Raw genomic sequence first — 53,373 nt, forward strand, 5'->3', positions numbered from 1 at the left:
GCGTCTGCGGTGGATCACGATGCCGGCCACCACCAGACCCAGCAGGATGGGCAGCACTACCGTGGCGATGCGACCCGCATCGGCCGCCCAAAGTTGGGTGATCGCGTCGCGGTGGGTGTGCACACTGACGATGAGCGGGAAGCGGCTGGAGGTACGGTAGGCACTCATCACTGAGGCACCGGTGCCGGCGTGCCTGCTCTGTGCGATGACACCTTGCTCGGACTGTGCGACACGCTGTTCCAGCGCGAGTCCGGTGTCGTGTACGTTCAGCGCTCGGTCGGCGTCGTTGGAAAGCAGCAGCAGTCCGTCGTAGCGGAACCAGTCCAGGTGGTCGTGCTCCGGTCGCAGCATCTGCAGGCTGGAGTTGATGAAGTAATCGCTGTTCAGGGTGGCCAGCAGCCACACCGTCTGGGTGTCGGACGGAATGGTGCGCAGCACCGGAATGAAGGAAAAGTCGCTGCGTGCCGGGGCCGCTTGGCCGTTGGGATCGAACGCGTTGGCGATGTCTCGCCCGGTCCACGCCAAGCCAACGCGCAGCACATCGCTCGGCCCCTGCAGGCCTGGATAGAACGTCGACAGCGAAATCTGTTGACCAACGTTGCGCGGGCTGGAACTGGCCAGTATCCGGCCCTTTGCATCGACCACCGAGAGCGAACGCACATAGGGCAGGGGCTTGACGGCATAGGTCAGGCGGCGGTTGAGCTCGCTGCTGTCGTCGCGTGCGGCGACGGCGGCATCCAGGTTGATGGCCGTGAGCGCGATGACTTGCAAGGCCTGGGTCAGTTGCTCCTCGAAGTTGCGTGCGTGCACCTGCAGCGTGGATTCAGCCTGGCGCAAGGCCTGGTCGTGCAGTCGCCACAGCATGTAGCCCAAGGCGCTCAGCGAACCGCCCACCAGCACCGCCATGGCCAGCAGGAAAACCCCATGGCGACGGGCCGACGCCTGGAGGGCGCGCGCTGTCCAGCGGATCATTTGGCGACGATGGCTTCCAGACCGTGCTTGCGGGCATTGGCCAGCAGGCGGCCATCGCGCTTCATGTCTCCCAGCGCCTTGTCGATGCGGGCGAAGAAGCGGTCGTCGCCGTAGGCCATGGCCCACCCATAGGGTGTCAGGTGGTAGGTTTCTGTGGGCGATACCAGGCGTGCCCACTCGCTGTTGTCCAGCATCCGCCGGCTGAACGGGTAATCGGTCATGAACACGTCGGCCCGACCGGACTGCACTTCCTGTTCGCGAGCGGCCGGTGTGTCCACTACCAGCAGCTCGGCGTTTCGGAGTTTTGCCTTCATCACCGGCTCATGCAGTGTCCCTTTGGCTACGGCCACCACCACGCCGGGGCGGTCGATGTCAGCCCACGACTGGATGCGGCGGTTGGTCTTGGTGGTAATGCCGTAGATGTCGCTGACGAGGTGGGGTTGGGTAAAGCGCAGCTTCTCCTGGCGAGCCGGGGTGATTCCCACCGCGAACATGGCGATGTCGCATCTGTCTGCCGTCACATCCTCCACCAGCTTGGCAAAGGAGCTGTCAACAAACTGCACCTGCACCCCCAGTTCCTTGGCCACGGCCTGGGCGTTGTCAATATCGATGCCGATCAACTGCAGGGACTTGGGGTTACGGTAAGAAATGCCGTAATAGTCGGGCCAGATGCACACCCGCAGGGTCTTGGTTGTTTCGATTCGGCTAAGGCGATCTTTTTGAAGGTCTGCAGGCAGGGCGGGTAGCGCGAAACATGCGAGCACCAGTCCAGCCCATGCGGGACGGAAGAACACGGCAATACTCCAAGTTGGGTACCGGAATGTAGGGATTGGAGTGGCAGGCTGGCTTGACTTGGGTCAAGCGCAAACCAGATTTACCTGGAGAGAAGGCAAAAAAAAGCACCGGGGTTACCGGTGCTTGCGTAGGGTACTGCATCGTGGCGCGCAGCTTTTTTGAAGTGTGAGCACCGCGGTATGGATTTCTTTTGCGGTGTTGTCTCTCGGGCTTCGTATTCTGAAATTCGCAGTTGCCTGACAACGAATAACGGATACTGTAGCTCTAAGCAAACACCGTGCCTATTAGGATTTACCCTGCGAATGGGGCCACTACCAGGTGTCGGCAGCAATCCACTGGGCCGCTTTCTCCGCAATCATGAGCGTGGGCGAGTTGGTGTTGCCGCTGGTGATGCGGGGCATCACGCCGGCGTCCACCACGCGCAAGCCTGCCACGCCCCGTACCCGCAGTCGGCTATCCACCACTGCCATCGGGTCGGCATCGGGTCCTTCGGTGCGCCCCATCTGGGTGGTGCCCACGGGATGGAAGATGGTGGTGGCGATGTCGCCAGCCAGCCTGGCCAGCTCCTCGTCGCTCTGGAACTGAACGCCGGGCTTGTATTCCTCGGGCTGGAACGGTTTCAGTGCAGGTTGCGCCACGATGGTGCGCGTCAGGCGCAGTGAGTCGGCCGCGATCTTGCGGTCTTCCTCCGTCGACAGGTAATTGGGGGCGATGGCCGGGGCCTGGCGGAAGTCCGGGCTCTGGATCCGCACGGTACCGCGGCTGGTGGGGTTGAGGTTGCAGACGCTGGCGGTAAAGGCGTTGAAGGGGTGCAAGGGCTGGCCGAAGGCGTCCAGACTCAGCGGCTGCACGTGGTATTCGAGGTTGGGCCAGGGTTGAGACGGGTCGCTGCGCGTGAAGGCGCCGAGCTGGCTCGGGGCCATGCTCATGGGCCCACTGCGCCGGAAGGCGTATTCGAGTCCAATCTTCGCCTTGCCCCACCAACTGTTGGCTTGGGTATTGAGCGTGGTGGTGCCGCTGACCTTGAAGACCGCGCGGATCTGCAGGTGGTCCTGCAGGTTGGCCCCCACGCCGGGCAGGTGCGCACGCACCGGGATGCCGTGCTGTTGCAGCAGGTCTTGCGGGCCGAGCCCCGACAGTTGCAGGATCTGTGGGCTGCCCACGGCGCCCGCGCACAGCAGCACCTCGCTGCGGGCCGTGGCGGTGACCAGCTCGCTGCCATCCCACACCTGCACCCCGGTGCAGCGCAGCGGACGTTCCGAGCCGTCAGTGGCCTCTTCGAGCACCAGCTTGGCTACCTGGGCGCTGCTCCAGAGTTCGAAGTTGGGGCGGGCGTAGCACATGGGGCGCAGGAAGGCCTTGGCCGTGTTCCAGCGCCAGCCGCTCTTCTGGTTCACTTCGAAGTAGCCCACGCCCTCGTTGCTGCCGCGGTTGAAATCGGTCGTGGCGGCAATGCCGGCCTGTGTGGCAGCCTGTGCAAACGCGTCGAGCACGTCCCAGCGCAAGCGTTGCTTCTCCACCCGCCATTCGCCGCCTGCCTGGTGGTGTTCGAGCAGCTGGCGGTAGACCGGCGTGCTGCCGGGCAGGCTTGCGGCGCTGCCCTTGGCACCATGCAAACCGTTGCTGCCCAGGTGGTGGTCTTCGTGGAACCGGAAGTAAGGCAGGCAGTTGTCCCAGTTCCAGGCCGCATCTCCCACCTGCTGGGCCCAGCCGTCGTAGTCGCGCGACTGGCCGCGCATGTAGATCATGCCGTTGATGCTGGAGCAGCCCCCCAGCACCTTGCCGCGCGGGTAGCGCAGGCTGCGCCCGTTGAGGCCGGCGCCCGGCTCGGTCTGGTACAGCCAGTCGGTGCGCGGGTTGCCGATGCAGTAGAGGTAACCCACGGGGATGTGGATCCAGTGGTAGTCGTCCTTGCGACCGGCTTCGATCAGCAGCACGCGCTTGGAGGCATTGGCACTGAGGCGATTGGCCAGCAGGCAACCGGCCGTGCCGGCGCCGACAATGATGTAGTCGAAGGTGGTGTCAGTCATGGGAAAACCTGTGTGCTGCGCACTGCGGTGCGAGCGTGCTTGGGGCGGTCCGGCACACGCTCATAGGAAATAGAAGGCTGCCGCGGCCACAGCCGTGGGTAACAGGGCACCGGCCAGCAAGCCCCCGGCGCCCACGGCACCGGCCGAGAAGCGGTCGCGCAGCAAGGCCACGCCGGCGGGGTTGGGGGCATTGGCAATGACGGTAAGGCCGCCGCCTGCCACCGCACCGGCCACCAGCATGTACTGCGAGGTCGGACTGATGCCGGTGATGAGTGAGCCCAGGTAAGTGAGTGCCGCGTTGTCGGTCACGGCGGTCAGCGCCATGGCGCCCAGGAACAGGGCCGTGGGTTCCAGGCTTGCCACGATGGGTTGCAGCCACCACTGCTGCATGCCCCCCAGCACCACCAGCCCGGCGAGGAAAAAGCCGACCAGCAGGCCTTCCTTGAGGATCAGCGGGCTCTGGTAGCGCTGGTAGGCATGGGCGTAGCCGAGGAAGAACAGGAACAGCCCGAGGAAGAGCACCGGGTAGTGGGCCAGCAGCACCACCCCGGCGAGAAAGGCCAGGTGCACGGCGCTGACACTCCAGGGGATGGGCGTCGCCGCTTCACCGGTATCGCTGGCCGGGGCGTCGGGCAGGTGGCGGTGGATCAGGCGCACCAGCACGGTGGCATTGACCAGCACGGCCAGTGCGGCCTTCCAGCCAAAGGTCTGCAGCATGAAGGCGCTGTCCCACTGCCAAGTCTGCGCCACCATGAGCACCGGGGGTGCGGCATAGGCGGTAAGCGTGCCGCCGATGGAGATATTCACGAACAGCACACCCAGCGCGGCGTAGCGCAGGCGCTCCGGCACTGCAGCCACGAATACCACCGGCGCCAGCATCAGCGCGGCCAGGGTCATGGCCGCCGGCTCGGTGATCAGCGAACCCAGCAACGGAACCACGGCCAAGCCCAGCCAGGCCATGCCAACGCTCGGGCGCAGCGGCAGTGCGCGGGCGACGGTGTGCAGGCTGGCGCGCACGGCTTCGAGCACCGGGCGCGAGGCGGCGACCACCATGACGACGCACACGAACAAGGGCTCGGTGAACTGGCGTGACTCGGCGTAGGCAACGGCCTGGTCGCCACCGGCCACCAGTGCCATGGCCACGATGAGCACCATGGCCCAGAAGCCGAACACCACCTCGACCTCCCCAAGCAGGTGGAGCAGGCCGGCGTGCGCCGGATGGCGGTGGGCCAATGACTCGAACAGCTTGGCGCCGAAGGTATGCAGCAGGGCCACGGCGAAAAGCACCGCGGCGATGGTGTGCATCAGGTCACTGTGAACGAGGTTGGCTTGCATGGCGGGGACAGCGTCGGAATTGGCGGGCGCTCAGTGTCCCACCCAGACCGGTTTGCGCTTTTCCTGAAAGGCCTTTTGCCCTTCCTTGGCATCGTCGGTGAGCGTGAACAGCGCGATCTGGCTTTCGGTGAAGGCCATGGCCTCCTCGAACGACATGGCCTCAGCCTTCTTCAGGGTGTAGAGGCCGCGGCGGATGGCCGCCGGTGACTTGTCCAGCAGGCGCTCCAGCAGCCATTGCAGCTTGGCATCCACATCGTCGGCCACGTGGTTGACCAGCCCGTATTCCAGCGCCTGGGCGCTGGTGATGGGCTCGCCGGTGATGCACATCTCGACCAGCACCCGTCGCGGAATGAGGTGCTGCAGCACGGCGAGTACCTGCGCCGGGAATACGCCGACCTTGACTTCGGGCAGTCCGAAAATGGCATGGCTGGAGGCTACGGCCATGTCGCACATGGCCATCAGGCCCATGCCGCCGGCCATGCAGGCGCCGTTGACGCGGGCAATCAGCGGCACCGTGCTGGCCTTGGCCACACGCAGCACCTGGGCCAGGTGGCCGTGTGGGTCGGAATAGTCGGTGGTGAAGGCCTTGGATGACTGCAGGTCGGCCCCCGCGCAGAAGGCCTTGCTGCCGGCGCCGGTGAGCACGATGGCGCGGATGTCGCGCTGGTTCTGTGCCCCCGTGATGGCCTGCGCCAACAGGGCGAGCACGTTGTGGCTCATGGCATTACGCCGTTCTTCGCGATTGATGGTGAGCCACAGCACGGGGCCGCGTTGCTCGATCAGTACGTCTGCTGGTTCGGTGGTGTTCATGGTTCGGTCTCCTGGGGGCTATTTTGCGGCCAAAACCCCACAGTGCTGGCGCGCTCAGTGCGAAGCAGCGCTACCATGCAGCACCCCGCACACCATGACTGAGCACGACCAGACACCCCGCATCGAACTGCGCACTGTGCCCGCAGGAACCCAGGCGCTGCTGCATGGGCGCTGGAGTGCCGCGCTCATGGCGCGTCACTGGGGGCAGCTGCAGGCATCGATGCCGGCGCTGGGCCAGGTGCGGGACTGGGATCTGCGCACCATCATCCGCATGGACCACACGGCGGCGCAATGGCTGTGGAACCTGTGGGGCCATGCCTGGCCCGCATCGCTGCAGGCGCTGCCGGCCCAGCGCGCCATGCTGGAGCGCGTGGCCCGCTTCACCGTGCCGCCACCCGCCGTGCACCACACTACGGCTTGGGAGTGGCTGGCCAGCGTCGGGCGCTGGGGCCATGGCCTGGTCGACCACGCGCTGGGGGCCTTGCGACTGCTGGGCCAGTTGGCGCTGGACCTGGTGACCCTGGTGCGCCACCCGCGCCAGGGGCCCTGGCGTGACCTGTCCGGCCACATCTACCGCATCGGTGCCACGGCCCTGCCCATCACGGCGGCGGTGGGTTTTCTCATTGGCGTCGTGCTGGCTTACCTGATGTCCAAGCAGCTGCGCACCTTCGGCGCCGACATCTTCATCGTCAACATCCTGGGGCTGTCGGTGATCCGGGAGCTCGGGCCGGTGCTGGCAGCCATTTTGCTGGCCGGTCGAAGCGGCTCGGCCATCACGGCGCAGATCGGCGTCATGCGCGTTACGGAAGAGATCGATGCCATGCGCGTCATGGGCATTGCGCGTGGCTTTCGCCTGGTGTTGCCCCGTGCGCTCGCCATGGTGGCGGTGATGCCCCTGGTGGCTGTCTGGACCATGGTGGCGGCCTTGGTGGGCGGCATGGTGGTCGCGGACGTCGCGCTGGGACTGACGCCGGGCTACTTCCTCAGTGCCCTGCCCAAGGCCGTGAAGGTGGCCAACCTGTGGCTTGCGGTGGGCAAGTCCGCCGTGTTCGGTCTGGTGATCGCGCTGGTGGGTTGCCACTATGGCCTGCGGGTGCTGCCCAACACCCAGAGCCTGGGCGAAGGCACCACGGCCTCGGTCGTCACGTCCATCACCCTGGTGATCATCGTCAACGCGGTGTTCGCCATCCTGTTCCGGGACGTGGGGCTGTGAGCGAACGCGCCGTCATCGTCGACATCCGCGGCCTGTGGTCGGTGTTCAAGACCGTGCAGGGAACCGCCGTCATCCACAAGGACTTGGATCTGACGATACACCGGGGCGATTTCCTCAGCATCGTCGGTGGTTCGGGCGGGGGCAAGACGGTGCTGCTGCGCCAGATGCTGGGGCTGGAGACCGCCCACCGTGGCACGGTCACGGTGCTGGGCCAGCCAGCCGGCAGCCTGGCGGCCAGTGGAGCAGCGGGCCAGGTGGGCATGCTGTTCCAGCACGGCGCACTGTTCTCGGCCTTCTCGGTGCTGGAAAACATCGCCTTTCCGCTGCGCGAGCTGCACGGCCTGCCAGCGGATCTGGTGCGCGACGTGGCCATGGTCAAGCTGCAGATGGTGGGTCTGGACGCCAGCCACGCCCACAAGATGCCGGCCGACCTCTCAGGTGGCATGATCAAGCGCGTGGCCTTGGCCCGTGCCCTGGTGCTGGACCCGCCGCTGCTGCTGCTCGACGAACCGACGGCCGGGCTCGACCCCGACAGTTCCGATGCGTTCTGCAAGCTGCTGCGTTCGTTGCATGCGGAACTGGGCTTGACCATCGTGATGGTGACGCACGATCTCGATACCCTGTACGAGCTCAGCACACGCATCGCCGTGGTGGCCGAGAAACGGGTACTCATCAACGCGCCGATACGCGAGGTGCTGGCCTATGACCACCCCTTCGTGCGCGAGTTCTTTCTGGGGGGGCGCGGGCACCGGGCCATGGAGCTGTTGCGCCAGCAGGGCGAGCAGGTGTAAATAGAGGACTTATGGAAAACAAATCGCATGCCATCGTGTCCGGCGTCTTCGTGCTGCTGGCGGCTGCCCTGATGGCGCTGCTGGCCTACTGGCTCACCCGCGACGACACCGTGCGGCGCAGCTACGAGATCTCCAGCGCCGACGCCATCACCGGGTTGCAGCCGCAGGCCGCCGTGCGCTACAAGGGGGTGCCAGTAGGCCGTGTCACCAGTATTGCGCTGGACCCGCAGGTGCGCGGCAACGTGCTCATCACCATCTCCGTGGATGAGCAGGCACCGGTGACCCAGGCCACCTATGCCACGCTGGCCTTCCAGGGGCTCACGGGGCTGTCCTACATTCAGCTCGATGAGGCGCCAGGAGCGGCACCGGTCGCGCTGGTTGCTGGCCAAGGGTTGCCGCGCATTCCCCTGCGCACCAACCTCATGGCGCGCCTGACCGAACAGGGCGGCGCCATCCTGAGCCAGGTGGAGCAGACCACGCAGCGGGTCAACGGCCTGTTGTCGCCCGCCAACCAGCAAGCCCTGGTGAAGGCCGTCACCCAGCTCGGTGACGCCGCCGCCAGCATTTCGGCCCTGTCGGCGCGGGCCCAGGCCGCACTCGGACCGGCCCAGGGGCCGGGCAGCCTGAACCTGCCGCAGCTGGCCGAGGACGCCGGCAGCTCGTTTCGCAGCATGCGCCAGGCCGGTGAGCGCATGAGCGCCAGTGCCGAGGCCTTCCGACTGGCCTCCGACGATTACCGCAAGCTGGCGCAGCGCCTGGGTGAGCCCGGCGGCACGCTGGAGCGACTGAACCAGAGTGCCGAGTCGCTCGCCGTGACCGCCCGAACGCTCAATGGCAGTGTGCTGCCGCGTGCCAACCGCACGGCAGAGGAGTCGCAACGCAGTGTGCGCCAGTTCGGGCAAGCGGCAGAGCAGCTCAGCGAACAGCCACAATCGCTGCTGTGGGGCAAACCCCAGCTCTTGCCGGGGCCGGGCGAAAAAGGCTTTGTTTCCCCCGCTCCCCGCTGATCCTGAATGTGCTGCGAGACGCTATGAAAAAAAGAGCTGCTGATGCAATATCCATATGGGCTGGAGCCTTGTTTCTCGTTATTTCTGGCGCCTTGGGCGGGTGCGCGGTCTCCAAAGGCGCGAGCCAGGGTGACCGTTACGACTTGGGCCCGGTGGTGCCAGCGCAACAGGCGCCATCCCCACCGGGCGTGCCCGTGTGGCTGGCCGGGGTCCATGCCCCCAGCAGCCTGGATGGCACCCACATGCTGTACCGGCTGGTCTACAGCGATGCCCTGCAAAGCCGCGCCTACGCCCAGGCGCGCTGGAGCATGCCGGTTCCCGAATTGCTGGAGCAGCGCCTGCGCCAGCGTCTGGCGTCCCAGCACCCGGTACTGAACCCGGCCGATGGCGTGCAGGGCCGCGGCCCGGGGCTGGTGTTGCGGATTGAATTGGAAGATTTCAGCCAGACCTTCAGCGCGGCCGACCAGGCCAGCGTGCGGGTACGACTGCGGGCGACGCTCAGCGCCTGGCGTGGGGGTACCGAACAACTGCTGGACCAGCAGACCTTCGAGTCGCAGCGCCCCTGCGCCAGTGCCGACGCACCCGGTGGCGTTCGGGCTCTGGCACAGGCCAGCGACACAGTGCTGGAGGCGCTGGAGCGCTGGCTGGCCGCCAACGCCGCGCGCTAGCCGCCCGTCCCGCTAGCCTGCTTTGGCCAGCTGTTCGCGGGCCTTGTCCAGCCAGACCTGCAGGTTGTCCAGCAGGGCGCTCTGGCTGAACGAGCAGCTTTCCTCCGAAAACAGGGCGCTGGATTCAAGCCGGGTGAGCAGTTGCTGCAGCACCTCGGTGTAACGTGGTGGCAGCGTGGCCAGCAGCGCAGTCTGTGCCCGTGCATGGCCAGAGAAGGCCTGGGCCCCGATCTGGCCGTTGCGCAGCTGGGCCAGGGCCGCCTCCATTGACGCGAGGTCTGCAGTCATGTGGCACCTCCCAGCACGGGGAACAGCTTGCCCAGACCGTCGGACATCACCTCCACCGCCAGCGCCGCCAGGATCAGGCCCATCAGGCGCGTCATCACGTTGATGCCGGTCTTGCCGAGCACCCGGGCGATCGGTTGGGCCAGCGAGAAGCACACGGCCGTGGCGACGGCGATCACCACGCCATAGCCCACCAGGGTGGTGAGTTGCCAGAAGGTTTTGGCCTTGTCGGCATAGATCACCACGGTGGACATGGTGGCCGGCCCTGTCAGCAGCGGAATGGTCAGTGGCACCACGGCGATGCTGGCGCCCATGGCCGCCTTGGCGGCACCGTCTTCGAGTTCATGGCTGCTGGACTTGGCTTCGGCCGGCTGCGCATTGAGCATGTTCATGGCGCTGATGAGCAGCAACATGCCGCCGCCGACCTGGAAGCTGGCCAGCGAAATGCCGAAGAATTCGAGGATGTGCAGGCCCGCCAGCGCGCACACGGCGATCACGACAAAGCAGCTCACCGACGACACCCATACGGTATTGCGCCGCTGTGCCGCGCTGAACCCTTCGGTGTAGTGGATGAAGAAGGGGATGATGGCCAGCGGGTTGACGATGGCCAGCAGGGTAACCAGGGGTTTGAGGTCCATGGGTGGGGTGCAGAGGTGGTGGCGCGCCATGGTACCGCAGGCAGCGCATGGGCGTGCAGCTTGCCGGGGCATGCGCGCTGGAGTACAACCCACCCTCAGACAGCATGGAGGCAACATGGTGAAACTGGGGCGAGGTCTCGGGTGGGGTGTGCTGCTGGGGCTGGTCTGGTCGCAGGTTTGGGGGCAGCTGGCACAGCGCTACGACGGCCCGATCTTTGATGCCCACCTGCACTACAACGTCGAAGCGCGGGATGCCCACCCGGTCGCCGATGTGCTGGCCCGCATGCAGCGCAGCGGGGTGCGGGCGGTGTTGGCCAACTCCCGCCCCAACGATGGGACGCTGGCACTGGCTGCGGCGCAGTCGCAGCGCGAGGCTGCCGGGGTACAGGTGGTTCCCTTCGTGCGCCTCTACCGCAACCGCGACGACTACGGCAGTTGGTTTGCCGACCCATCGATCTACACCATGGTCGAGGGCGAATTGGCGCGGGGAACGGCGGCCGGGCCCTTTCGCGGCATCGGCGAGTTCCATCTGTACGACAGTGCCCATGCCGAGGGCGAGACCGCCCGGCGCCTGATGGCCTTGGCCCACGCACGCCAGCTGGTGGTGCTGGCCCACGTAGACGATGTGGCCATCGAGCGACTTCTTGATCCCTTGCCCGACGGGGGGCGCAGCCTGCGTCTGGTCTGGGCCCATACCGGCATCAGCGGTGTGCCGGTGGAACGCGTGCGGGCCTTGTTGCGGCGTTACCCGGGTTTGGTGGGTGAATTGTCCTACCGGCCCGGACTGACCTGTCCCCTGCCCGACGGCCGGGCGCGCCTGTGCGAGGCCTGGCGGGCGCTGCTGTTGGCCTTTCCCCAGCGTTTTGTCATCGGCTCGGACACCTGGATCAATCCGCGCTGGCAGTACTACGAAGCACAGATGGAGGAGTACCGCCAATGGCTGTCGGACTTGCCGGCCGACGTCGCGTCGGCCATCGCCTGGGGCAATGCCGCACGGCTGTTCGGCATTCAGTGAAAAACCGATAGCGTCCACGCGCAAAAAGGCGTAGGGTGGCAGGCATGTTCACCCTGCCCACGCTCTCTTCCTATTGGTCGGCCCCGATGATCGAGGCCAATGTGTTCATCCTGTTGCATCTGCTGGGCGCACTCGCCCTGGGGCTGCTGGTGGGCTACGAGCGGGCCTACCACGGCCGCGCTGCCGGCATGCGTACCTATGGCCTGGTGTGCATGGCCTCGTGCGCCCTGACCGTCATCGGCGGCTACTCGCACTTCTGGTACGGCGGCAGCACCACCATGACGGTGTTCAACAACGGCGACCTCACACGCGTCATCCAGGGCATCCTCACCGGCATCGGCTTCCTGTGCGCCGGGGTCATCATGAAGGAAGGCTTCACCATCAGTGGCCTGACCACCGCGGCGTCCTTGTGGGCAGCCTCGGGCATCGGCGTCATGGTCGGCGTCGGCTTGTACATCGCGGCCATGTCACTCGCGCTGCTCAGCGCCATCTGCATGGTGTGGGTGTCCAAGCTCGAAGGCTGGCTGCCCTCGCGCCAGGCTGTGGCCCTGATGCTTGAGTTCGCACCGGGGGTGCAGGTGCAGCAGAAAGCCCTGATGGACATGGCCGCTGCACGCGGCTATGACCTGGCCACCGGCAGCATCGTGATCTCCATGAATGCCGGAGCCACGACCTGGAGCTTCGTGGCCGTGGCGCGCAGTCGCCGGACCATGGCGCCGCTGTCGGAATTGGCACGCGAGATCGGGCAATACCCCGGCGTGCAGCGCTTCAACGTGGCCTACGCGCGAAATTGACGCCAACTTGGGCGGGGATCAGCGGTCGGTGCGGGCGATGTAGCGCTTGCGCCAGAACAGGCCGATGAGAACGGCGGCGATCAGTGACATCGAACCCATCGCCCACCAGAAGCCGCTGGCGCTGTGCAGCAGCGGAATGGCGTCGAAATTCATGCCGAAGATGCCGGCAATCAGGTTCAGTGGCAGGAACACGGCGGTCAGCGCTGTGAGCGTGCGCATGATGTCGTTGGTGCGGTTGCCTTGCGCGCTGAAGTGCATCTGCACCGCTGTCTCCATGCTTTGCTCCAACCGACGCACATGGTGCACCACGCGCTCGATGTGCTCCAGCACGTCGCGTCCGCGCACCTGCAGCAGGTCGCGCTCGCGGGACAGTGCCGGTGTGGCGGCCTCGGGCCATGTCTTCACCGCCTCGATCCAGTCCTGGATGGCGGCCCGCTGGTCTTCGCAGACTTCATCGAGCTGGTGCAGCGATACGCGCGCCTCCAGCAGGGCGCTCCAGTTGTTGAAACGCGTCCTGGGGTCGAGCAGCTCGGCCTGCCAGTGGTCGAGCTGGTGGTTGAGCTCGCGCCGCAACTCCAGAAAACCGTCCACCATGGTGTTAACAATGCGCAGCATCAGGTCGGGCGGACTGCTCGGAACCCGTGATCCTGCAGCGCGCAGATCATTGGAGCTGCTCTGCAGCAGCTTGTCGGCGTAGGCGTCGCGCACGGTGCAGTCGCTGGGGTGCACGCTGAGCACGATGCTTTCCATCACCACGAATCCCACCGGGCTGGTGTCGATGCGGCGCAGGATCGGCGGTCCGCTGCGCGGCGCCGGGGCCAGCGTGGCGCTGGTGCCGGCCTGCGCGGCCGCCAAGCGGCGAAACACCAGCACATCGTACTGGGCCGTGTAGTCGTAATGCGATGGCAGCTGCCGGTTGAGCAGGTCGGACACGTGCAGGTCCACCAGCTGCGCGCCGCCCCATTGCTGCAAGGTCGCCTGGATGTCGGCCAGGTGGGCCTGCAGCGCTTCGCGCGTGCACGATACCCAGGCAAAACTGCCCGCCGAGGGGGCGCCCAGGGCGGAGAGCGTGTCGACCGCCAGGATGTCATTGCCGCTCAGGCGAAAGATGCGCATTGGTGTTCAGTGCAGAAAGGGGCTTCTGTCCTCGTGGATAGTGCGTAAGGCGCTACTTGTTTTGTAGCAATCGAGCGACATCGCGGGCGAAGTAGGTCAGGATGCCATCGGCACTGGCACGCTTGAAGGCGAGCAGGCTTTCCATCATCACCGCGTCGTGGTCAAGCCAGCCGTTCTGGGCCGCGGCCTTGAGCATGGCGTATTCGCCCGACACCTGGTAGGCGAAAGTCGGCACCTTGAATTCGTCCTTCACGCGGCGCACCACGTCGAGGTAGGGCATGCCGGGCTTGACCATCACCATGTCCGCCCCTTCGGCAATGTCCATGGCGACTTCGCGCAGGGCCTCGTCGGTGTTGGCCGGGTCCATCTGGTAGACCTTCTTGTTGCTCTTGCCCAGGTTGCTGGCCGAGCCCACGGCGTCGCGGAACGGGCCGTAAAAGGCGCTGGCGTACTTGGCGCTGTAGGCCATGATCCGTGTGTGCACCAGTTTCTCGGCTTCGAGCGCGGCACGAATGGCGCCGATGCGCCCGTCCATCATGTCGCTGGGTGCCACCATGTCGACCCCGGCGCGCGCCTGGGTCAGTGCCTGCTTTACCAAAATGGCCACGGTCTCGTCATTGAGGATGTAGCCGCTGTCATCCGGCAAGCCATCCTGGCCGTGGCTGGTGAACGGGTCCAGCGCCACGTCGGTCATGACGCCCAGATCGGGGAATTCCTTCTTCAGTGCCCGCACCACCCGTGGCACCAGGCCGTCGGGGTTCAGCGCTTCCTTGCCATCGTAGGTCTTGAGCGACTGGTCGATGACCGGGAACAGGGCCATGACCGGAATGCCTAAGCGGACGCAGTCTTCGGCCACCGGCAGCAACAGGTCCAGGCTCAGGCGCTCCACGCCCGGCATGGAGGCGATCGGCACGCGCTGGTTCTGGCCATCGACCACGAAGACCGGGTAGATCAGATCGTGGGCGGTGAGCGTGTTCTCACGCACCAGGTTGCGTGTGAAGGCGTCGCGGCGCAGGCGACGGGGGCGGCCATGGGGGTAGGGGGCAAAGACAGTCATGGGCAAATTCTGCCCCAGATTGCACGGGGCGGCCATGCGCCAGATCAAGGCAGCAGGCTGCCTGTTCAAGGTGCATGGCAGGTCGCGCGGGGCGAAAGGGCACAGAATCTGTGCGGAAATTTACAAAAAAGTGTTGAAGAGGTGATTCTTCTTTGCTACATTTCATCCCGGGTAGCTTGCTACCCTCCGCTTTTCCTCCCTGAGCGGAGCCTTGATGTGTGACAGCAAATAGGCTTAGACCCCGGCCCTGTGCTGGGGTTTTTTTTGTCTTCGGCCGTTGCGCTTCACTTTGCTGTGCAAAGTTTGCCTGCGACGCACGCTGCAAGCAGCTTGTGACCGGAACGCTGGCTACACTCCAGCCATGCTCTGGGTCAAATCCTTCCATATCGTCTTTGTGGCCAGCTGGTTTGCGGGCCTGTTCTACCTTCCCCGGATCTTCGTGAACTTGGCCATGGTGGAGCCCGATTCGCACCAGGAACGCCAGCGGCTGCTGCTCATGGCGCGCAAGCTGCTGCGTTTTTCGCACATGCTCGCGGTGGTTGCCTTGTCGCTGGGCCTGTGGCTGTGGGCCGGCTATGGCATAGGCTGGGGACCAGGCAACGGGTGGATGCACGCCAAACTGACCCTGGTACTGGCCGTTCTGGGCTACCACCACGCCTGTGCCCGCATGCTGCGCCGTTTCGAGGCTGGTGAGCCGCGCCATGGCCATGTCTGGTACCGCTGGTTCAATGAGGTGCCCGTGCTGCTGCTGGTGGCGATCGTGGTGCTGGTGGTGGTCAAACCGTTCTGATCCCCATGCCGCAGCACAAGAGCACCGCCTGGCCTCTGGCCTGGGTTTTCATCGGGCTCATTGTGTATGCCAGCCTGTTTCCGTTCGGCCCCTGGCGCGATGCCGGCGCGCAGCCGTGGGGCTACTGGCTGGCGCCGGTTCCACGCTACTGGACCGGCTTTGATGTCACGGTCAACGTTCTTGGCTACATGCCGCTGGGGGCCTTGCTGGCAGTCGGCCTGGTCCGCTCCAGCCAGGCGCACCGCGCTGCCTTGTGGCCGACGCTGATCGGCTTCGTGCTCTCTGCCAGCATGGAAGCGCTGCAGACCTACCTGCCTGCACGCGTGCCTTCGCGCGAGGACTGCCTGCTCAACACGGCGGGAGCGGCGCTGGGGACCGCTGTGGTGCTGCTGGGTTTCCGGTTGGGGTTGCTGTCACGCTGGAGCCGGCTGCGCGAGCGCTGGCTGGTGGCGGAGTCGCGGGGCGGCCTGGTGCTGTTGCTGCTGTGGCCGCTGGCCTTGCTGTTTCCCGCGCCGGTGCCCTTTGGGCTGGGGCAGGTCCTGGAGCGGGTGCAGGCCACCGTGGTGGAGTGGCTGGAGGGCTCTTTTGCCCAGGATTGGTGGGAAATCTACGAGCCGGTCAGTGACCCGCTTGGCGCGGGCGCACAGGCCGTTTGTGTGTTCCTCGGTTTGCTGATCGTGTTCCTGCTGGCGTTCACCGTGCTGCGGGAGCTGCGCCATCGGTTGTTGGGCATTGTGGGTTTGGGCCTGGCGGGGGCGCTGGCCACGGCCCTTTCCGCTGCGATGAGTTGGGGGCCCCAGCATGCCTGGAGCTGGCTGGACCTCCCGAGCCAAGTGGGCATGGGGGCGGCGGTTGCCGTGGCCTTGCCCTTGGCTTTTGCGCCCTGGCGGGTGAGTGCCTCGCTGGCGCTGCTGGGACTGGGCGTGCTGCTGGTGGAGCTCAATGATGCGCCCCACAGCCCCTATTTCGCCCAGATGCTGCAAGAGTGGGAGCAGGGGCGCTTCATGCGCTTCAATGGACTTTCCCAGTGGCTGGGTTGGTGCTGGCCTTACGCCTGTGGGGCCTATCTGGTCGTCCGCCTGGGGCAGCGCCAGGTCAAAAACTAGAATCGCGGGATGCCTTCCTACTACCAGCACCACGTTTTCTTCTGTCTGAACGAGCGCAGCAATGGCGAGGCCTGTTGCGCCCAGCACCAGGCCCAGGCGGCTTTCGAGCACTGCAAGGCGCGCGTCAAGCAAGCCGGCCTCAATGGCCCTGGCCAGGTGCGGGTGAACAAGGCGGGGTGCCTAGATCGGTGCGCGGCCGGGCCGGTGGCTGTGGTCTACCCCGAAGGCACCTGGTATAGCTACGTTGACCTCAGCGATATCGATGAAATCGTCGAATCACACCTGAAAAACGGCAAGGTTGTCGAGCGACTGTGTGTGCCACCCGGTGTGGGTCGCTGATCACCGGGTAATTTGGCTGTAGCCCTTGCAATTGTTGTGAATGCAGCTATGAATTTTGTAGCTTATCCATGAATTCCACTAACCAGACTGTTCAGTTGCAAGGTCCCGCGGGTGCCATTGAAGCCCTGGTCGATCGGCCGCAGCCGACCGATGGCCAGCCTGTCCGCGGTGTGGCGGTGGTGGCGCACCCCCATCCGCTGTTTGGCGGCACCATGACCAACAAGGTCGTGCAGACCGTGGCGCGGGCGTGTGTGCTGTCAGGTTGGCAGGCGGTGCGCTTCAACTTCCGTGGCGTCGGGGCGTCGCAGGGAAGCCATGACGGTGGGCGCGGCGAGTTGGATGACATGCTGGCGGTCGTGGAGCAGATGGCGCCGCATGGGCCGCTGGTGCTCGCGGGGTTTTCGTTTGGGGCGTTTGTCACCAGCCATGCGCTGGTGCGACTGGCCGCCCAACGCGAGGTGGCCAAGGTCGTGCTGGTCGGAACGGCAGCGTCGCGTTTCACGGTGGCCCCGATCGCGCCCGAGTTGCATGCGCGCACCTTGGTGGTGCATGGCGAAGTCGATGACACCGTTCCCTTGAGTGCGGTGTTCGATTGGGCGCGCCCCCAGCAGTTGCCGGTCACCGTCCTGCCTGGGGTCGAGCACTTCTTTCATGGACAATTGCCGCTGCTGCGCAATCTGGTGGTGCGGCATCTGGACGCCTGAGTCTGTCGGACCTCCACTGGGAGTGTCCGTTTCCCCTTTCTGAATCGTGTGAGTTGTCGATGAAATCGTTTTTTGCTGCTTTGCTCTTGCTGGTTGGTGTGGCTGTCCATGCCCAGGCTCCGGTGCCCCCGGAAATTGCCGCCCGCTCCTACCTGTTACTCGATGTGACCGCCAACCAGATCCTGGCGGCCAAGGATATCGACAGCCCGGTCGAGCCCGCCTCGCTGACCAAGCTGATGACGGCGTATCTGGTGTTTGACGCCCTCAAGTCGCGCAAGATCGACCTCAAGCAGACCCTGCCGGTCAGTGAGCGGGCCTGGAAAATGCCCGGCTCACGCATGTTCATCGATCCCAAGATGCAGGTGCCGGTCGAAGACCTGATCAAGGGCATGATCGTGCAAAGCGGCAACGATGCCACCATGGCGCTCGCCGAAGGCGTGGGTGGCAGCGCCGAGCGCTTCGTGCAGATGATGAACGAGCAAGCCAAGGTGCTGGGCATGAAATCCACCGGCTACAAGAACCCGGAAGGCCTGACCGAAGCCGGGCACACCACCACGGCGCGCGACCTGAGCATTCTGGCAACCCGCCTGATGACCGACTTTCCCGACTACGTGGGGTACTACGCCATCAAGAAGTACCGGTATCCGGGCACGCCCTCAACCAACGACACCAACCGCAACCTGTTGTTGTTCCGCGATCCTTCCGTCGATGGGCTCAAGACCGGGCACACCGATGCGGCGGGCTACTGTCTGATTGCCACCGCCAAGCGCGAATACGCCAACCTGGCCACGGGTGGTGAAACAGCATCCAAAGGACAGCGCCGCCTGTTGTCGATCGTTCTTGGGGCAGAGAGTGAAAACGCCCGTGCCAATGAATCCCAGAAGCTCCTCAACTGGGGTTTCACGGCCTTCGATGCCGTCAAGTTGTTCGAGCCCGGTGCAGCGGTGACCACCTCGGCCGTGTGGAAGGGCAAGGCGTCCAAAGTCAATCTGGGCAAGTCTCAGTCGCTGGTGGTTGCCATCCCGTCGGGCACGGCCTCACGCATCAAGACCCAGGTGGTGCGCAGTGAACCCTTGGTGGCACCCATCGCGAAGGGCCAAGTACTGGGTTCGCTCAAGGTCTTCGCTGGTGACGTTTTGGTCACTGAAGTTCCGTTGCAGGCGCTCGACGCGGTCGACCAGGCCGGCGTTTTGGGGCGGGCTTGGGACGCCATGCGCATGTGGATACGCTGAGCCACAGCTCCCCTCCATTGCTCAGGGCGACTTTGGTCGCCCTTTTTCATGCCCGAGGATTGACCGAGCCTGCCCCCGCCCTTGCGGGCAAACCCTTACTCTGTTACATTAGAAGGCTTTTCGGAATTTCCGAAGGGATTCACGTTTTCGTAATTTCAAACGTTTAGGGACGTTTTCAATGCCAACTATCAATCAACTTATCCGTCAAGGCCGCGAGGCCGAGACAGTCAAGTCGAAGAGTCCTGCGATGCAGAACTCTCCGCAGCGTCGCGGTGTGTGCACCCGTGTGTACACCACAACGCCCAAGAAGCCGAACTCCGCTCTGCGTAAGGTTGCCAAGGTGCGCCTGACCAACGGTTTCGAAGTCATTTCCTACATCGGCGGTGAAGGCCACAACCTGCAGGAACACAGCGTGGTGCTGGTTCGCGGCGGTCGTGTGAAGGACTTGCCCGGTGTGCGTTACCACATCGTCCGTGGCTCGCTCGACTTGCAAGGCGTCAAAGACCGTAAGCAAGCGCGCTCCAAGTACGGTGCAAAGCGTCCCAAGGCCAAATAAGCCGGTCTGGACAAATAAACGGTGTTTGTTTGCTGCGTGGCGCGGCAGATAAACGAAGTGACCCGGTGTTTGGGTCGAGTAAGTGAGAGTCTTATTGATTAACTCTCGCGGTGCTTAAGGGCACCAGCTGAAGCAAAGAGGTGAAATATGCCACGTCGTCGCGAAGTCCCTAAACGTGAAATCCTGCCGGATCCCAAGTTCGGCAATGTAGAGCTGTCCAAATTCATGAACGTGATCATGGAAGGCGGCAAGAAGGCTGTTGCCGAGCGCATCATTTACGGTGCCCTCGAGCAAATCGAGAAGAAGGTGCAGGGCAAGGATCCCCTGGAAGTCTTCTCTACGGCCATCAACAACGTCAAGCCCCTGGTGGAAGTCAAGTCCCGCCGCGTCGGTGGTGCCAACTACCAGGTGCCCGTCGAAGTGCGTCCGGTCCGTCGTCTGGCGCTGTCCATGCGCTGGATCAAGGAAGCTGCCCGCAAGCGTGGCGAAAAGTCCATGGCCCTGCGTTTGGCCAACGAATTGCTGGAAGCGACCGAAGGTCGTGGCGGTGCCATGAAGAAGCGTGACGAAGTTCACCGCATGGCCGAAGCCAACAAGGCGTTCTCCCACTTCCGTTTCTAAGGCGGAACCTGCGACTTTCAGGTGTCGTCGGGCGTTCTGTCGGAGTGTTCCGGCGGTGCCCTGCAGCGTTGAAGGTCGCACGCCACGGACCCTATCCGGGTCCGTGGCGTCTTCTGAATCTGATCAACCAAGGATCTCAAAATGGCCCGTACGACTCCCATTGAGCGCTACCGCAACATCGGTATTTCCGCGCACATCGATGCTGGTAAGACCACCACCACCGAGCGTATTCTTTTTTACACCGGCGTGAACCACAAGATTGGTGAAGTGCACGACGGCGCTGCCACCATGGACTGGATGGAGCAAGAGCAAGAGCGCGGCATCACCATCACTTCCGCTGCGACCACCTGCTTCTGGAAGGGCATGGACCTGTCCTACCCCGAGCACCGCTTCAACATCATCGACACTCCTGGACACGTGGATTTCACGATCGAGGTGGAGCGTTCCATGCGCGTGCTCGACGGCGCCTGCATGGTGTATTGCGCCGTGGGTGGTGTGCAGCCCCAGTCTGAAACTGTGTGGCGCCAAGCCAACAAGTACAAGGTGCCTCGCTTGGCCTTTGTGAACAAGATGGACCGTACCGGTGCCAACTTCTTCAAGGTCGTGGACCAGATGAAGCTGCGCCTGAAGGCCAGCCCCGTGCCGATCGTCATCCCGATCGGTGCCGAAGAAGGTTTTAAGGGCGTGGTCGATCTGATCAAGATGAAGGCCATCATCTGGGATGAGGCCTCCCAAGGCATGAAGTTCACCTTCGAAGACATCCCAGCTGAATTGCTCGAAACCGCCAAGAAGTGGCGCGAAGGCATGGTTGAGGCTGCTGCCGAAGCCAGCGAAGAACTGATGAACAAGTACCTGGAAGAGGGTGACTTGACCGAAGCCGAGATCAAGTTCGGCATCCGTACCCGCACCATCGCTACCGAGATCCAGCCCATGCTGTGCGGTACCGCGTTCAAGAACAAGGGCGTACAGCGCATGCTCGACGCCGTGATCGACTTCCTGCCCTCTCCGGTGGACATTCCCCCGGTGTCGGGTACCGACGAAGACGAGCAGCCCGCCAACCGCAAGGCTGACGACAGCGAAAAGTTCTCCGCCCTGGCGTTCAAGCTGATGACCGACCCCTTCGTCGGTCAACTGACCTTCGTGCGCGTGTACTCCGGCGTTCTGTCCAAGGGTGACACCGTGTACAACTCGGTGCGCGGAAAGAAAGAGCGTATCGGCCGTATCGTGCAGATGCACGCCAACAACCGCCAGGAAGTGGAAGAAATCCGCGCCGGCGACATTGCCGCCTGCGTGGGTCTGAAGGACGTGACCACCGGTGAAACCCTGTGTGATCCCTCTGCTGTGATCACCCTGGAGCGCATGGTGTTCCCTGAGCCTGTGATTCGCCAGGCCGTGGAGCCCAAGTCCAAGGCCGACCAGGAAAAGATGGGCATCGCTCTGGGTCGCCTGGCTGCAGAAGATCCATCCTTCCGCGTGCAGACCGACGAAGAATCCGGCCAGACCATCATTGGTGGTATGGGCGAGTTGCACCTCGAAATCATCGTGGACCGCATGAAGCGCGAATTCGGCGTGGAAGCCAACGTTGGCAAGCCCCAGGTGGCCTACCGCGAAACCATCCGCAAAGGTGTGGCCGATGTCGAAGGCAAGTTCGTGCGTCAGTCGGGCGGTAAGGGTCAGTACGGTCACGTCGTGTTCCGCGTCGAACCCAATGAAGCAGGCAAGGGCTTCGAGTTCCTCGACGAGATCAAGGGTGGTGTGGTTCCCCGTGAATTCATTCCTGCCGTTGAAAAGGGCGTCATCGAAGCGCTGAACTCCGGTGTACTGGCGGGCTACCCCGTGGTGGATGTGAAGGTTGCGCTGACTTTCGGTTCCTACCACGACGTGGACTCGAACGAAAACGCGTTCAAGATGGCCGCCATCTTCGGTTTCAAGGAAGCCTGCAAGAAGGCCAACCCCGTCATCCTCGAGCCGATGATGGCCGTGGAAGTCGAAACGCCTGAAGACTACGCCGGTAACGTGATGGGTGACCTGTCTTCCCGTCGTGGCATGGTGCAGGGCATGGACGACATGGTCGGTGGCGGCAAGGCCATCAAGGCCGAAGTTCCCCTGTCCGAAATGTTCGGCTACTCGACCACTCTGCGCTCGATGTCGCAAGGCCGCGCAACGTACACCATGGAGTTCAAGCACTACGCCGAAGCTCCGAAGAACGTTGCCGAAGCCATCATGGCTGCCCGCGCAAAATAATTTGCAAGTGTCTGCGACGGTGTGCCGCCCTGTTTTCCGTGCGGGGCGATCCAGCAACACCGTGCAGACGTAAAACCACTACACGGATTTGTTCTTTGGAGAAATAAATGGCAAAAGAGAAATTCACGCGTACCAAGCCCCACGTGAACGTGGGCACCATTGGCCACGTGGACCATGGCAAGACCACCCTGACAGCAGCCATCACCACCGTGCTGGCAGCCAAGTTCGGCGGTCAGGCCAAAGCCTACGACCAGATCGACGCTGCTCCTGAAGAGAAGGCTCGCGGTATCACCATCAACACCGCCCACGTCGAATACGAAACCGCCAACCGCCACTACGCCCACGTGGACTGCCCCGGACATGCTGACTATGTGAAGAACATGATCACCGGTGCTGCCCAGATGGACGGCGCCATCCTGGTCTGCTCCGCTGCTGACGGCCCCATGCCCCAGACCCGTGAGCACATCCTGCTGGCTCGCCAGGTGGGTGTTCCCTACATCATCGTGTTCCTGAACAAGTGCGACATGGTCGACGACAAGGAATTGCTCGAACTGGTGGAAATGGAAGTTCGCGAACTCCTGTCCAAGTACGACTTCCCCGGTGATGACACCCCCATCATTCACGGCTCTGCCAAGCTCGCCATGGAAGGCGACAAGGGTGACCTGGGTGAAGGCGCCATCATGAAGCTGGCTGACGCCCTGGACAGCTACATCCCCACCCCTGAGCGTGCCGTGGACGGCGCCTTCCTGATGCCCGTGGAAGACGTGTTCTCCATCTCTGGTCGTGGTACCGTGGTGACCGGTCGCGTCGAGCGCGGCATCATCAAGGTCGGCGAAGAAATCGAAATCGTCGGCATCAAGGACACCCAGAAGACCACCTGCACCGGCGTGGAAATGTTCCGCAAGTTGCTCGACCAAGGTCAAGCTGGCGACAACGTCGGTATCCTGCTGCGCGGCACCAAGCGTGAAGACGTCGAGCGCGGCCAGGTGCTGTGCAAGCCCGCTTCCATCAAGCCCCACACCCACTTCACGGGTGAGGTGTACGTCCTGTCCAAGGACGAAGGCGGTCGCCACACTCCTTTCTTCAACAACTACCGCCCCCAGTTCTACTTCCGTACCACGGACGTGACTGGCGCGATCGAGTTGCCCGAAGGCAAGGAAATGGTGATGCCTGGTGACAACGTCTCCATCACCGTCAAGCTGATCGCTCCGATCGCCATGGAAGAAGGCCTGCGCTTCGCTATCCGCGAAGGTGGTCGTACCGTCGGCGCCGGCGTCGTGGCAAAAATCATCGCTTAAGGACGCACCATGGCCGCCAAGCAAAAAATCCGCATCCGCCTGAAGGCGTTTGACTACAAGCTGATCGACCAGTCTGCTGCTGAGATCGTGGATACCGCCAAGCGCACCGGCGCCATCGTCAAGGGCCCCGTGCCCCTGCCGACACGCATGAAGCGTTTCGACATCCTGCGTTCGCCGCACGTCAACAAGACCAGCCGTGACCAGTTCGAAATTCGCACCCACCAGCGCCTGATGGACATCGTGGATCCCACCGACAAGACCGTTGACGCTTTGATGAAGCTCGACCTGGCTGCCGGCGTGGACGTCGAAATCAAACTGCAGTAATGCGGTTGACGCGTGACGCTCCGGTCTAGGGGTGTCACGCAAATCCTCCCGCCCGGACACCCCTTGCGCAAGCCAGGGGTTTTCGCTATACTGGCGGGCTTCGCCGCAAGGTGGAGTTTTATTAACAGTACCCCGCATCCAAACGGCGCAACCAATTGAAGCTGCGCTGGCGGGGATTACGGAGAAAACAATGAGTCTTAGCAATCACTTAGGGTTGCTGGGTCGCAAGGTTGGCATGATGCGTCTGTTCACGGACGACGGGGATGCAGTTCCCGTTACCGTGGTCGACGTGTCCAACAACCGCGTGACACAGGTCAAAACCCAAGAGAACGACGGCTACGTTGCCCTGCAGGTGACGTTCGGTTCGCGCAAAGCATCGCGTGTGACCAAGCCCGAGGCAGGTCACCTGGCCAAGGCTGGCGTTGAAGCTGGCGAAATCGTTCAAGAATTCCGCGTTACCGCTGATACCGCTGCCCAGTACCCCGCAGGCGCTTCCGTGCCCGTGGCTGCTGTGTTTGCCGCTGGCCAAAAGGTTGACGTGCAAGGCACTTCCATCGGTAAGGGCTATGCCGGCACCATCAAGCGCCACAACATGGCTTCCCAGCGTGCGTCGCACGGTAACAGCCGTTCGCACAATGTTCCTGGCTCCATTGGTATGGCGCAGGATCCTGGTCGCGTGTTCCCTGGTAAGCGCATGACCGGTCACATGGGTGTGGATCTGGTGACTACCCAGAACCTCGATGTGTTCCGTGTTGACGAGGCGCGCCAATTGCTGCTGATCAAGGGTGCTATCCCTGGTTCTGCTGGTGGCTTTGTAACCATTCGTCCGGCCATCAAGGCCAAAGCTAAAGGAGCGAACTAATGCAGATCGAGCTCCTGAATGACCAAGGTCAGGCTACTTCCAAGTACGAAGCGCCTGAGACCGTGTTTGGTCGTGAATACAACGAAGACCTCATTCATCAGATCGTTGTCGCATACCAGGCCAATGCGCGCCAAGGTACCCGCGCTCAAAAGGATCGTGAACAGGTCAAGCACTCCACCAAGAAGCCTTTCAAGCAAAAGGGTACCGGTCGCGCTCGCGCTGGTATGACTTCTTCCCCGCTGTGGCGCGGAGGCGGTCGCATATTCCCCAATATGCCCAACGAAAACTTCACCCAGAAGATCAACAAGAAGATGTACCGCGCCGGTATGGCTTCGATCCTGTCCCAGTTGGTCCGTGAAGGCCGTCTGGCAGTGGTTGAATCTCTGAAGGTGGAAACCCCCAAGACCAAGGCTCTCGCCGCCAAATTCAAGGCCATGAACCTGGACAACGTACTGGTAATTGCCGACGAAGTCGACGAGAACCTGTACCTGGCCTCGCGTAACCTGGTTAACGTCCTGGTGGTCGAGCCCCGCTACGCTGATCCGCTGTCGCTGGTGCACTACCGCAAGGTGCTGGTCACCAAGGCTGCCATGGACCAACTCAAGGAGATGTTCGCATGAGCCGCGCAGATCAACGTACCAATTTTGACGAAGGTCGTCTGATGCAGGTGCTGGTCGCTCCCATCGTGTCCGAAAAGGCCACCATGGTTGCCGAGAAAAGCAATGCCGTGACTTTCAAGGTGCTGCAAGACGCTACCAAGTTTGAGATCAAGGCCGCTGTGGAATTGATGTTCAAGGTAGAAGTCCAAGGCGTGTCCGTGGTCAACACCAAAGGCAAAACCAAGCGTTTCGGCAAGTCCGTCGGTCGTCGCGACAATGTTCGCAAGGCCTACGTGACCCTGAAGCCGGGTCAAGAGCTGAACCTGAGCGGGGAGGCTGCGTAATCATGGCTGTTATCAAGATGAAACCAACCTCGCCGGGCCGTCGTGGCGTGGTGAAGGTTACCCGTGACCACCTGCACAAGGGTGAAGCGTACGCTCCCCTGCTGGAACCCCAGTTCCAGAAGGCTGGTCGCAACAACAATGGTCACATCACGACCCGTCACAAGGGTGGTGGTCACAAGCATCACTACCGCGTGGTGGACTTCAAGCGCACCAAGGATGGCATCCCCGCCAAGGTTGAGCGCATCGAATACGACCCGAACCGTTCTGCGCACATCGCTCTGGTGTGCTATGCCGACGGCGAGCGTGCGTACATCATCGCTCCCCGTGGTCTGGAAGTCGGCGCCTCCATCATGAGCGGCTCCGAGGCCCCCATCCGCGTTGGCAACACCCTGCCTATCCGCAACATCCCCGTGGGTTCCATCATCCATTGCGTGGAACTGCAGGTTGGCGCTGGTGCTCAGCTGATCCGTACGGCTGGTGCTTCCGCTACGCTGCTGGCTCGTGAAGGCACATACGCCCAGGTGCGCATGCGTTCTGGCGAAGTCCGCAAGATCCATATCGATTGCCGCGCTACATTGGGACAAGTTGCCAATGAAGAGCACAGCCTGCGCCAGTTGGGCAAGGCCGGTGTGAAGCGCTGGATGGGTATTCGCCCGACCGTTCGCGGTGTGGTGATGAACCCGATCGACCACCCCCACGGCGGTGGTGAAGGCAAGACCGGTGAAGGTCGTCATCCTGTGGACCCATGGGGTAATCTGACCAAGGGCTACCGTACCCGTAACAACAAGCGCACGCAGGTCATGATCGTGTCGCGTCGCAAGAAGTAAGGGGTAAGGAACAATGACTCGTTCTCTGAAGAAGGGTCCCTTTGTGGACCACCACCTCGTCGCCAAAGTCGAAAAGGCTGTGGCTGGCAAGGACAAGAAGCCGATCAAGACCTGGTCGCGTCGCTCCATGGTTCTGCCCGAGTTCATCGGTCTGACCATTGCCGTGCACAACGGTAAGCAGCACGTTCCGGTCTATGTCACCGACCAGATGGTGGGCCACAAGTTGGGTGAGTTCGCTCTGACCCGTACTTTCAAGGGTCACCCGGCGGACAAGAAAGCCAAGAAATAAGGAATGACCATGGAAACACGTGCAACCCTCCGTGGCGTACGCCTGTCTGTGGACAAGGGCCGTTTGGTGGCTGACTTGATCCGCGGCAAAAAAGTGGACCAGGCCCTCAACATCCTGACTTTCACGCAGAAAAAAGCTGCCGTGATCGTCAAGAAGGTGTTGGAGTCTGCGATTGCCAATGCCGAACACAACGACGGTGCCGACATCGACGAACTGAAGGTCAAGACCATCTATGTCGAGCAAGGTACCTCGCTGCGCCGCTTCACCGCGCGCGCCAAAGGCCGTGGCAACCAAATTCGCAAGCCCACCTGTCACATCTACGTGACCGTTGGTAACTGAGAGAGGCCAGGAAAGATATGGGACAAAAAATCCATCCAACCGGTTTTCGCCTGAGCGTTAGCCGTAACTGGTCTTCGCGTTGGTATGCGACCAACCGTGACTTCGCCGGCATGCTGGCCGAAGACATCAAGGTTCGCGAGTACCTGAAAGAGAAGCTCAAGAACGCTTCTGTGGCCCGCATCCTGATCGAGCGTCCTGCCAAGAACGCCCGTATCACCATCTTTTCGGCACGTCCTGGCGTCGTGATCGGCAAGAAGGGTGAGGACATCGAAAACCTCAAGCGCGACCTCGGCAAGCAATTGGGCGTGCCGGTGGCAGTCAACATCGAAGAAGTGCGCAAGCCTGAACTCGATGCCAAGCTGATCGCCGACAGCATAACCCAGCAGCTCGAAAAGCGCATCATGTTCCGTCGTGCCATGAAGCGTGCAATGCAGAACGCCATGCGTATGGGCGCCCTGGGCATCAAGATCATGTCCTCCGGTCGTCTGAACGGTATCGAAATCGCCCGTACCGAGTGGTACCGCGAAGGTCGTGTGCCTCTGCACACCCTGCGCGCCGACATCGACTACGGCACTTCCGAAGCCAAGACCACCTACGGCATCATCGGCGTGAAGGTCTGGGTCTACAAGGGTGATACCTTGGGCCGCAACGACCTGCCCGCCGCCGTGGAGCCCCGCGCTGAAGAAGAGCGTCGCCCCCGTGGTCCTCGTCGCGAAGGTCGCCCCGCTGGTGACCGTCCCGCCGGCCGTGGCGGTCGTCGCCCTGCTGGCAGCAATGCTGCGCCCGCCGATGGCAGTGACAAGCCCGCTGAAGCCTCTGGTGCTGAAGCCAAACCCGCCGTTAAGCGCGTTCGTTCAGTCGCCGCGCCAGCTGCAGCAGCTGACGGCAAAGGAGAATAACTATGTTGCAACCTGCTCGCCGCAAATACCGCAAAGAGCATAAGGGCCGCAATACCGGTTTGGCTACCCGTGGCAACACGGTCGCCTTCGGTGACTTCGGCCTGAAGTGTACGGATCGTGGTCGTCTGACTGCGCGCCAGATCGAGTCGGCACGTCGTGCCATTTCCCGTCACGTCAAGCGTGGCGGCCGTATCTGGATCCGCGTGTTCCCCGACAAGCCGATCTCCAAGAAGCCTGCTGAAGTGCGTATGGGTAACGGTAAAGGTAACCCTGAGTACTACGTCGCAGAAATTCAGCCCGGCAAGGTCGTGTTCGAGATCGTCGGCGTGCCCGAGCAACTGGCCCGTGAAGCTTTCAAGCTCGCGGCTGCCAAGCTGCCCCTGGCCACGACCTTCGTGTCCCGATTGATTGGCCAGTAATCAGGAGAATAAGCAATGAAAACTACTGAACTGCGCCAAAAAGACGTCGCCGGTCTGCAAGCTGAAGTCAAGGCCCTCCAAAAGGCTGCCTTCGGTCTGCGCATGCAAAAGGCTACGCAACAACTTAACAACACCGCTTCGCTGCGCAATGCGCGCCGCGATATTGCCCGCGCCAAGACCATCTTGGCCGAGAAGCAAAGCGCTGAAAAGTCCGGCAAATAAGGAGCGATAAATGACGGAAGCTAAAAAATCCCTCAAGCGCACCTTGATTGGCAAGGTGGTCAGCGACAAGCGAGCAAAGACCGTGACGGTGTTGATCGAGCGCCGCGTCAAGCACGCGCTCTATGACAAGATCGTTGTCAAGTCCAGCAAGTACCACGCCCACGACGAAAAGGGTGAGTACAAGATGGGTGACATCATCGAGATCACCGAGAGCCGTCCTCTGTCCAAGACCAAGAACTGGGTTGCTACCCGCTTGGTGGAAAAGGCTGCTGCAGTCTAAGCCTATCGGCAGGTGCACAAGCACCAACCTATGGAACGGCCCACAATGTGGGCCGTTTTGCTTTTTATGCCCATCCTAGGAAAGACACCACCATGATCCAAGTCGGTCAAACACTCCCCGCAGCCACGCTGATGGAATTCAATGAAGTCGAGGGCAACGGTTGCGCCCTGGGCCCGAACCCGGTCGATGTGCAGGCTGCCTGTGCCGGAAAGACCATCGCGCTGTTCGCATTGCCTGGCGCATTCACCCCGACCTGCTCTGCACAACACGTCCCAGGTTATGTAGCGTTGAGCGATCAGTTGCGTGCCAAGGGTGTGGACGAAATCTGGTGTGTCAGCGTGAACGATGCGTTTGTCATGGGTGCTTGGGCGCGTGACCAAAAAACGGCCGGAAAAGTGCGCATGCTCGGCGATGGCAGTGCTGCATTCACGCAGGCTACCGGTCTGACTTTGGACTTGACGTCCCGTGGAATGGGCTTGCGCAGTAACCGCTATTCCATGCTGGTAAAGGATGGCGTGGTGCAGTCACTCAACATCGAAGCCCCAGGCAAATTCGAAGTCAGCGACGCAGCCACGATGCTTTCTCAGCTCTGATCTAGCCTAGAGGTCTGCTTTCAAGTAGTGCGCGCCCGCGATCGGGTTGTAGTAGTACGGAGGTATCTCTTCAAATCCGAGATCCTCGTACAGGGCGCGCGCTGCTTCCATGTCACTGAGGGTGTCCAGCAGGATGTGGTCGTAACCCAGCAAGCGCGCCTGGTCGACAATGCTCTCGGCCAACAGTCGGCCCACCCCAGTGCCACGGTACCCAGGCCGGACGTAGAGGCGCTTCATTTCACAGGCATTGGCGTAATCACTGCTGTCCAGCGGGCGCAAGGCACAGCATCCGGCACCATCGCCGTGCACTTTGGCAAGCACCAGAGCTCCTCGGGGGGGAGCGTAGTGCCCAGGCAATCCGTCGAGCTCTTCAGCAAAGCGCTGGAAGCACAGATCGACGTCCAGCGAAGCCGCATATTCGACGAAAAGCGAGCGTACATCTGCAACGTCGCGCGCCGCAGTTCCATCCACCCATACCAGGTCGAAACGATGCATCGCGGCCTATCCCAAACTGCGCAGCAGCATCACTACCATGGCGACGCAACCCATCAAACACAGCGCAGCACGAAGGCGCATGGCGGGGCTGTCTAGTGAGCTGGGTGTGGATGCGACAAGCGACTTGTCACCGGTGACCATGGGTGTCACCAAGTCCTGTCCAAGGCGCCGGTATCGCACGATGGCGCCCACATGCAGCACAACCAAGAGCAACACCAGGTACTTGCCGATCTTGGTGTGGTAATGCGTTGCCAGGTTGACCCAAGCCGCGCTCAAGTGCGCGGCCAAGGGACCCTCAGTGGCGATTTCATCGTCGGCCCCGAGTCCACTGGCAACCTGCAGTCCCAGTGCCAGCAGCATGGCCAGCACCGACAAGGCGCCCAATGGATTGTGCCCAGCAAACGCCGAAGCGGGTGTCTTGCCTTGCAGATACTGCACCAGCAAGCGAGGACCCGGCACAAAGCTGGAGAAACGGGACCAATATCCGCCGCAGAAGCCCCACAACAGTCTAAACATCAGCAACGTGAGCACAACGTACCCACAGCGCATATGCCACTCCATCCAGCCCAGAGACACCGTGGCCACCATCGCCAGCACCGCAAGGACCAGCCCCCAGTGAAACAGCCGTAGTGGTAAATCCCAGACGCGGACGACGGTCATAAACAGCAGCAAACGATAAACACCCCAAGCGCCACTATACACAGCCTGCATCCGCGCATGCATCGGCAATTACCCCGGATGCCCACCGCAGACGCTACACTGCCACGCGGCTACTTGCATTCACCCCAAAAGAGGAGACATCCATGAAACACCCCCTGATGCTTGCCACCCTGATTGCAATCGCAACCACCAGCCTTCCTGCCACGGCCCAATTTGCCAAGCCGGAAGATGCCATCAAGTACCGCCAGAGCGCTATGTTCCTGATGATGCAGAACTTTGGGCGAGTTGCGGGCATGGCCCAGGGGAAGATGCCGTTCGATGCCAAGCTCGCCGCCGACAGTGCAGCCAACGCCGAGTTCCTGGCGCGCTTGCCTTGGGGGGCATATGTCGAGGGTACGGACAAGGGTGGCAACACCAAGGTCAAGGCCGACATCTGGAAAGACAAGGCCAAATTCATGGATTACGCAGACAAGCTGCAGCTGGAAATGGGCAAGCTCAGCGCAGCTGCCAAGACCGGCAACGTGGATGCGATCAAGCCAGCGGTCGGTGCAGTGGGCTCGGTTTGCAAGAGCTGCCACGACGCCTTCCGCGAATAAACCGAAAGTTCCCAATGAATCGCCGCCAATTCACGCAATACAGCGCCTTGTTCCTCATTGCCGGGAACGTGCCGCTGATGGCCCATGCCCTTAGTCTCAACGAGCTCAGCAACAAGGATGCCACCGCCGGATTGAAGCTGGCCCTGGACAAGGGGGCTTCCGCTGCGGTGGCGCTGCTCGGCGCCCAAGACGGATTTCTCGGAAATGACAGAGTGCGCATACCGCTGCCGGGCTACCTCAATGACGCGGCCGGTCTGCTGCGCACGCTCGGCCAGGGCCGCCAGGTCGATGAGTTGCTGACGGCAATGAACCGCGGCGCGGAGGCAGCAGTGCCGAAGGCCAAGGCGTTGCTGACGCGTGCCGTGCAAGCCATGACCGTGGATGACGCGAAGGGCATTCTTGCCGGAGGTCAGACAGCAGTGACCGACTTCTTTGCATCCAAGACCCGGTCTGGACTGGGCGTAGAGTTCCTGCCGATCGTGACCCAAGCCACCAGCAAACTCGGGCTGGCGGAAAAATACAACCAGGTCGCAGGCCGGGGTGCAGAGCTTGGACTGGTAAAGAAGGAAGATGCCAACATTCAGCAGTACGTCACCACCAAGGCACTCGATGGTCTGTACTGGATGATCGGTGAGGAAGAAAAGAAAATTCGCCAGAACCCGGTGGGCTATGGAAGTGCATTGCTGACCAAGGTATTTGGTGCCCTGTAAATCGGTTCAGAAACGACTGGTTTGCAGCGAGGACATCCGGTCCTTCATGGACTCGATCTCGACGCGTTCATAACGTCCAGTGTGTCGCAGGTACTGGGCCCAGCGTTGGGCCGGTTCCTCACTGGGCTGCCAAGGGCCACACTGGGTTTCTCGGCGAATCTGGCCATCCTTCGGGACCAGGCGTTTTGTCACGACTCGGAACATGATGCAATACCTCTAACCTGCATCTGATCTTAGCAAAACGCGACCTTGCGCCTCAAGACCTCAGGCGTGCTGTGGGTTCCCGCGATAATGCGGGTTACACACCCCGCAAAACCATGCACACCGGCCTGCTCATCGTTGCCCATTCGCCCCTGGCTTCTGCACTGCGAAGTTGCGTACTGCACGTGTATCCGGACGCAAGCGACAGGGTGCTCGCGCTCGATGTCATTGCGGATGTGCCGCCGGACGAAACACTGTCCCAGGCGCGGGCCCTGGTGGCATCAGTGAACATCGAGCACATGCTGGTGCTGACGGATGTCTACGGCGCCACCCCGAGCAACGTGGCGCAGCGGCTGGTCGATGGTGTGCACTCGCGACTGGTGGCTGGCGTCAATCTGCCCATGCTGCTGCGCACGGTCAACTATCTCGACGAAGACCTGGACCGATTGGTCAACCGGGCTGTGGCCGGAGGTACACAGTGCGTGCTCGCGGTACCGTCTTCGTCCCCCTCCCCTGTCGATCTCTGAAGCACCATGATCCAAAGCAGCGTCACCATCATCAACAAGCTCGGACTCCATGCCCGCGCTTCGGCCAAATTGACCAAACTGGCCGGCAGTTTTCCCTGCGAGGTCTGGATTGCCAAAGGCGAACGCCGGGTCAATGCCAAAAGCATCATGGGCGTCATGATGCTGGCCGCGGGGGTGGGAAGCACCGTCACCCTGGACACCGCCGGTGAACGCGAGCAAGAAGCCATGGACGCCTTGCTGGCCCTGATCGCCGATCGATTCGGAGAGGGTGAATGACACTCGCCATCCATGGTTTGGCCGTCTCGCGCGGCGTGGCCATCGGTCGTGCCGTGCTGGTGGCGTCCAGCCGGGTGGATGTGGCGCATTACTTCATCGACGCAGCCGATATCGAGAAGGAAATCCAGCGTCTGCGTGACGCGCGCGACAGTGTCATCGATGAAATCAAGCGCCTGCTGGAGAGCGTGGGCCAGATGGGCCCCAAGGAGGCTCCACACGAGCTGGCTGCCCTGCTGGAAGTGCACCTGATGTTGGTGCAGGACGAGGAAATTTCGGCCGGTGTGAAGCACTGGATCCAGGAGCGGCTGTACAACGCCGAATGGGCGCTGACGACCCAGCTCGAAATCATTGCGCGCCAATTCGACGAGATGGAGGACGAATACCTGCGCGAGCGCAAGGCCGACCTCGAACAAATCGCCGAGCGCATATTGCGTGCCTTGCATGGCGCCGGATCGGATCTGACTGGCCACCACCCCGCCCGCACCCACCGCAAGCCTTCACAGCAGGATCTGCTGCTGGACGATACCGTTGACGTTCCTCTGGTGCTGATCGCCCACGATCTCTCTCCGGCGGACATGCTGCAGTTCAAGCAAAGTGTGTTCGCAGGATTCATCACCGATGTCGGAGGCAAGACGTCCCATACCGCCATCGTGGCGCGCAGCATGGACATCCCTGCCGTCGTCGGGGCCCGCACGGCCAGTCAGCTGGTACGCCAGGACGACTGGGTGATCATCGACGGCGACGCCGGTGTCGTCATTGTCGATCCGTCGCCGATCATCCTGGCCGAATACGGGTTCAAGCAGCGCCAGATGGAGCTGGAGCGCAGCCGCCTGGCCCGTCTGCTGCATACGCCGGCAGTGACCATGGATGGCGAGCCCGTGCAACTGCTGGCCAACATCGAGATGCCTGATGACGCCCCGGCAGCGCTGAAGGCCGGCGCCCTGGGAGTTGGATTGTTTCGCAGCGAATTCCTGTTCATGGGACGGCAAGGCCAGTTGCCGGACGAAGAGGAGCAGTACCAGGCCTACAAGCTGGCCATCGAGGGCATGCAGGGTCTGCCCGTCACCATCCGCACGGTAGACGTGGGTGCCGACAAGCCATTGGACCATTCCGTGCGCGATGCTGCCCACCTGAACCCAGCCTTGGGGCTGCGCGCCATCCGCTGGAGTCTGGCGGACCCCGCGATGTTCCAGACCCAGCTACGGGCGATTCTGCGTGCGGCGGCGCATGGCAAGGTCAATCTGCTGATTCCGATGCTGGCACATTCCGGGGAGATACGCCAAACCTTGCAGAACCTGCAGGCGGCGCGCGATGCGCTCGATCGTCGTGGGCAGGCGTATGGCCCGGTGCGACTGGGGGCGATGATCGAGATTCCTGCGGCTGCCGTGGCGGTAGGCATGTTCCTGAAGCACTTTGACTTCCTGTCGATCGGCACCAACGACCTGATCCAGTACACGCTGGCAATCGATCGAGCCGACGAATCGGTGGCCCATTTGTATGACCCTCTGCATCCGGCTGTGCTGCAGTTGGTGGCGCACACCATTGCGCAGGCACGGGCCCAGGGCAAGGAAGTGTGCGTCTGCGGTGAAATGGCGGGGGACACCAGTCTTACCCGCATGTTGCTTGGGATGGGCTTGCGCTCATTTTCCATGCATCCGGCACAGATCCTTGCCGTCAAGCAGGAGGTGTTGCGTGCCGACACCCAGAAACTCGCACCGTGGGCCCAGCGCGTCATCGCCTCGGAAGATCCCCAGCGGGAAATGCTGGGTACGGCCTGAGCACGGCAGCGTCCCCCGGCGTTGGGCGCGGGAACCCTGTGTCCGGCGCTGGCTGTTAACGTTGGCGTAAGCTTGCGGAAAAACACTGCAAGCCTGATCGGCATGCTGCTTGCCGGCGTGGAGACAACATGCATATTCGTAACCTGTGGCTCGGCGTTGTGCTGGCCGGACTGTGCTCGGTGGAGTCGCTGTGGGCACAGTCGCTGCGCATGCAGTTTGCCGTGTCGGAGTGGCCTCCCGCCGAGTACACCGTGGATGGGGAGCCCCATGGCTACCATATCGATACCGTCGGTGCGGCCTTGCGCGAGATGGGCGGCACTGCGGAATTCCATTTCTATCCGTGGAAACGCGCCGAAATGCTGGTGCAGCGCAAGCAGATGGCGGGCCTGCTGTCCCTGCATCCCACCCCGGAGCGCGAAAGGCAATTGCTCTTCTCCACCGAACCGCTGAGCAGCAGCGACAACGTGCTGTTTGTCGCCAAGGGGCGTGAGTTTCCTGTTGATCGCATCGAGGCATTGGCGGGAAAGACGATTGGCACCACGGCCGGGTACAACTACGGCGCTGATTTCATGCGCTTGTCGGGCCAAGGACTGTTCCGGACCGACGAAGCCAACACGGATGAACAGGGCATGCGCAAGCTGGTTGCCGGTCGTTTCGACGCGTTCGTGTGCGATCGGGTCATCGGCTTGGGGCTGCTGCGCAGTCTGGGCTTGCGTGACCAGGTGACCGTGTTGCCGTGGGTCGTTTCCTCGGTGAAGCTGCATGCGGCGTTTGCCAAGACACCCGAGAATGCCGCGTTCATACCGAAATTCGACAGTGCGCTTCGCAAGCTCAAGAAAAGCGGGCAATGGCAGCAGATCATGGACAGTTACCTGAAATAGCGGTTGCGCTGGGGCGTTCTGGGGGCACAATGGCATCCCGGAAGCCGCTTGATGGGGAGAGCGGATAAACCCAACAACGTCGTGGAGACCCCGCATGTTCTTGCGTCTTGCAGTCTTGTGCTGCAGCTTGCTGATCGCCAGTTCCGGTGCGCGCGCCGATGCGGTGCGCCTGCAACTCGCGGTGTCCGAATGGCCGCCCTACGAGTTCTCGGTCCAGGGGGCAGCCCACGGTCTCGACATCGAACTCGCGCGGGCAGCTGTCAAAGCCATGCATCAGCAGCCGACCTTTCTTTTCTATCCGTGGAAACGTGTCTTGCTGCTGGCCCAGCGGCAGGAGGTCGATGGCATCCTGTCGGTGCGGCCTACACCCGAGCGACAGCAGTACCTTGTCTTTCCCAAGGAGCATCTGAGCGTGTCCGAGAACGTTGTCTTTGTGCGCAAGGGCGACGAGCGTCCGCTGTCATCCGTCGCCGCCCTCTCCGGCCAGTTGGTCGGCGTGACGGCGGGTTACAGCTATGGCGAGGAATTTGACGCCCTCGTTGCGACCGGAGCGATCACGACCGACGAGTCGCTCACCGAAGAGCAGGGGTTGCGCAAACTGCTCGCCGGACGGTATGCGATGCTGGTCTGTGACCAGCATGCCGGATGGCATCTGGCGCACAGCCTGGGGATGGCGGAACAGTTGAGCGCGCTGCCGCTGCGCATCTCTTCGGTCAAGAACTACCTGGGATTCGTCCGCAATGCCGAGGGCATGGCCCGCGCCGCCCGCTTCGACGCGGCGGTGGCCGGACTCAAGAAATCGGGTGATTGGCAGCGAATCCAGGACGCCTACCGCAAATAGTGCGGGTCGGCTTCAGGGCCGCTGGTCGGTGCTGGGCTTCTTCCAGAGGTTGACGCCGCCATCCACTGCGTGCTGGTCGATGGCGGCCAGTTCCTCGGCCGTGAAATCCGGCCGCACCATCGCGCCGCACAGGTCGGTAATCTGGGCTGGTTTGCTGGCCCCGATCAAGGCCGACGTAACCCGTGCATCCCGCAGCACCCAGGCAATCGCCATCTGCGCCAGCGTCTGGCCGCGTGACTGGGCGATGTCGTTGAGTGCGCGCACATGGCGCAGGTTGGCATCACTCAGGTGGTCGGGCGTGAAGGAGCCCCCGCCCGGGCGGTTGATGCGGGCGTCCTGCGGTACGCCGTTCAGGTACTTGTCGGTCAGCAGCCCCTGCGCCAGTGCGCTGAAAGCGATGCAGCCCACGCCGGTGTCCTGCAAGGTGTCGAGCAGGTCTTCCTCGATCCAGCGGTTGAGCAGGCTGTAGGACGGCTGGTGGATGAGCAAGGGCGTGCCCAGGCTCTTCAGGATGGCCACTGCTTCACGTGTCTTGGCTGCCGAGTAACTGCTGATGCCCACATACAACGCCTTGCCCTGGCGCACGGCCGTGTCAAGCGCGCCGCAGGTTTCTTCCAGCGGGGTGTCGGGGTCGAAGCGGTGGCTGTAGAAGATGTCCACGTAGTCCAGCCCCATGCGCTGCAGGCTCTGGTCCAGGCTGGCGAGCACGTACTTGCGCGAGCCGCCGCCCTGGCCGTAGGGACCGGGCCACATGTCCCAGCCGGCCTTGCTGGAGATGATGAGCTCGTCGCGGTAGGGCCGGAAGTCGCGGCGCAGGTGCTCGCCGAAGTTGGTCTCGGCGCTGCCGTAGGGCGGTCCATAGTTGTTGGCCAAGTCAAAGTGGGTGATGCCGGCATCAAACGCCGTGCGCAGCATCTGGCGCTGGGTGTCGAGCGGCGTGGCATCGCCAAAGTTGTGCCACAGGCCCAGTGAAATGGCGGGCAGCTTCAGGCCGCTGGCACCGCAGCGGCGGTAGGGCATGCGCCCGTCGTAGCGGGTGGATTCCGCAGAGTAGGTCATGGGGGCTCCTTTTATAGGTCAAATTAGCCTCTAGCCCGCATAATGTATGCGCAAGCAGCTACGAAAAACATAGCGATCGCAAACTCGTAACCGATTCGAAACTTTGCTGCACAGTTGTCTGGGGGCGTGCGCCTACTTTATGCCAGGGCCACCCTATACAGTGCGCGCTGGTTTTTCATCCCCATTGCCGCCATGACTACTGCCCGCCATCCCCATTTGCTGCAGCCTTTGGACCTCGGTTTCACCCAGTTGCGCAACCGCGTGGTCATGGGCTCCATGCATACCGGCCTGGAAGACCGCTTCTACAACTACCCCAAGTTGGCGGCCTACTTCCGTGAGCGTGCCAAGGGTGGTGTGGGGCTCATGGTCACTGGCGGTATCTCGCCCAACCGGCAAGGCTGGTTGCTGCCTTTTGGCGGCACCTTGAGCAGCGTGCTGGATGTGCGCAACCACCGCCTGGTCACCGATGCCGTGCACAAAGAGGGCGGCAAGATCGTCATGCAGATCCTGCACGCCGGGCGCTACGGCTACCAGCCCTTCGTGGTGTCGGCCTCCGCCAAGAAGTCGCCCATCTCGCCCTTCAAACCCAAGGCGCTCACCGCCAGCGGCATTGCCAAGACCGTGGCCGACTATGTGCGTTGCGCCAAGCTGGCACAGAAGGCCGGGTACGACGGCGTGGAGATCATGGGCTCGGAAGGCTACCTGCTCAACCAGTTCCTGTGTGCCCGCACCAACCAGCGTACCGACCAATGGGGCGGCAGCATCGAAAACCGCATGCGTCTGGCCGTGGACATCGTGCGCGAAGTGCGCGCCGCGGTGGGGCCGAACTTCATCCTCATGTACCGCCACTCGCTCTTGGACCTGGTGGACGGCGGCAACAGTTGGGATGAGGTGGTGCAGGTGGCGCAGGCGCTGGAAGCGGCGGGCGTGACCCTGTTCAACACCGGTATCGGTTGGCACGAGGCGCGGGTACCCACCATCGTCACTTCGGTGCCGCGCGCGGCGTTTGCATCGCTGGCTGGGCGCCTGAAGGCCGCGGTGAAGGTGCCGGTGGTGGCCAGCAACCGCATTAACATGCCCGACGAGGCAGAACAGATCATCGCCAGCGGCCAGGCCGACGCCGTCAGCATGGCGCGCCCCTTCCTTGCCGACCCGCAGTGGGTGAACAAGGTCGCACAAGGCAAGGTGGACGACATCAACACCTGCATCGCCTGCAACCAGGCCTGCCTCGACCATACCTTCGCCAACAAGCGCGCCAGCTGCCTGGTGAACCCGCGCGCTGCCCACGAGACCGAGCTGGTGTACCGCCCGGTTCTGCAGTTCAAGAAGGTGGCCGTGGTGGGCGCGGGGCCGGCCGGCCTGTCGGCCGCGACTGTCGCCGCCGAGCGTGGGCATGACGTGACCCTGTTCGACAGCAGCGACCGCATTGGTGGCCAGTTCAACGTGGCCATGCAGGTGCCGGGCAAGGAAGAATTTGCACAGACCCTGCGCTACTTCGGCCGCCGTGTGGAAGCCACCGGGGTCAAGCTGGTACTGAACCGCCGCGTCAGCCGCGAGGACCTGTTCCGCGAAGGTTTTGACGAGGTGGTGGTGGCTACCGGCATCCTGCCGCGCAAGCCGCGTATCGAAGGCATCGACCACCCCAAAGTCATCAGCTACCTCGACCTGCTGCTCGGTCGCGTAGTGGCAGGGGAGCGCGTGGCCATCATCGGCGCGGGTGGAATCGGTTTCGACGTGGGCGAGTTCCTGCTGCACGACCCCGCCGTGCCGCGCCCGGTGGCGGTGCCGCACTGGTGCGCCGAATGGGGGGTGGACCTGAACGCCACCGCCAATGGCGGCATCGTAGAACCGGCTGTGGCCAAACCTTATCGCCAGCTCTACCTGCTGCAGCGCAAGACCAGCAAGCTAGGCAGCAGCCTGGGCAAGACTTCGGGCTGGGTGCACCGCGCCGTCCTGCAGCGCAATGGCGTCGAAATGCTCGCCGGCGTGGAATACCGCAAGGTGGACGATGCGGGTCTGCACATCACCGTCGGCGGCGTCGAGCGCGTGCTCGAAGTCGACCATGTGGTGCTGTGCGCAGGGCAGGAATCGCTGGCTGAACTGATGCCGCCGCCGGAGCAGAAGCAGGTGGAGGGTGCGCCGCGCTTCCACTGCATCGGCGGCGCGGCACTGGCGTCGGAGTTGGACGCCAAGCGTGCCATCCGCGAAGGTGCAGAACTGGCCGCGCGGCTGTAAGGCATGCGCGGCCCTGCGCCGGGTCGAAAGCCGCGACCTCAGCGGTCCTGCACGTCTTCGTACTGCCTGCGCAAGCGGTTGAGCCCCTGACGGAACGCTTCGGCATCCCCGTGGTCAAAGAACTGCGGGTAGCGGCTGTGGGCGTCGCGGATCCTGCGGGCATGCTTGATGGGGCACCAGTACTGCTCGGTGCGCGCCGCCACTTCCCGGGCGTAGGCGGCCACGCCATTGCCGTAGCTGCAGTAGAAGCAATTGAACTTTTCCACCCCGTTCAGGTAGGGCAGGTCTTCCCGGTCAAACACGAGGTAGTCGGACCGGCGCACCTTGGGGATGCGATAGATCGGGAAGCAGATGGCCTGGTAGAGAGAGACGAACAGGTCCATCAAAAGGAAGGGAATCCACCCGGCGTAGATGACTGGGGCAGTCAGCACCACCAGCAGGCGTGAGCGCAGCAGGAAGCGCAGGGTGCCAATCTTGTAGCGACGCTGCTGCCGGACGAATTCGCCAGCCAGACGTGCGCGCTGCTCGCTCCACCCCTGGCGCGCCGCAGCGTATTCGGTCTCCAGGTCTTCCTGCAGCGCACGAATGCGCGAGAGCAATTCATCCACATGCTTCTGAACCATGAAGTGAGCTCCTTGAGAAAGCTTGCTGCCATGTCGGGAAGGTGGCCGCGTTTTTCAAGTGTCCCGCAGGCCGTGGCTGGTCATCGTGGCTTCCACTACAATACCCCGCAGTCATTGGGGAGTAGCCGCTCTTTTCCCGAAGAGGCGCCTGTCAACACACTTGGTCCGCAGACCATGGCAGACGCAGGCCGTAGCACCTACGGTTTGGCAAGACCTTTGACCATCGCGCTGCACCCTTGGCCGGGCGGCGCTGTGGTCAATCGTCGTCTCACCCGGCCTTGGAGTTTTCTCTATGGAATCCCTTCTTGTGTCCACCGGCGTGGTGGCGCTGGCCGAAATCGGTGACAAGACCCAACTGCTGGCTTTCATCCTGGCTGCACGTTTCAAGAAGCCGCTGCCCATCGTGGCGGGCATCCTGGTCGCCACTCTCCTCAACCATGGCATGGCCGGTGCGCTCGGCGCCTGGATCACGGCCACCATCAGCCCCGAAGTCCTGCGCTGGGTGCTGGCGGCCTCGTTCCTCGGCATGGCGGTGTGGACGCTGATTCCCGACAAGATCGAGGAAGAGGAAACCCAGGTAGCGCAGCGCTTCGGTGTTTTCGGGGCCACGCTGATTACCTTCTTCCTGGCCGAGATGGGTGACAAGACCCAGATTGCCACCGTGGCCATGGCCGCACACTACCCCGATCCGGTCCTCGTGGTGGCCGGCACCACGCTGGGCATGCTCATCGCCGACGTGCCCGCGGTGTTTGCCGGCGACAAGCTGGCCAGCAAGATCCCGATGAAGCTGGTGCACACCATCGCGGCCGGCATCTTTGCGCTGCTGGGTGTGGCTACGCTGCTGGGCGCAGGTGCCAAGCTGGGGTTCTGACATGCTCCAGGCCCTCGAATCCCTGCGCCACGCGCACCAGTTCGATACCCGCAATCCGCTGGCAGAGCGCAATACCCGCTGGGTGCTGTGGATCACGCTGGCCTGCATGGTGGTCGAAATTGCCGCTGGTTGGTGGTTCAACTCCATGGCCCTGCTGGCCGATGGCTGGCACATGAGTTCGCACGCCCTGGCCATCGGCCTGACGGCCTTCGCATATGCCTATGCGCGCACGAATGCCCACGATGCGCGTTTCGCGTTCGGCACCTGGAAGGTGGAGGTACTGGGCAGCTTTGCCAGCGCCTTGCTGTTGCTGGTGGTGGCGGCGCTCATGGTGTGGGGCTCGGTGGAGCGGCTCCTTGCGCCGCAGCCCATCCACTACCAGCAGGCCATCGCCGTTGCTGTGCTCGGCTTGGCCGTAAACCTCGTATGCGCGCTCATCCTGGGTCAAGCCCACCACGGGCACGATCACCATCACCACGACCACCACCATCATCACCATGGCGAAGACCTGAACCTGCGATCCGCCTATGTGCACGTGCTGGCCGATGCCGCCACCTCGGTGCTGGCCATTGCGGCGCTCTTGGGTGGCATGGTGCGGGGCTGGTCCTGGCTGGACCCCGCCATGGGCGTGGTGGGCGCCGTACTGGTCGCGGTGTGGGCCAAGGGGCTTCTGATCGACACGGGGCGGGTGCTGCTGGACCGTGAAATGGACCACCCGGTAGTGGACGAAATCCGAGAGGTCGTGGAGGTGGCGGATGCCCAAGGCCATACCCGCATTGCCGACCTGCACGTCTGGCGCGTCGGCAAGTCGGCCTACAGCTGCGCACTCAGCGTGGTGACGACCGACCCGGGACTGACACCCCAGCAGGTGCGCGATCGGATTGGCGTGCATGAAGAAGTGGTGCACGCCACCATCGAGCTGCACCACGTGCCGCCCACCCGGGCCTGAGCTGTCAGGGCTTTGATTCCAACTGCTGGTACACGCGTGTCGCCACTGCCAGCAAGGCTTCGCGGCCCAGCGCGCCCGACAGCGCGTAGCCGAAATCACGGTCGAACCAGTAGAAGCTCTGCGTACCCTGACGAGACTCGAACTGGAATCGGGTCTGCGCCAGCTCCGGATGCTGCTCGGTCGCGGTGATGCCGCCCAGGTACAGCGTCAGGCGCTGTCCATGGGCATCTTCGAACATGAACTGGGCCCGCGCGCTGCCTTCACCCGGTAGCAGGCGACCACCCACCAGGGCGTAGCCTTCGGCGCTGAGGTCGGGTACACGCAAGGGCCGCCCGAGCCGCTTGGACAGCCACTGTACCAAGTGCTCCTGCTCGGCGGCACCGACCTCGACCGGGTGACGCTTTTCCGGCTGGTACACGGCGTGGGCATAGCCTGCGGCACGCACGAACTGCGTCTGCGCATTGAGCTGCGCCATGCCTGTGCCTTGCGGATGGGCAGACAGACCGTGCAGCACCCAGCCCAGGCCGAAGGACAAGATCACGCTGGCGGCCATGCCAGCCCAGCGCACCTGGTTCGCGGCATTTGCACGATCCCGCGCCGCACGTTCGGCGACTTCGCGCATGGATGCCGGAACGGGCTCGTTGAGCACGGCGGTGTGCAAGGCGCGCAGGGCCTGCCGCTGAGTGTCCCATGCGGCCAAGGTGTCGCGGGTGGCTGGATCGGCCTGTTGACGCACGGTCTGGGCCTGTTCGGCGCCAAGCCGGCCGTCCACGCAGGCGTGCAGTTTCTGCTCGTGGGATTCGGGAGACGAAGGGCGGTTCATGGTGGGTTCACTTCAGGCGCCGCAACGGCGGTACAGAAGCCGGTTCTGCAAGGGGTATCGCCGCCAGTGAGGTCTGGGCCGGTGCCTCCATCAGTGTGCGCAGCCGCTCCCGGGCGCGCGACAGGCGTGACATGACGGTACCGATGGGCGTGCCCGTGATGCGGGCCACCTCGGCGTAGGATAGGTCTTCCAGCGTGACCAGCAGCAGTACCTCGCGTTGCTCATCGGGCAGGCGCATCAGGCAGCGTTGCAGGTCCAGAGCGTTGTCCGGGGCCCCGTGCGGGCCCGGTAGCTCGTCGGCCAGATCGTCCAGTGCGACAGTGGCAGGTGCCGCCTGGCGCCGCCGGTAGGCACTCACGAACAGGTTGTGCATCACCGTAAACAGCCAGGCGCGCAGGTCGCTGCCCGCCAACCACAGCCGCCAACGCGAGCAGGCCCGCTCCAGGGTGTCCTGGACCAGGTCATCTGCCGCCCAGGCGTCCCCGGTCAGTGCGCGTGCATAACGGCGCAGCGCGGGGATGTATTCGACAATGGCCTGGGGCTGCATGGTGGGTGGTGTCGGGCCTGGCGTGGTCAGGGTTTGGCGACTTGCCAGACCTTGTTGAAGCCGTCGCCCGTCGTGTCGCCGGGTTTGGTGTCCTTGACCCAGTAATACAGTGGCTTGCCCTTGAAGGCCCATTGCTTCTTGCCGTCATCGCGTACCACGATGCTGTAATCGCCGGCGGGCTTGTCGGTATCGGCGGCCATCAGCGGGGGCCAGTTGGTGGCGCAGGGGCCGTTGCACACCGATTTGCCACTGCCGGCCGCATCCTTGTCAAAGGTGTACAGGGTCATGCCGTTGGGTCCGGTGAGAACGCCGTTGGCCACGGAGGCGGGCGCCGAAGCCATGGATGCACAGCCGGCAAGGATGGCGGCGGCGACCAGGGTGTTCAAGGCCATCAGCCGGGTGGGTGTGAAGCGGGTAAAGCGCATGGGGGTCTCCATCAGGTTGGTCGTTTGCACTGTTGTGCACACGGATGAACGCTGGGAGCCCGGCATTTATTCCCGCCATGGAAAACAATAGTTGCTGTGCCGACAAATCTCGGTGCTGCGGGTGGCCATCCCCGGGGGTCAAGGGCTGGAACGTTGCGGCAATTCCAGCTGCTGCAGAAGCTCCTGCAGTCCTGTCGCTTCAAGCCCGTAGTCTGCGTACACTGCCATGACTTCATCGGCCGTCGTGACCTGGTAGAGGTGGTTGGTGTTCAGGCGTTGGGCGACCAGCGCCGCAATGTGCTTCTGGAATGTCGTCGGCAGCAGTTGCACTGACACCTTGCAGCCCGTGGTCTTGATCCACTCCGCAAACTCCTTGAACAGTTCGCCCGCTTCCGGGGTCATGCCATCCCAGGCGCGCATGTCGGCCAGGCGACCCCAGCGCGTAGGGCGCTGCGCTCCCAAGGCCTTGAGTTCCGTGACGTAAGCCTGCATGGCCTGGACGTTGAAGGTTCCCACCAGGCGCGAGCACAGAATGTCGCCGCACCACAGGACGTCGAACTGGCCATGCGGTGCGAACCGCTTGTCTGTCATGGGCAAGCCCGGTCAGCTTTCCATGCGCTCCAGGGTGTCGCGGATGGTTTCACCCAACTCGCGCGGGGCAAACTTGGCCAGGTAGGCATCAGCCCCCACGCTGGCGGCGTGGCCTTCGCTGGCCTTGCCGGTCAGTGACGAGTGCACGATCACGGCCACCCCGGCAAAGCGGGCGTCCTGCTTGATGGCGCGGGTCAGGGCAAAGCCGTCCATCTCGGGCATTTCGAGGTCGGTCAGCACCAGGGGGACGAGGTCGCGCACCCGCTTGCCCTGGTTCTTGGCCTGCTGGGCCAGACTCTCCAGCTTGTTCCAGGCGTCCTTGCCGTTCTTCGCATCGATGTAGGGCGCCTGCATCGCCTTGAGCGACTCCTCGATCAGCAGCCGTGCCACGGAAGAGTCGTCCACGCACAGGAGGGAGGCGCCCGCCGGCAAGGAAATGATGGGCAGGCCACTGGCGTCCACGCCCGGGCCATGGCCCTGCGGGAACACTTCGCGCAGGACCTGCTCGACATCGATGACCTGCACCAGGCGGCCATTGGGAGCGTCGCCGTCGAGCCGCGCCACGCCGGTCACGAGCTTGGAGGCCGAGTTGTCGGCCGACTGCACGTTCTGCCACTCCACATGGACGATCTCCAGCACTTCATCCACCATGAAGGCTTGCGTCGTGCGGGAAAACTCGGTGACCAGCACGATGCCCATGCCACTCTGCGGTACGCATCCGGCAGCGGCTGGCAGGTCAATCACCGGAATCAGCTGCCCGCGCACGTTGGCCAGCCCCTTCATGAACTGGGTGCTGTTGACGATGTTGGTGAGCTGCGGGTTGACCACGATCTCGCGCACCTTGAAGACATTGATGCCGAAGATTTCCTGCTGGCCGGACTGGCGGTCCTTGCCCAGCCGGAACAGCATCAGTTCCAGCTTGGTGTCAGAGGTGTGCGTGCCAGCTTTGGCGCCCTTGGCAAACGGTGTTGTAGACATGGCGGTCATCCCAGATGAATTTCCAGACAGGCCACTATAGCGACTTCGGCGTCCGGCGGGTATAGGAGTGTCTGCAGGTAGGGCTGACTTTCACTCCAGGGGTTTGAGCAGCTCGGCCAGATCGGTTTCGGAGAACATGGCTTCCTTGCGCGTCGCCGCCTCGCGGTAGAGGCTGCTGCCAAGCTCGGCCTTGCGCTCCTGCAGCGCCAGGATGCGCTCCTCGATGGTGCCTTGCGCCACCAGCTTGTAGACGAACACGCTCTGGGTCTGGCCGATGCGGTGGGCCCGGTCGGTGGCCTGGGCCTCGGCGGCCGGGTTCCACCAGGGGTCGAAGTGGATCACCGTGTCGGCCTGGGGCAGGTTCAGGCCGACACCGCCGGCCTTGAGGCTGATGAGGAAAATGGGCACCGAACCGCTGGTGAACTGGGCGATCGCGTCGTCGCGCTTCTGCGTCTGCCCCGTGAGCTTGGTCCAGCGCAAACCGGCATCCTTCAGGCGCGCCTCGATGAGCGCGAGCATGCTGGTGAATTGCGAGAACACCAGCACCCGGCGGCCCTCGTCCACCATCTCGGGCAGCATGGCCATGAGCTGGTCGAGCTTGGCCGATTCGTGCACGGCCCGCGCGGCTTCCAGGTCCAGCAGGGACGGGTCGCAGCACACCTGGCGCAGTTTCATCAATGCATCCAGGATGGTGATGTGGCTCTTGGCCAGCCCCTTGTTCACCAGGGCCTCGCGCACGGTCTTTTCCATGCCGAGACGGATGGTCTCGTACAGGTCGGCCTGGGCACCCTGCAGCTCCACCCGCAGCACCGTTTCCACCTTGGGCGGCAGCTCGTCTGCCACCAGTGCCTTGGTGCGACGCAGCATGAATGGTGTGATGCGGGCACGCAGCTGCGCCATGCGTTCGCTGTCGCCCTGCTTCTCGATGGGGGTGCGGAACAGCTGGGTGAAGCGCGCTTGGCTTCCCAGGAAGCCGGGCATGAGAAAGTGGAACAGGCTCCAGAGTTCACCCAGGTGGTTCTCCATGGGCGTACCCGACAGGCACAGCCGGTGGCGCGCTTCCAGGCTGCTGACCACCTGTGCGGCGTGGGTGCTGGCATTCTTGATGTTCTGCGCCTCGTCGAGCACCAGCAGGTGCCAGGGCTGGGCGCGCCAGCGCTCCTCGTCGCGCTTGAGCAGCGAATAGGGGGCGATCACCACATCAAAATCGGCCAGCTGTCCGGAGTTGTGGCGCTCGGCACCGTGCACCACGATGCAGCGCAACGTCGGGCAAAAGCGCGCCGCTTCGCGCTGCCAGTTGCCCATCAGGCTGACCGGGGCGACGATCAGCGCTGGACGGTCCAGGCGCCCTGCATCCTTCTCCACCTGAATATGCGCCAGCGTCTGCAGCGTCTTGCCCAGGCCCATGTCGTCGGCCAGGATGCCGCCCAGGCCGGCGGCGCGCAGGAACTGCAGCCAGTTCAGACCCTGCTGCTGGTAGGGGCGCAGCCGGGCTTGTACCGAGGCAGGAACGGCAACCTCGGGCAGGGCACGTTGGCCACGCAGGGCCTGCACCGTGTCGCGCAGTGCCTGGGCGCCATCCCACACGGCACCCTCGCCCAGGCTGGCGGCGGTGCGCAGTGCATCCAGGCGTGAGAGTTTGAGCGCATCGCCAGAAAAGGCCTTCGGGCGCTCGCCGACCAATTCAAGCAAGGCAGCCATCCAGGGTTGCAGGGGAGCCGTGGGAAGGCGCACGAATCCATGGCCGTTGTGCTGGGGCAGGTAGATGAATGCGGGCAGCTGCGGCGCGCCGGTGGCGGCGTCCCTGGGGGCGCGTGCGGCGGCGGCAATCAGGTCAGGCAGCCAGGGCAGCACGTTCTGGCGTTCGCCGCCAATGTCCATTCCCAGGGACAGGTCGAACCAGGGCGAGGCCTGGGCGTTGTCGCCTTCGGGGGCGCTGAGGTGCACGTGCAGCGCATCGGCCCGCGTGATCCAGTGCGCCAGGCTGTCGTCGAGCGTGATCCGGAACCCGGTGTTGCGCAGGCGGTCGAAATCGGTGTCGGCCCACTCCAGCCAGCGCTGTTGCGGCTGGGCACCGAGCAGGTGGAACATCCCGCTGCCGTCGGTATGCAGGCCCAGGTCCAGCAAGGCGCCCATGGCGTCGAACTCGGCTTCGGCGTTGCGTTGCAGCAGCCAGCGACCTTGCGCGTCTTCCACCACCACGGTGCTGCCCTGCCCGGCCCACCAGCCCCGGTGACCGGCGTAGTCAAAGCTCAGCACGGCGCGCACCAGGCCCAGGGCGGGAATGTCGTCCGGGCGGTTGGCAGCGAGGTGCAGGCAGGGCACGGGGGCAATACCCTTGAGCGTGCCTTGGCTGTGCAGTACCGGTGGCAGTGCGATGGACCCCAATGCGGCCACCACGGCCGATTGCTGGCGTTCCAGGCTGGCCTGGCTCACCGCCGGGGCGCGCAGCAGGGTGGCGGTGGCGGAGGGGTCGAGGCCATCGGCAAGCACCGGGCCACACAGTGCCAGCGCCGTGTCCAGATACATGGGTGGGTCATTCAGGCACAGGCGTGTGGACGCTTCGCTGAGCTTGCCGCGCAGCTGCCACAGCGGTTCGGGGGCGCTGGGGCTGCGCACTTCCTGCCACTGCCAGTGCAGCGTGCGCGCTGTCCCCCACTGCACCTGGGCATCGGGTTGGCCCGTGCCGTCGTCCAGAAACAGGCGGCCGGTGCGGGCCGCCTGCTGCAGCAGCACCAGTCCGCCCTGGCCCATGGGCAAGACGCTGGGGCTGAAGCTGGCGCCATGGCCGCCCAGGCGGCCGGGGACATGCTGCGCACGCAGCAGCTGCAGCACATCGCGGTCGGCGGGGCTGGAGCGTTCGTAGAGTGCATGGCCGGCCAGGGGCTGGGAGCGCAAGGGTTTGACCCGTGCCCAGCCGCCATGGCGCTTGCGGTGCGACAGGCCCGCCTCCAACTGCAGCATCGGTGCAGGTCCGCCGGCACCGAGTACGGTGAGCAGGTAGACCAGCTGTTCGGGCTCCACCTCGGCAGGCGCCGCATCCTCCGCCGCCTGGAGCAGCTGCAACTGGTCCAGCCAGCCCAGCAGCTTGGCGTCCATGAGGCGTTGGGCCTGGGAGGCGGCTTCGCTTTGGGCCTGCGCTTTTGCGGCCTGCAGCGCCTCGGGGCCAGCCAGGAGGGTGTCGTTGCCCACGATGGCGCGACCCTGGTAGGCGGCCTTGATGGCCAATGCGGCGGCATGCTTGCAGTTGCGTCCCACGGCGCAGGAGCATCGTCCCTCCCAGTGCTGCACGGCGCCGTCGTCGAGCACCAGTGCCGTGCTGGTTTCATAGGGCTCGCGCTGGGTACCTTGCACTTCGCCCAGCAAGAGCCAGTGGCCCCCTTCCGCCTCGATCTCCAGGTCCAGCACTGCCTGCTGGCGAAACAGGGCCAGCGCGCGCTGCCAGGTCATGGGGTCGCATTGTCTTTCGAGCGAGCGGGGATTGAACCAGAGCAGGGAAGGTGGGGCCATCGTACAAGCGAAATCGGGTTTTGGCCCGCATGAATAGTGTGCAGGCAGCTACTGAAAACATAGCAACTGCAGGCAATTCAGGCGAACCCCAAGGGGCGTATTCTGCCGTTTTCAATCGGGGCTCTCTGAGGTTTACACGTAAAATAGTGGGGCGGGCGTAGCGACCCGTGGTCGGCCTCATTGTTGGCTGCAAGCGCCGTTCCGCCGGATTTGGTACCGGTGCTGGCGGCTATGTTGATGTATACATAGGTCTGTGCACAGGAAATACCGTTCATCGGTGGTCTGAGGCCGCCGGGCGCCCATCCGCCCTGAAACGGAGCAGAATGTTTACCTTATCAACCAGCGCCAGAAGAATTGGAGCGACGCATGCCTAAACGTGTCGTGACCGGACCCCAACGCATCGCGGGGTTCACCTTGATCGAGCTGATGATCACGGTCGCCGTGATCGGCATTCTCGCGGCGGTCGCCTTACCCTCCTACACCAGCTACATCGTGCGGGGCAAGCGCTCGGCAGCCCAGAGCTTCATGTATTCGGTTTCGAACAAGCAGGAGCAGGCCATGCTCAATGCGCGTGCCTACTTCAGCATTCCCAACGGCACCGCGGCCGAGTGGAGCGCTGTGGGCATAACCATCCCGACCGACGTGTCTGGCAACTACACCATCACGGTGGCGGCGGACAACACTGCAACGCCGCCCACCTACACCGTGTCTGCTGCCCCCCAGGGTTCGCAACTGACCAATGACACCAAATGCAGAACCCTGACGCTCACGCAAGCTGGCGTCAAAGGCAAGACGGGTTCGGCCGCCACGGTAGAAAGTTGCTGGTAGGTGTGAGCATGCGAGTCGCACACCAATCTCCCCCGTTCCAGTGCGCTGGGTTCAGCCTGATTGAGCTCATGGTGGTGGTGGCCCTGGTGGCCATCTTTGCCTCGTTGGCCGCGCCGAACATGTCCCGGTTCGTTGCAAGCCAACGTGTCAAGACCACGGCCTATGACCTGGCAACTTCGCTGCTGCTGGCCCGCAGCGAAGCCCTCAAGCGAAACCAGAACGTGACGGTGGCACCCACCGACAGCACCGCAGGGTGGGCGGGGGGCTGGCAGGTGGTCGCGACCAAGACTGGCGGGACGGACACCGTGGCGACGCAGTCGGCTGCCACCGGCGTGACGTTCGGCGCAAGCGGCATGGCTGCTCCTGCGTCCGTCGTCTATTCCGGCACCAGCGGCCGTCCGAGCGCTGTGGCCAAGTTCCAGTTGTCGGCAGACACCACGATCAAATGCGTGAAGGTGGACCTGGCCGGTGTAACCACCACCACCAATGGAGCCTGCACATGAACCGCCGCAACCACGGGTTCCGTTGCAGCCGGCGACGCCAGGGAGGCGCCAGCATGGTGGAAGTGCTGGTGTCGCTGTTCATCATCTTGGTGGCGCTTCTGGGGCTGACCGGACTCATGGTGCAGAGTCAGGCGGCCCAGTTCGAGTCTTACCAACGCATGCAGGCGCTGCAGCTGGCCCAGGACATGGTGTCGCGACTGACGGCCAACCCCAAGCAGGCGGCCTGTTATGTCACCGCCACGTCGGTGGGAACCGGTTACAGCGGAACGCCGACCTGCACCGGCGCGGTGGCAGGCAATGCGCAGGACCGGGCAGTCAAAGACATGACCGAGTGGGACGCCTTGCTCAAGGGGCGTGCCGAGCAAGACAGCAGTGGCACCAAAGTCGGCGCGGTACTTGGTGCACGCGGTTGCGTTACCGCGTTCACCGGCAACGGAGTGACCAACGAATACCAGGTGGCGGTGGCATGGCAAGGTTCGATCGCCTCCTTTGCCCCGCCGGCCGATATCGCTTGTGGCCAGAACCAATACGGCACCGACACTCAGCGCCGTGCGGTGAGCCTGGTGGTGCATCTGCCGGGATAGGCCGGGAAGAGAACATGCAAGACTTGAGAGAACCCCTGATCCACACCAGCGCTGTGCCGTTGCGGCAGCGCGGTCTCACGTTGGTGGAGTTCATGGTAGCCATCGCGCTGGGCCTCATCCTGGTAGCGGGCATGGCCACCCTGATAGCAAGCCAGAGCAATACCCGCGCCGTGATCGACACCTCCGGCGCCATGATCGAAAATGGCCGCTACGCATTGAGTGTGCTGGAGTCGGACCTGCAACTGGCCGGGTATTGGGGTGACGTGTCGACCCTGCCAACCGCGCCGGCGACGCTGCCCGACCCTTGCGACACCTCGCTGGCAGGCCTGCAGGCGGCCATACCGGTGCATGTGCAGGGGTACAGCGGGCTTGCGACGCTGCCTGCCGTGTCGCCGAATCTGGCCTCGTGCCTGCCGGGTTGGGTGGCCGGAACGGACATTCTGGTGGTCCGTCACCTCGACACAACGGAAGTGGCCACCTCGGCTACCGTGACGGGGGGCTATGTCTACATGCAGACTGGCTTGGATGCCGCTGGCACGGCTCTGTCCTACGTGGTTTCCGCGCTGAATGCAACCGGTGTGCCAGGCACGGGGACTTTCAATCTGCGCAAGAAGGACGGGTCTCCCGCGAGCTTGCGAAAGTACCTAACCAACATCTACTACATCCGCAACCTTGCAGCCGACGGAACTACGGCGTTGCCATCTCTGTGGGTGAGCGCGCTGTCTGGTGATGGAACGGCGACAGTCATGACCCAAACGGCAATTGCCGAAAACATCGAGAACCTTCAGGTCGATTACGCGGTCGACACCGATGGTGATGGAGCCCCCAACGGAGCCCCCGTGGATGGCACCGCCCTGATCCCGGTGGAAACCGTCGCCAACAAGAGCGCCTGGCCCAATGTAATGGGCGTCACGGTCAGCCTGCTGGCGCGCACCGCCAGAACCGTTTCCGGCTATACCGATTCCAAGTCATACCAGTTGGGTGCCACTGCAACCGCCACGCCGGCGGCCAATGATGGCTACCAACGCCATGTGTTTGCCCAGACCGTGCGGCTGGTCAACCCGAGCAGCAGGAGAATGTGACCATGCACGCCCCGCTTCGCACCCCACAGCGACAGAAAGGCCTGACGCTCCTGGTCAGCCTGATCATGCTGATCGTCCTGACATTGCTGGTACTTTCTGCCATCCGCTTCGGCAATGTGAACCTGCGCATTGCCAACAACACGCAGGCCAAGGCCGAGGCCGCCGCCGCCGCCAATGTGGCACTGGAGCAGGTGCTAGACGCTGCCAAGGCGGCCCCCAACCTCGACCAGCTGAACGTGGGCGGAAAGACCTATACCGTCAAGACCGGGGGGCGCAGCTACAACGTGACCACGGCCAAGCCGACCTGCAACCTGTCCCGCCCGGTCCCGAATTCCGAGCTCAATCCGAGCGATCCCGGGGACCTGAAGTGTTTTGAATCGCAGGATGCGGACAAGGCGATCACGGCTAGCAATGCCATGACGACGGCGCCATCTGCATGCAATACCCAGTTGTGGTCTGTGCAGGCCGATGTGGACGATGGATTCACAGGCGCCAAGGTCACGAGTGTGCAGGGCTTCCAGGTACGCGTGTTTTCCCAGACCGCCTGCAACTGATTGCAGGCGATCAAACCCAGAGAGTGAGGTGTTCCATGAAACTGATGCGATTGCTGGTGGCGTTTCTCACCATGTGCGGCGCGATGTACATGAACGAACTCCGTGCCGACGACATCGATATTTACGTGGCCAACTCGGGCACGACAGGTGTGCCGAACGTGCTGTTTGTCTATGACAACGCGGCGAGCTTCGACGCCTCCACCACGAACACCTGTACCTATACCGACTCCGGAACTGCGCCGTCGCTGGGCAATACAGCCGGTGGGGTACAGCAATGTGCGCTCTACAACACCATCTATGGCCTCGCGCCGGATACAGTCAACATCGGGTTGATGATCTACAACGAGAACAGCCGAACCGACTACAAGGGCACAGCCTGCGGCAACAACGCCAATGGCGGTTGTCTGGTGGTGCCGCTGTCGAATATGAGCACAACCACCAAGGCCCAGATCCTGGACTGGATCAAGGGGTGGAGTGCGACGGGATCGGACGGTCCCCTGACCAATGGGGTGATCAAACCCTACGTCATCAAGGGCAATACCCAGCGCACGGGTGCGGTGATGCAGGAGGCCTGGGCGTACTACAGCGGCAACACTGGGCTCTCGGGGCGCAACTACAGCAGCATCCAGCCGCCTGCCGGGTGCCAGCGTAATTTTCTTGTATTTGTGGGCAACGCGTTTCGCAATAACACGACCCCTGGCGACGGAGGCAGTGCCAACATATTGCAATCGCTGACCAATGCGGGCGCGACTTCGGCGCAGACCGCCGCCATCACCATTCCCTCGGGTTCGTACGGTGCGTCGAACTTCACCTGTGGTAGCTACTCCATGCCG

The 53,373-nt window shown here is 63.2% G+C and carries 63 protein-coding genes and 1 riboswitch (2 of these 64 cut by a window edge); of the genes, 43 read left to right on the forward strand and 20 right to left on the reverse strand.

What is annotated here, in order from left to right; all coding sequences use genetic code 11:
- The 5 genes from RQP54_RS06880 to RQP54_RS06900 form a co-directional block, all read right to left on the reverse strand.
- On the reverse strand, nucleotides 1-972 hold the beginning of the coding sequence (locus RQP54_RS06880; RefSeq protein WP_315677430.1) for an EAL domain-containing protein. It extends 2,082 nt beyond the left edge of the window; only the first 972 of its 3,054 coding nucleotides appear in the window; the start codon lies at nucleotides 970-972; the stop codon falls past the left edge of the window.
- Nucleotides 969-1,766, reverse strand: coding sequence for an ABC transporter substrate-binding protein (locus RQP54_RS06885; RefSeq protein WP_315677431.1), 798 nt, complete (start codon nucleotides 1,764-1,766; stop codon nucleotides 969-971). The genes RQP54_RS06880 and RQP54_RS06885 overlap by 4 nt, the downstream gene beginning before the upstream one ends.
- Nucleotides 1,767-2,078: 312 nt before the next feature.
- Nucleotides 2,079-3,797, reverse strand: a complete 1,719-nt coding sequence (locus tag RQP54_RS06890) for a GMC family oxidoreductase (RefSeq protein WP_315677432.1) — start codon at nucleotides 3,795-3,797, stop codon at nucleotides 2,079-2,081.
- 60 nt (nucleotides 3,798-3,857) lie between these two features.
- Complete coding sequence (locus RQP54_RS06895; protein ID WP_315677433.1) at nucleotides 3,858-5,132, reverse strand: putative Na+/H+ antiporter; 1,275 nt, start codon at nucleotides 5,130-5,132, stop codon at nucleotides 3,858-3,860.
- 30 nt (nucleotides 5,133-5,162) lie between these two features.
- A complete protein-coding gene (locus tag RQP54_RS06900; protein WP_315677434.1) occupies nucleotides 5,163-5,942 on the reverse strand; it encodes an enoyl-CoA hydratase/isomerase family protein in 780 nt (259 codons plus the stop codon).
- 94 nt (nucleotides 5,943-6,036) lie between these two features.
- Here RQP54_RS06900 and RQP54_RS06905 point away from each other — a divergent pair, with 94 nt between their 5' ends.
- The 4 genes from RQP54_RS06905 (at nucleotide 6,037) to RQP54_RS06920 (ending at nucleotide 9,621) form a co-directional block, all read left to right on the forward strand.
- Nucleotides 6,037-7,155, forward strand: a complete 1,119-nt coding sequence (locus RQP54_RS06905) for an ABC transporter permease (RefSeq protein ID WP_315677435.1) — start codon at nucleotides 6,037-6,039, stop codon at nucleotides 7,153-7,155.
- Nucleotides 7,152-7,946, forward strand: coding sequence for an ABC transporter ATP-binding protein (locus tag RQP54_RS06910; RefSeq protein WP_315677436.1), 795 nt, complete (start codon nucleotides 7,152-7,154; stop codon nucleotides 7,944-7,946). The genes RQP54_RS06905 and RQP54_RS06910 overlap by 4 nt, the downstream gene beginning before the upstream one ends.
- Before the next feature lie 11 nt (nucleotides 7,947-7,957).
- Nucleotides 7,958-8,953, forward strand: a complete 996-nt coding sequence (locus RQP54_RS06915; RefSeq protein ID WP_315677437.1) for an MlaD family protein — start codon at nucleotides 7,958-7,960, stop codon at nucleotides 8,951-8,953.
- A 68-nt stretch (nucleotides 8,954-9,021) separates the two neighbouring features.
- The gene (locus RQP54_RS06920) at nucleotides 9,022-9,621 is read left to right on the forward strand and encodes an ABC-type transport auxiliary lipoprotein family protein (RefSeq protein ID WP_315677438.1); all 600 of its coding nucleotides are present in this window, start codon (nucleotides 9,022-9,024) and stop codon (nucleotides 9,619-9,621) included.
- 12 nt (nucleotides 9,622-9,633) lie between these two features.
- Here RQP54_RS06920 and RQP54_RS06925 read toward each other — a convergent pair whose 3' ends face one another.
- Both RQP54_RS06925 and RQP54_RS06930 read right to left on the reverse strand, forming a co-directional pair.
- A complete protein-coding gene (locus RQP54_RS06925; protein WP_315677439.1) occupies nucleotides 9,634-9,909 on the reverse strand; it encodes a hypothetical protein in 276 nt (91 codons plus the stop codon).
- The gene (locus RQP54_RS06930; RefSeq protein ID WP_315677440.1) at nucleotides 9,906-10,544 is read right to left on the reverse strand and encodes a MarC family protein; all 639 of its coding nucleotides are present in this window, start codon (nucleotides 10,542-10,544) and stop codon (nucleotides 9,906-9,908) included. Before RQP54_RS06930 ends, RQP54_RS06925 begins: the two co-directional genes overlap by 4 nt.
- A 115-nt stretch (nucleotides 10,545-10,659) precedes the next feature.
- Here RQP54_RS06930 and RQP54_RS06935 point away from each other — a divergent pair, with 115 nt between their 5' ends.
- A complete protein-coding gene (locus tag RQP54_RS06935) occupies nucleotides 10,660-11,559 on the forward strand; it encodes an amidohydrolase family protein (protein WP_315677441.1) in 900 nt (299 codons plus the stop codon).
- 44 nt (nucleotides 11,560-11,603) lie between these two features.
- A complete protein-coding gene (locus tag RQP54_RS06940; RefSeq protein WP_315677442.1) occupies nucleotides 11,604-12,353 on the forward strand; it encodes an MgtC/SapB family protein in 750 nt (249 codons plus the stop codon).
- Between the two features lie 18 nt (nucleotides 12,354-12,371).
- Here the strand turns inward: RQP54_RS06940 and RQP54_RS06945 are convergent, their stop codons facing one another.
- Entirely contained in the window at nucleotides 12,372-13,469 is a 1,098-nt protein-coding gene (locus RQP54_RS06945; RefSeq protein ID WP_315677443.1) for a magnesium transporter CorA family protein, read from the reverse strand.
- Nucleotides 13,470-13,521: 52 nt separating this feature from the next.
- The gene (gene hemB, locus RQP54_RS06950) at nucleotides 13,522-14,526 is read right to left on the reverse strand and encodes a porphobilinogen synthase (protein WP_315677444.1); all 1,005 of its coding nucleotides are present in this window, start codon (nucleotides 14,524-14,526) and stop codon (nucleotides 13,522-13,524) included.
- A gap of 361 nt (nucleotides 14,527-14,887) precedes the next feature.
- Here hemB and RQP54_RS06955 point away from each other — a divergent pair, with 361 nt between their 5' ends.
- The 21 genes from RQP54_RS06955 to RQP54_RS07055 all read left to right on the forward strand — a co-directional run bounded on the left by RQP54_RS06955 (nucleotide 14,888) and on the right by RQP54_RS07055 (nucleotide 29,413).
- Nucleotides 14,888-15,316 carry a CopD family protein gene (locus RQP54_RS06955; protein WP_315677445.1) on the forward strand — a complete coding sequence of 143 codons (429 nt, stop codon included), beginning with the start codon at nucleotides 14,888-14,890 and terminating at the stop codon, nucleotides 15,314-15,316.
- Nucleotides 15,317-15,321: 5 nt separating this feature from the next.
- Nucleotides 15,322-16,422, forward strand: a complete 1,101-nt coding sequence (locus RQP54_RS06960; protein ID WP_315677446.1) for a VanZ family protein — start codon at nucleotides 15,322-15,324, stop codon at nucleotides 16,420-16,422.
- 9 nt (nucleotides 16,423-16,431) lie between these two features.
- Nucleotides 16,432-16,761 carry a (2Fe-2S) ferredoxin domain-containing protein gene (locus RQP54_RS06965; protein WP_315677447.1) on the forward strand — a complete coding sequence of 110 codons (330 nt, stop codon included), beginning with the start codon at nucleotides 16,432-16,434 and terminating at the stop codon, nucleotides 16,759-16,761.
- A 68-nt stretch (nucleotides 16,762-16,829) separates the two neighbouring features.
- Nucleotides 16,830-17,465 (forward strand): alpha/beta hydrolase, encoded by a 636-nt coding sequence (locus RQP54_RS06970; RefSeq protein ID WP_315677448.1) that lies wholly within the window; start codon nucleotides 16,830-16,832, stop codon nucleotides 17,463-17,465.
- Nucleotides 17,466-17,524: 59 nt separating this feature from the next.
- Nucleotides 17,525-18,697: a D-alanyl-D-alanine carboxypeptidase family protein gene (locus RQP54_RS06975; protein ID WP_315677449.1), complete on the forward strand. Its 1,173-nt coding sequence runs from the start codon at nucleotides 17,525-17,527 to the stop codon at nucleotides 18,695-18,697.
- 178 nt (nucleotides 18,698-18,875) lie between these two features.
- Entirely contained in the window at nucleotides 18,876-19,253 is a 378-nt protein-coding gene (gene rpsL / locus RQP54_RS06980) for a 30S ribosomal protein S12 (RefSeq protein ID WP_315677450.1), read from the forward strand.
- 147 nt (nucleotides 19,254-19,400) lie between these two features.
- Nucleotides 19,401-19,874, forward strand: a complete 474-nt coding sequence (gene rpsG, locus RQP54_RS06985; RefSeq protein ID WP_315677451.1) for a 30S ribosomal protein S7 — start codon at nucleotides 19,401-19,403, stop codon at nucleotides 19,872-19,874.
- Nucleotides 19,875-20,015: 141 nt separating this feature from the next.
- A complete protein-coding gene (fusA, locus tag RQP54_RS06990; RefSeq protein WP_315677452.1) occupies nucleotides 20,016-22,118 on the forward strand; it encodes an elongation factor G in 2,103 nt (700 codons plus the stop codon).
- Nucleotides 22,119-22,225: 107 nt separating this feature from the next.
- Nucleotides 22,226-23,416 (forward strand): elongation factor Tu, encoded by a 1,191-nt coding sequence (gene tuf / locus RQP54_RS06995; RefSeq protein WP_315677453.1) that lies wholly within the window; start codon nucleotides 22,226-22,228, stop codon nucleotides 23,414-23,416.
- Between the two features lie 9 nt (nucleotides 23,417-23,425).
- On the forward strand, nucleotides 23,426-23,740 hold the full coding sequence (rpsJ, locus tag RQP54_RS07000; RefSeq protein WP_315677454.1) for a 30S ribosomal protein S10: 315 nt from the start codon (nucleotides 23,426-23,428) through the stop codon (nucleotides 23,738-23,740).
- A gap of 190 nt (nucleotides 23,741-23,930) precedes the next feature.
- Nucleotides 23,931-24,602: a 50S ribosomal protein L3 gene (rplC, locus tag RQP54_RS07005; RefSeq protein ID WP_315677455.1), complete on the forward strand. Its 672-nt coding sequence runs from the start codon at nucleotides 23,931-23,933 to the stop codon at nucleotides 24,600-24,602.
- Complete coding sequence (gene rplD, locus RQP54_RS07010; protein ID WP_315677456.1) at nucleotides 24,602-25,222, forward strand: 50S ribosomal protein L4; 621 nt, start codon at nucleotides 24,602-24,604, stop codon at nucleotides 25,220-25,222. Before rplC ends, rplD begins: the two co-directional genes overlap by 1 nt.
- The gene (gene rplW / locus RQP54_RS07015) at nucleotides 25,219-25,545 is read left to right on the forward strand and encodes a 50S ribosomal protein L23 (RefSeq protein ID WP_315677457.1); all 327 of its coding nucleotides are present in this window, start codon (nucleotides 25,219-25,221) and stop codon (nucleotides 25,543-25,545) included. Before rplD ends, rplW begins: the two co-directional genes overlap by 4 nt.
- Nucleotides 25,546-25,547: 2 nt before the next feature.
- The gene (rplB, locus tag RQP54_RS07020) at nucleotides 25,548-26,372 is read left to right on the forward strand and encodes a 50S ribosomal protein L2 (RefSeq protein WP_315677458.1); all 825 of its coding nucleotides are present in this window, start codon (nucleotides 25,548-25,550) and stop codon (nucleotides 26,370-26,372) included.
- A gap of 13 nt (nucleotides 26,373-26,385) precedes the next feature.
- Nucleotides 26,386-26,661, forward strand: coding sequence for a 30S ribosomal protein S19 (gene rpsS / locus RQP54_RS07025; protein WP_315677459.1), 276 nt, complete (start codon nucleotides 26,386-26,388; stop codon nucleotides 26,659-26,661).
- 9 nt (nucleotides 26,662-26,670) lie between these two features.
- The gene (gene rplV, locus RQP54_RS07030) at nucleotides 26,671-27,000 is read left to right on the forward strand and encodes a 50S ribosomal protein L22 (RefSeq protein WP_315677460.1); all 330 of its coding nucleotides are present in this window, start codon (nucleotides 26,671-26,673) and stop codon (nucleotides 26,998-27,000) included.
- 17 nt (nucleotides 27,001-27,017) lie between these two features.
- Entirely contained in the window at nucleotides 27,018-27,899 is an 882-nt protein-coding gene (gene rpsC / locus RQP54_RS07035) for a 30S ribosomal protein S3 (protein WP_315677461.1), read from the forward strand.
- Between the two features lie 2 nt (nucleotides 27,900-27,901).
- Complete coding sequence (rplP, locus tag RQP54_RS07040) at nucleotides 27,902-28,318, forward strand: 50S ribosomal protein L16 (RefSeq protein ID WP_315677462.1); 417 nt, start codon at nucleotides 27,902-27,904, stop codon at nucleotides 28,316-28,318.
- Between the two features lie 15 nt (nucleotides 28,319-28,333).
- A complete protein-coding gene (gene rpmC, locus RQP54_RS07045) occupies nucleotides 28,334-28,540 on the forward strand; it encodes a 50S ribosomal protein L29 (protein ID WP_315677463.1) in 207 nt (68 codons plus the stop codon).
- A 10-nt stretch (nucleotides 28,541-28,550) separates the two neighbouring features.
- Entirely contained in the window at nucleotides 28,551-28,820 is a 270-nt protein-coding gene (rpsQ, locus tag RQP54_RS07050) for a 30S ribosomal protein S17 (RefSeq protein ID WP_315677464.1), read from the forward strand.
- Nucleotides 28,821-28,912: 92 nt separating this feature from the next.
- Nucleotides 28,913-29,413: a peroxiredoxin gene (locus RQP54_RS07055; RefSeq protein ID WP_315677465.1), complete on the forward strand. Its 501-nt coding sequence runs from the start codon at nucleotides 28,913-28,915 to the stop codon at nucleotides 29,411-29,413.
- Between the two features lie 6 nt (nucleotides 29,414-29,419).
- Here RQP54_RS07055 and RQP54_RS07060 read toward each other — a convergent pair whose 3' ends face one another.
- Nucleotides 29,420-29,908, reverse strand: a complete 489-nt coding sequence (locus tag RQP54_RS07060; protein ID WP_315677466.1) for a GNAT family N-acetyltransferase — start codon at nucleotides 29,906-29,908, stop codon at nucleotides 29,420-29,422.
- Nucleotides 29,909-29,914: 6 nt separating this feature from the next.
- The gene (locus RQP54_RS07065; RefSeq protein ID WP_315677467.1) at nucleotides 29,915-30,568 is read right to left on the reverse strand and encodes a cytochrome b/b6 domain-containing protein; all 654 of its coding nucleotides are present in this window, start codon (nucleotides 30,566-30,568) and stop codon (nucleotides 29,915-29,917) included.
- A gap of 143 nt (nucleotides 30,569-30,711) precedes the next feature.
- Here RQP54_RS07065 and RQP54_RS07070 point away from each other — a divergent pair, with 143 nt between their 5' ends.
- Complete coding sequence (locus tag RQP54_RS07070) at nucleotides 30,712-31,164, forward strand: cytochrome c (protein ID WP_315677468.1); 453 nt, start codon at nucleotides 30,712-30,714, stop codon at nucleotides 31,162-31,164.
- A 14-nt stretch (nucleotides 31,165-31,178) separates the two neighbouring features.
- Entirely contained in the window at nucleotides 31,179-31,874 is a 696-nt protein-coding gene (locus tag RQP54_RS07075; RefSeq protein ID WP_315677469.1) for a DUF4197 domain-containing protein, read from the forward strand.
- Between the two features lie 6 nt (nucleotides 31,875-31,880).
- Here RQP54_RS07075 and RQP54_RS07080 read toward each other — a convergent pair whose 3' ends face one another.
- On the reverse strand, nucleotides 31,881-32,078 hold the full coding sequence (locus RQP54_RS07080; RefSeq protein ID WP_315677470.1) for a hypothetical protein: 198 nt from the start codon (nucleotides 32,076-32,078) through the stop codon (nucleotides 31,881-31,883).
- A gap of 113 nt (nucleotides 32,079-32,191) precedes the next feature.
- Between RQP54_RS07080 and RQP54_RS07085 the strand changes: the two genes are divergently transcribed.
- The 5 genes from RQP54_RS07085 (at nucleotide 32,192) to RQP54_RS07105 (ending at nucleotide 36,378) form a co-directional block, all read left to right on the forward strand.
- Nucleotides 32,192-32,602, forward strand: a complete 411-nt coding sequence (locus RQP54_RS07085; protein WP_315677471.1) for a PTS fructose transporter subunit IIA — start codon at nucleotides 32,192-32,194, stop codon at nucleotides 32,600-32,602.
- 6 nt (nucleotides 32,603-32,608) lie between these two features.
- On the forward strand, nucleotides 32,609-32,878 hold the full coding sequence (locus RQP54_RS07090; RefSeq protein ID WP_315677472.1) for an HPr family phosphocarrier protein: 270 nt from the start codon (nucleotides 32,609-32,611) through the stop codon (nucleotides 32,876-32,878).
- On the forward strand, nucleotides 32,875-34,656 hold the full coding sequence (ptsP, locus tag RQP54_RS07095; RefSeq protein WP_315677473.1) for a phosphoenolpyruvate--protein phosphotransferase: 1,782 nt from the start codon (nucleotides 32,875-32,877) through the stop codon (nucleotides 34,654-34,656). Before RQP54_RS07090 ends, ptsP begins: the two co-directional genes overlap by 4 nt.
- A 128-nt stretch (nucleotides 34,657-34,784) precedes the next feature.
- Nucleotides 34,785-35,537 carry a substrate-binding periplasmic protein gene (locus tag RQP54_RS07100; RefSeq protein WP_315677474.1) on the forward strand — a complete coding sequence of 251 codons (753 nt, stop codon included), beginning with the start codon at nucleotides 34,785-34,787 and terminating at the stop codon, nucleotides 35,535-35,537.
- A gap of 94 nt (nucleotides 35,538-35,631) precedes the next feature.
- Nucleotides 35,632-36,378: a substrate-binding periplasmic protein gene (locus RQP54_RS07105; RefSeq protein ID WP_315677475.1), complete on the forward strand. Its 747-nt coding sequence runs from the start codon at nucleotides 35,632-35,634 to the stop codon at nucleotides 36,376-36,378.
- Between the two features lie 12 nt (nucleotides 36,379-36,390).
- Here RQP54_RS07105 and mgrA read toward each other — a convergent pair whose 3' ends face one another.
- A complete protein-coding gene (gene mgrA / locus RQP54_RS07110; protein WP_315677476.1) occupies nucleotides 36,391-37,437 on the reverse strand; it encodes an L-glyceraldehyde 3-phosphate reductase in 1,047 nt (348 codons plus the stop codon).
- Between the two features lie 192 nt (nucleotides 37,438-37,629).
- Between mgrA and RQP54_RS07115 the strand changes: the two genes are divergently transcribed.
- Nucleotides 37,630-39,672, forward strand: a complete 2,043-nt coding sequence (locus RQP54_RS07115) for an NADPH-dependent 2,4-dienoyl-CoA reductase (protein WP_315677477.1) — start codon at nucleotides 37,630-37,632, stop codon at nucleotides 39,670-39,672.
- Between the two features lie 38 nt (nucleotides 39,673-39,710).
- Here the strand turns inward: RQP54_RS07115 and RQP54_RS07120 are convergent, their stop codons facing one another.
- A complete protein-coding gene (locus RQP54_RS07120; protein ID WP_315677478.1) occupies nucleotides 39,711-40,295 on the reverse strand; it encodes a hypothetical protein in 585 nt (194 codons plus the stop codon).
- 104 nt (nucleotides 40,296-40,399) lie between these two features.
- Nucleotides 40,400-40,574: riboswitch (yybP-ykoY riboswitch) on the forward strand.
- A gap of 13 nt (nucleotides 40,575-40,587) precedes the next feature.
- Here RQP54_RS07120 and RQP54_RS07125 point away from each other — a divergent pair.
- Nucleotides 40,588-41,166, forward strand: a complete 579-nt coding sequence (locus RQP54_RS07125) for a TMEM165/GDT1 family protein (protein WP_315677479.1) — start codon at nucleotides 40,588-40,590, stop codon at nucleotides 41,164-41,166.
- 1 nt (nucleotide 41,167) lies between these two features.
- The gene (dmeF, locus tag RQP54_RS07130) at nucleotides 41,168-42,115 is read left to right on the forward strand and encodes a CDF family Co(II)/Ni(II) efflux transporter DmeF (protein WP_315677480.1); all 948 of its coding nucleotides are present in this window, start codon (nucleotides 41,168-41,170) and stop codon (nucleotides 42,113-42,115) included.
- Between the two features lie 4 nt (nucleotides 42,116-42,119).
- On the opposite strand, the gene RQP54_RS07135 is transcribed toward dmeF, so the two are convergent.
- The 6 genes from RQP54_RS07135 to RQP54_RS07160 all read right to left on the reverse strand — a co-directional run bounded on the left by RQP54_RS07135 (nucleotide 42,120) and on the right by RQP54_RS07160 (nucleotide 48,929).
- Complete coding sequence (locus RQP54_RS07135) at nucleotides 42,120-42,938, reverse strand: anti-sigma factor (RefSeq protein WP_315677481.1); 819 nt, start codon at nucleotides 42,936-42,938, stop codon at nucleotides 42,120-42,122.
- Between the two features lie 7 nt (nucleotides 42,939-42,945).
- On the reverse strand, nucleotides 42,946-43,485 hold the full coding sequence (locus tag RQP54_RS07140; protein WP_315677482.1) for an RNA polymerase sigma factor: 540 nt from the start codon (nucleotides 43,483-43,485) through the stop codon (nucleotides 42,946-42,948).
- 26 nt (nucleotides 43,486-43,511) lie between these two features.
- Nucleotides 43,512-43,910, reverse strand: coding sequence for a hypothetical protein (locus tag RQP54_RS07145; protein ID WP_315677484.1), 399 nt, complete (start codon nucleotides 43,908-43,910; stop codon nucleotides 43,512-43,514).
- 138 nt (nucleotides 43,911-44,048) lie between these two features.
- The gene (locus tag RQP54_RS07150; RefSeq protein WP_315677485.1) at nucleotides 44,049-44,501 is read right to left on the reverse strand and encodes a hypothetical protein; all 453 of its coding nucleotides are present in this window, start codon (nucleotides 44,499-44,501) and stop codon (nucleotides 44,049-44,051) included.
- Nucleotides 44,502-44,513: 12 nt separating this feature from the next.
- Nucleotides 44,514-45,479 (reverse strand): chemotaxis protein, encoded by a 966-nt coding sequence (locus RQP54_RS07155; protein ID WP_315677486.1) that lies wholly within the window; start codon nucleotides 45,477-45,479, stop codon nucleotides 44,514-44,516.
- A gap of 90 nt (nucleotides 45,480-45,569) precedes the next feature.
- The gene (locus RQP54_RS07160) at nucleotides 45,570-48,929 is read right to left on the reverse strand and encodes a DEAD/DEAH box helicase (RefSeq protein WP_315677487.1); all 3,360 of its coding nucleotides are present in this window, start codon (nucleotides 48,927-48,929) and stop codon (nucleotides 45,570-45,572) included.
- A gap of 426 nt (nucleotides 48,930-49,355) precedes the next feature.
- On the opposite strand from RQP54_RS07160, the gene RQP54_RS07165 reads away from it, so the two are divergent.
- The 6 genes in view from RQP54_RS07165 to RQP54_RS07190 are tightly spaced (at most 35 nt apart) and all read left to right on the forward strand, a layout consistent with a single transcriptional unit that may run on beyond the window.
- Nucleotides 49,356-49,817, forward strand: a complete 462-nt coding sequence (locus RQP54_RS07165) for a type IV pilin protein (protein WP_315677488.1) — start codon at nucleotides 49,356-49,358, stop codon at nucleotides 49,815-49,817.
- Between the two features lie 8 nt (nucleotides 49,818-49,825).
- Nucleotides 49,826-50,320 (forward strand): GspH/FimT family pseudopilin, encoded by a 495-nt coding sequence (locus tag RQP54_RS07170; RefSeq protein WP_315677489.1) that lies wholly within the window; start codon nucleotides 49,826-49,828, stop codon nucleotides 50,318-50,320.
- Nucleotides 50,317-50,904, forward strand: coding sequence for a type IV pilus modification protein PilV (gene pilV / locus RQP54_RS07175; protein ID WP_315677490.1), 588 nt, complete (start codon nucleotides 50,317-50,319; stop codon nucleotides 50,902-50,904). Before RQP54_RS07170 ends, pilV begins: the two co-directional genes overlap by 4 nt.
- A gap of 14 nt (nucleotides 50,905-50,918) precedes the next feature.
- Nucleotides 50,919-51,986, forward strand: coding sequence for a PilW family protein (locus RQP54_RS07180; RefSeq protein WP_315677491.1), 1,068 nt, complete (start codon nucleotides 50,919-50,921; stop codon nucleotides 51,984-51,986).
- 2 nt (nucleotides 51,987-51,988) lie between these two features.
- Nucleotides 51,989-52,540: a hypothetical protein gene (locus tag RQP54_RS07185; protein ID WP_315677492.1), complete on the forward strand. Its 552-nt coding sequence runs from the start codon at nucleotides 51,989-51,991 to the stop codon at nucleotides 52,538-52,540.
- 35 nt (nucleotides 52,541-52,575) lie between these two features.
- Nucleotides 52,576-53,373 carry the 5' end (the start) of a hypothetical protein gene (locus RQP54_RS07190; RefSeq protein WP_315677493.1) on the forward strand. It continues 3,681 nt past the right edge of the window, so only the first 798 of its 4,479 coding nucleotides appear in the window; it begins with the start codon at nucleotides 52,576-52,578; its stop codon lies beyond the right edge, outside the window.

The organism is Curvibacter sp. APW13, assembly GCF_032337135.1.
Lineage (GTDB): Bacteria > Pseudomonadota > Gammaproteobacteria > Burkholderiales > Burkholderiaceae_C > Allorhodoferax.

Bases quoted from the DNA above. Each gene is read 5' to 3' on its own strand.
- rplW (WP_315677457.1), top strand. From the start codon at position 25,219: ATGAGCCGCGCAGATCAACGTACCAATTTTGACGAAGGTCGTCTGATG.
- RQP54_RS06900 (WP_315677434.1), bottom strand. From the start codon at position 5,942: ATGAACACCACCGAACCAGCAGACGTACTGATCGAGCAACGCGGCCCC.
- RQP54_RS06975 (WP_315677449.1), top strand. From the start codon at position 17,525: ATGAAATCGTTTTTTGCTGCTTTGCTCTTGCTGGTTGGTGTGGCTGTC.
- RQP54_RS07150 (WP_315677485.1), bottom strand. From the start codon at position 44,501: ATGACAGACAAGCGGTTCGCACCGCATGGCCAGTTCGACGTCCTGTGG.
- rplB (WP_315677458.1), top strand. From the start codon at position 25,548: ATGGCTGTTATCAAGATGAAACCAACCTCGCCGGGCCGTCGTGGCGTG.
- rpsC (WP_315677461.1), top strand. From the start codon at position 27,018: ATGGGACAAAAAATCCATCCAACCGGTTTTCGCCTGAGCGTTAGCCGT.
- RQP54_RS07085 (WP_315677471.1), top strand. From the start codon at position 32,192: ATGCACACCGGCCTGCTCATCGTTGCCCATTCGCCCCTGGCTTCTGCA.
- RQP54_RS06925 (WP_315677439.1), bottom strand. From the start codon at position 9,909: ATGACTGCAGACCTCGCGTCAATGGAGGCGGCCCTGGCCCAGCTGCGC.
- rpsJ (WP_315677454.1), top strand. From the start codon at position 23,426: ATGGCCGCCAAGCAAAAAATCCGCATCCGCCTGAAGGCGTTTGACTAC.
- RQP54_RS07165 (WP_315677488.1), top strand. From the start codon at position 49,356: ATGCCTAAACGTGTCGTGACCGGACCCCAACGCATCGCGGGGTTCACC.
- rpsS (WP_315677459.1), top strand. From the start codon at position 26,386: ATGACTCGTTCTCTGAAGAAGGGTCCCTTTGTGGACCACCACCTCGTC.
- rplV (WP_315677460.1), top strand. From the start codon at position 26,671: ATGGAAACACGTGCAACCCTCCGTGGCGTACGCCTGTCTGTGGACAAG.
- rpsG (WP_315677451.1), top strand. From the start codon at position 19,401: ATGCCACGTCGTCGCGAAGTCCCTAAACGTGAAATCCTGCCGGATCCC.
- RQP54_RS06970 (WP_315677448.1), top strand. From the start codon at position 16,830: ATGAATTCCACTAACCAGACTGTTCAGTTGCAAGGTCCCGCGGGTGCC.
- RQP54_RS07170 (WP_315677489.1), top strand. From the start codon at position 49,826: ATGCGAGTCGCACACCAATCTCCCCCGTTCCAGTGCGCTGGGTTCAGC.
- hemB (WP_315677444.1), bottom strand. From the start codon at position 14,526: ATGACTGTCTTTGCCCCCTACCCCCATGGCCGCCCCCGTCGCCTGCGC.
- rplC (WP_315677455.1), top strand. From the start codon at position 23,931: ATGAGTCTTAGCAATCACTTAGGGTTGCTGGGTCGCAAGGTTGGCATG.
- tuf (WP_315677453.1), top strand. From the start codon at position 22,226: ATGGCAAAAGAGAAATTCACGCGTACCAAGCCCCACGTGAACGTGGGC.
- fusA (WP_315677452.1), top strand. From the start codon at position 20,016: ATGGCCCGTACGACTCCCATTGAGCGCTACCGCAACATCGGTATTTCC.
- RQP54_RS07140 (WP_315677482.1), bottom strand. From the start codon at position 43,485: ATGCAGCCCCAGGCCATTGTCGAATACATCCCCGCGCTGCGCCGTTAT.
- RQP54_RS06965 (WP_315677447.1), top strand. From the start codon at position 16,432: ATGCCTTCCTACTACCAGCACCACGTTTTCTTCTGTCTGAACGAGCGC.
- RQP54_RS07115 (WP_315677477.1), top strand. From the start codon at position 37,630: ATGACTACTGCCCGCCATCCCCATTTGCTGCAGCCTTTGGACCTCGGT.
- RQP54_RS07180 (WP_315677491.1), top strand. From the start codon at position 50,919: ATGCAAGACTTGAGAGAACCCCTGATCCACACCAGCGCTGTGCCGTTG.
- RQP54_RS07070 (WP_315677468.1), top strand. From the start codon at position 30,712: ATGAAACACCCCCTGATGCTTGCCACCCTGATTGCAATCGCAACCACC.
- rpmC (WP_315677463.1), top strand. From the start codon at position 28,334: ATGAAAACTACTGAACTGCGCCAAAAAGACGTCGCCGGTCTGCAAGCT.
- RQP54_RS06895 (WP_315677433.1), bottom strand. From the start codon at position 5,132: ATGCAAGCCAACCTCGTTCACAGTGACCTGATGCACACCATCGCCGCG.
- RQP54_RS07145 (WP_315677484.1), bottom strand. From the start codon at position 43,910: ATGCGCTTTACCCGCTTCACACCCACCCGGCTGATGGCCTTGAACACC.
- RQP54_RS07155 (WP_315677486.1), bottom strand. From the start codon at position 45,479: ATGTCTACAACACCGTTTGCCAAGGGCGCCAAAGCTGGCACGCACACC.
- rplP (WP_315677462.1), top strand. From the start codon at position 27,902: ATGTTGCAACCTGCTCGCCGCAAATACCGCAAAGAGCATAAGGGCCGC.
- RQP54_RS07055 (WP_315677465.1), top strand. From the start codon at position 28,913: ATGATCCAAGTCGGTCAAACACTCCCCGCAGCCACGCTGATGGAATTC.
- RQP54_RS07075 (WP_315677469.1), top strand. From the start codon at position 31,179: ATGAATCGCCGCCAATTCACGCAATACAGCGCCTTGTTCCTCATTGCC.
- RQP54_RS07090 (WP_315677472.1), top strand. From the start codon at position 32,609: ATGATCCAAAGCAGCGTCACCATCATCAACAAGCTCGGACTCCATGCC.
- RQP54_RS06940 (WP_315677442.1), top strand. From the start codon at position 11,604: ATGTTCACCCTGCCCACGCTCTCTTCCTATTGGTCGGCCCCGATGATC.
- RQP54_RS06915 (WP_315677437.1), top strand. From the start codon at position 7,958: ATGGAAAACAAATCGCATGCCATCGTGTCCGGCGTCTTCGTGCTGCTG.
- rplD (WP_315677456.1), top strand. From the start codon at position 24,602: ATGCAGATCGAGCTCCTGAATGACCAAGGTCAGGCTACTTCCAAGTAC.
- RQP54_RS06890 (WP_315677432.1), bottom strand. From the start codon at position 3,797: ATGACTGACACCACCTTCGACTACATCATTGTCGGCGCCGGCACGGCC.
- RQP54_RS07135 (WP_315677481.1), bottom strand. From the start codon at position 42,938: ATGAACCGCCCTTCGTCTCCCGAATCCCACGAGCAGAAACTGCACGCC.
- dmeF (WP_315677480.1), top strand. From the start codon at position 41,168: ATGCTCCAGGCCCTCGAATCCCTGCGCCACGCGCACCAGTTCGATACC.
- RQP54_RS06955 (WP_315677445.1), top strand. From the start codon at position 14,888: ATGCTCTGGGTCAAATCCTTCCATATCGTCTTTGTGGCCAGCTGGTTT.
- RQP54_RS06945 (WP_315677443.1), bottom strand. From the start codon at position 13,469: ATGCGCATCTTTCGCCTGAGCGGCAATGACATCCTGGCGGTCGACACG.
- RQP54_RS07185 (WP_315677492.1), top strand. From the start codon at position 51,989: ATGCACGCCCCGCTTCGCACCCCACAGCGACAGAAAGGCCTGACGCTC.
- RQP54_RS07065 (WP_315677467.1), bottom strand. From the start codon at position 30,568: ATGACCGTCGTCCGCGTCTGGGATTTACCACTACGGCTGTTTCACTGG.
- RQP54_RS07100 (WP_315677474.1), top strand. From the start codon at position 34,785: ATGCATATTCGTAACCTGTGGCTCGGCGTTGTGCTGGCCGGACTGTGC.
- RQP54_RS07160 (WP_315677487.1), bottom strand. From the start codon at position 48,929: ATGACCTGGCAGCGCGCGCTGGCCCTGTTTCGCCAGCAGGCAGTGCTG.
- rpsL (WP_315677450.1), top strand. From the start codon at position 18,876: ATGCCAACTATCAATCAACTTATCCGTCAAGGCCGCGAGGCCGAGACA.
- RQP54_RS06905 (WP_315677435.1), top strand. From the start codon at position 6,037: ATGACTGAGCACGACCAGACACCCCGCATCGAACTGCGCACTGTGCCC.
- RQP54_RS06935 (WP_315677441.1), top strand. From the start codon at position 10,660: ATGGTGAAACTGGGGCGAGGTCTCGGGTGGGGTGTGCTGCTGGGGCTG.
- RQP54_RS07105 (WP_315677475.1), top strand. From the start codon at position 35,632: ATGTTCTTGCGTCTTGCAGTCTTGTGCTGCAGCTTGCTGATCGCCAGT.
- RQP54_RS07080 (WP_315677470.1), bottom strand. From the start codon at position 32,078: ATGTTCCGAGTCGTGACAAAACGCCTGGTCCCGAAGGATGGCCAGATT.
- RQP54_RS06930 (WP_315677440.1), bottom strand. From the start codon at position 10,544: ATGGACCTCAAACCCCTGGTTACCCTGCTGGCCATCGTCAACCCGCTG.
- RQP54_RS07120 (WP_315677478.1), bottom strand. From the start codon at position 40,295: ATGGTTCAGAAGCATGTGGATGAATTGCTCTCGCGCATTCGTGCGCTG.
- RQP54_RS06960 (WP_315677446.1), top strand. From the start codon at position 15,322: ATGCCGCAGCACAAGAGCACCGCCTGGCCTCTGGCCTGGGTTTTCATC.
- mgrA (WP_315677476.1), bottom strand. From the start codon at position 37,437: ATGACCTACTCTGCGGAATCCACCCGCTACGACGGGCGCATGCCCTAC.
- RQP54_RS07060 (WP_315677466.1), bottom strand. From the start codon at position 29,908: ATGCATCGTTTCGACCTGGTATGGGTGGATGGAACTGCGGCGCGCGAC.
- ptsP (WP_315677473.1), top strand. From the start codon at position 32,875: ATGACACTCGCCATCCATGGTTTGGCCGTCTCGCGCGGCGTGGCCATC.
- rpsQ (WP_315677464.1), top strand. From the start codon at position 28,551: ATGACGGAAGCTAAAAAATCCCTCAAGCGCACCTTGATTGGCAAGGTG.
- RQP54_RS07125 (WP_315677479.1), top strand. From the start codon at position 40,588: ATGGAATCCCTTCTTGTGTCCACCGGCGTGGTGGCGCTGGCCGAAATC.
- pilV (WP_315677490.1), top strand. From the start codon at position 50,317: ATGAACCGCCGCAACCACGGGTTCCGTTGCAGCCGGCGACGCCAGGGA.